Genomic DNA, 57,671 nt, shown 5'->3' on the forward strand with positions numbered 1-57,671 from the left:
GATACAGGACATAGGCTCAGCAAGAGAACCGTAGAAGAAGCTGTCGCCCTCATAGGGAAGGATACAGTCGGTTATTAAAGCAACATTGGGGATAATTATATAAGTTGCATCTCCGCCGTAGTAGGGGAAGGAATAGCCGGGAGCTTCAAGGGAGCCCTTATAGTTCATAGCAGGCTGAGCAACAAATCTCTGGCCGGGCTTGAACTTATCCTGCCACTTTTTACCTACTTCAACAATTTCACCACAGAACTCGTGTCCGATAATTGTGGGGTTCTTGTCTACATCATTGGGAACTCTTTTATGATTTCCGCCCTGGATAGCAGCCTTGTAAGAAGACATACAAAGACTGTCGGAAATAACTTTTGCAAGTATTTCATCATCCTTAATAGCCGGTAATTCGAATTCTTCGAGCCTTAAATCATTGGCGCCGTAAATTCTTAATGCTTTGGTTTTCATTTTATTTCCTCCTAAAAAATTAAACTCTTATTATCTCAATGCCGGAACGTTCGGCAGTTTTGAGTATACTTTCTTCAAGAACACCGTCTGTAATAAGAACGTCGATATCCTTGAGGGTAGCAAAGGTAAAGGGTAAAGACTTGTCAAGCTTATCGGAACTCATAAGCATAACAACTTTATTTGCTTTTTTTATTATTGCCCGTTTTACTTCACAATCAGCATAATTACCAACAGTAAAACCACCGCTTTGGGAATATCCCGAAGGAGTAGTAAAGGCAATGTCAATATTTATGCTCTTAATAAAAGAAAGGGCTTGCATACCGGAAACGGCACAGTTGTTAGAATTTATAGTTCCGCCCACCATATTAACAGTAGTACTGTATCTTTTAGAAGCTTCTATTGCAATATTGGGACCTGTAGTCAGAATAGAAAGCTTAATATCCGGTAACAGCTTAGCAAGCTCCATAGTGGTAGTACCGGAATCTAAAAACACAGCTCTGCCGGACTCTATAAATTTAACAGCATTTCTTGCAAGCCTTGTTTTAATATCCATATTTACGGTTGCACGGTGAGAATACGCAGGTTCGTGAGCAGAAGAAGAATCAAACACGGTACGCTTAGCACCGCCACGTATTTTTTGTGCAATACCCTGAAATTCCAATTTTTCTATATCACGGCGTAAAGTCATTGAAGAAACATCAGGAAAAAGTTTTTCAAGATCTTTTAAATAAACGATGTTATTTTCGTTGAGAAGTCTTTTAATTGTTTCCTGTCTGTCGTAATTCATATTGTCACCTCCGACTTTGTATTTTTACTTTAGTAAAAAGCAAAAATTTCCACACATACTTTTACCTTTACCATAATACCATATCAATATAAAATTGTCAAGAAAAAAATCACAAAAAATAACACTAATTTAACAAAAATTAACATTTTGAAATGTTAATTTTAAAAACAAGTCAAAAATATCGGGAGTAATTGACAATCGGTGCAAATTTTGATATGATTTACATATTAGATTTATATACTGATTTATTATGAAAGGAACAGCAATATAGCTGTGCAATAGCTTATGAAACTTGTAGTTTTTGATGCAAACAGTGTAATTAACAGAGCTTTTTACGGAATACGTCCTTTGACTAACAGTGAAGGACTTTCCACCAATGCAATATATGGTTTTTTAAACGTATTGTTAAAGAGTATTTCTGAGCATAAGCCGGACTATATTGTCTGTGCTTTTGATTTGAAAGCGCCTACCTTCAGACATAAGATGTATTCTGAATATAAGGCTACAAGAAAGCCTATGGCAGATGAGCTTGCACAACAGTTTCCTGTAATTAAACAGCTTTTAAATGCTATGAATATAACTATTCTTGAAAAAGAAGGCTATGAGGCAGACGATATTATAGGTACAGTTGCAAGAATATGCAGTGAGGAAAAGGTGCAGTGTATAATTGTTACCGGAGACCGTGATGATTTACAGCTTGTTGATGAAAATGTAACTGTATATCTCTCAAGCGGAAAAAGTGAAAATACTATATATGATACAAAAGCTGTAATTGAAAAGTACGGTGTTGAGCCCAAAGCGCTTATTGATGTTAAAGCGCTTATGGGAGATAGCTCTGACAATATTCCGGGAGTTGCGGGTATAGGTGAAAAAACAGCGTTATCTCTTATAGCTCAACATGGAAGCATTGAAAATATTTATGATAAAATAGATGAGCTTGAAATAAAAGAAGGCGTACGAACAAAGCTGAAAAATGATAAAGAAATGGCATTTTTGTCAAAGAAGCTGGGAATGATTGACTGCTATGTGCCTATTGACAGCTCTCTAAGCTCTTATGATTTACGTGAATATAATGCACAGGAATTGACAGCTCTCTTAAAAAGATTGGAATTTAATTCGTTTTTGGAAAGAATTTTTAAGGATAATGAGCCTGAAATTAAGCAAGTGGAAAGTATATGCGTAAAAGAAGGACAGCAAATAAAGCTTATTGACGGAAATCTTTATATTTATATTGATGATGAATTTTTCTATTTTAAAGATGAGAAGGAAATTGTAAAAATTCCTAAGCTTCCTGTTTGTCAAGAGCTTAAACAAATGCTGGAAGATAATAAAATAAAGAAGTATTCTAACAATTTAAAAGCATTGTATAAATATTGTGCTGAAAATGAAGTTGTTATGGAAAACGCTCTTTTTGACGCTATGATTGCGGCATATCTCTTAAATCCGTCTGAAAGCACATACAATGCAGAAATATTATGCAACCGTTATGCGAACGTTTCGATTTCAAATGAATATGAACTAATATTTTATTTGCCCGAAATATCGCAAAATATGATAAAGGCTTTACAAGAAGCTTCAATGCTTTCTCTTTATAATGATATAGAGGTCCCTCTGACACAGGTTTTAGCTTATATGGAGTTCTATGGATTTGAAGTGGACAAAGAAGCGTTGAGTGCTTTTTCACAAGAGCTTACAGAAAAATGTCAGCAGCTTACAGAGCAGATTTATAATCTTGCAGGTCAGGAATTTAACATCAATTCAACAAAGCAACTTGGCGAAATACTTTTCGATGTTCTTGAATTACCTGTAATAAGAAAAACAAAAACAGGCTATTCCACCGATGCAGAGGTGTTGGCAAAGCTAAGAGGATATCATCCTATAATAGACTGTATAACAGAATACAGAATGTTGACAAAGCTTAAGTCAACCTACGCAGACGGTCTTTTAAAAGTTATTTCCGATGATTCAAGAATACATTCCGTATTTAATCAGACTGTTACTCAAACAGGAAGAATAAGCAGTACAGAGCCTAATTTGCAAAATATTCCCGTAAGACACGAAATGGGCGCAAATATCAGAAAAATGTTTGTAGCAAAAGAAGGGTATACCTTAGTTGATGCTGACTATTCTCAAATAGAGCTACGTGTGCTTGCACATATAGCAGATGACGAAGAAATGATAGAAGCTTTTAAAAATGATGAAGATATTCACCGCAAAACAGCTTCTGAGGTCTTTAAAATAATGCCTGAGCTTGTAACTCCTTTGATGCGTACAAGAGCGAAAGCGGTAAATTTCGGAATAGTTTACGGAATAGGGGATTACTCACTTTCTCAGGATTTGCATATTTCAAGAAAAGAAGCAAGAAAGTATATAGACGATTATTTAGACTTTTATAAAAATGTAAAAAAATATATGTCAGATACAGTTGAAAATGCAACAAGAGAGGGATATGTAACAACTATTTTCGGCCGTCGCCGTTATATACCTGAACTCGCAGTTTCCAATAAAAATATACAAGCCTTTGGACAGAGAGTGGCTATGAATACCCCCATTCAGGGAACAGCGGCGGATATTATAAAAATTGCTATGGTGCGCGTATTTGATGCTTTGAGAAAAGAAAAGCTTCAAGCAAGACTTATTTTGCAGGTACACGATGAGCTTATAATAGAGTGTCCCGAAAATGAAAAAGAAATTGTTAAAGCTTTGCTAAAAAGAGAAATGGAAAACGCAGCAAAATTAAATGTACCTCTGAGTGTAGATGTAAACAGCGCAGATACTTGGTATAAATGCAAGGGATAAGTGTGGAAATTTTCCACACTTATTTTTTTTAGTTTTATTGCAAAAAACATCTTGACATCTTAGCTCTAATGTGTTAGAGTATATTTACTCTAATAGATTAGAGAAAGGTGGGCTGATATTATGGATACACCAAAGGTGTTTGAAAGTGAATATCGTTTTTGTTTGATTTTATGGGAGAATGAACCCGTTAAAAGCAGTAAGCTTGTAGAGCTTTGCAAAGAGCAACTCGGTTGGAAACCTACCACTACATACACCGTTATTAAACGCTTGTCTGAGCGTGGTGTGTTAAAAAATGAAAATACCGTGGTTACTTCGCTTGTAACCAAGGATGAAGTGCAAGCGGCACAACTGAATGAAATGGTAGAGAAAACCTTTGAGGGTTCATTGCCGGCATTTATAGCAGCATTTACAAAGCATCAAAAGTTAACCGATAAAGAGATTGATACGGTTCAGCAAATGATAGATAGCTTTAGGAAAGGAAAATCAAAATGAGCGGATTTTTCTTAACTGTTGTGAATATGAGCATATCGGCAAGCTGGACCTTGCTTGCTGTATTGCTTTTGCGAATACTTTTCACAAAAACTCCTAAATGGATTACGGTACTCCTTTGGGGTGTTGTTGCTGTCAGACTGATTTGCCCGTTTTCTATTGAGAGCGCAATTAGTCTTATACCAAGTGCAGAAACAATCAGCTACGAGATAATGATGGATAAAACACCCACTGTAAATTCGGGGTTTCCTGTCATAAATAATTTTATTAATCCTGTAATTAATGAGTCTTTTGCTCCTAATCCCAGTAACAGCATTAATCCTTTGCAAATTTTAATTCCTGTTCTGTCAATTGTTTTTATTGCAGGAATTGCTTTAATGCTTGGCTTTACAGTTATCAGCTATTTACGTGTAAAAATAAAATTAGGTACTGCGGTTCTTCTTCGTGATAATATCTTTCAAAGTGAAAATGTAGCTTCTCCCTTCGTACTTGGAATTATAAAGCCGAAAATTTATCTGCCGTTCAATATAAATGAGAAGGACATAGGGCATGTTATCGCTCACGAAAAAGCACACATTCGTCGTAAAGATTATTTATGGAAACCGCTTGGCTTTTTGATTCTCACACTCCATTGGTTTAATCCTTTGATGTGGCTTGGATATGTTTTGCTTTGTCGAGATATTGAGCTTGCTTGTGATGAAAAAGTTATTAAAGACTTTGATAATGAACAAAAAGCAGATTATTCTCAGGCGCTTTTAACTTGCAGCGTGAATAGACGTATGATTTCCGTATGTCCTCTTGCATTTGGTGAGGTTGGAGTGAAGGACAGAGTAAAATCTGTAGTTAAATATAAGAAACCTGCATTTTGGATTGTTGCTGTTGCTGTTGCTTTAAGCATTGTATTTGCCATATGCTTTCTCACAAATCCCGCACACAACAAAATTAAAAACATAGAAAATATGTTGTTATCGCAAACGGTAGAGGAAACTGTTAATGTTATGTATTCTAACGACGGACATACTTATAGCGCCCTTAACGGATTTAGTAAAGATTATTTGAAAGAGCTTGTCGATATAAATATTTCTAATAGGGAAATATCAAAAAATCGCAGTGAAGACAGAGAAGGCAAATATATCATTGTTCTTAGAACAGAAAAAGATACCGAGCCTACTATTTATTCACATATCAAGGGTGTATGTATTTGCTTTAATTCTGATTTTTCTGAGGTTTGGGTTAATGACGGCGTTAAACCTACGCTGAGTTATAAAGTAATAAATCCCAAAAAGGCAAAAGGAATTTATGAAAAGATAGCTGATTATGATTATTATTCTGCAAAATTCTTTTGGGCTTATTCTCCTATGCTAAGTTATACCGGGCACTATGCAAAAGCCTTTCTTTTTGATTTGGATTATACCCATATAGAAGCTACCTGCACATATGGTGAAATGTGGAACCTTGATGCTAAGGGACAACCTAAAGCTAAAACACTGCAATTTGAAAAAGGTCAATGTGTTTATTGGTCACCTGAGGAAGCAGTTGCTGAAAAAATTCCTAAAATATCAAAAGTGGAATTTTCTGTATATGACGGCAATAATAAAATATATTCTTCTACTGTTATTTTTGAATGTATTTCACGGGTTTTAAGTTCTGCTGAATTTGAAATATATATTGAAAAATCAAATGGATTGTTCCTTGTTCAAAAAGACGGTGCGATGTGTTTTGTTGAAAAGAAAAACAGCTCTGTTTCCAATATTGGCGGTGTTGATGCAACTGATGTAAAAATATTTTAATAAAAAAATCAAAGCAGATTTTCTTTAGTGAGAAAATCTGCTTTGTTGTTTCATTATTCTTGAGTTGTTTTTTCTGAAGCTCTGTTAAAAACAGATTCTTCACGTTTGGGCATTTCTTCACCGAATAAAGCGTAAAATTCAACGCCTGTAATTTTTTCTTTTTCTACAAGCATCTGAGAAAGCTCGTGAAGAACATTGATGTTTTCTTTAAGAATTTCAATAGCTTTTTCATATGCAGTATTGATAATTTTTTGAATTTGTTCGTCAATCTTAGAAGCAGTAGCCTCGGAATAGCTTGTCTTAGATGTAAAGTCTCTTCCTAAGAATACTTCGTCGTGGTCTGAACCGAAAGCAATTGTGCCCAATTCACTCATACCGAATTTTGTAACCATCTGACGTGAAATTGCAGTAGCTCTTTCGATATCGTTTGAAGCTCCTGTAGAAATATCATCAAGAGCAATAGTCTCTGCGGCACGTCCGCCCAAAAGGGAAACAATGCTTTCTGACATCTCATTTTTGCTCATATATGATTTGTCATCGTGGGGGAGATACAGAGTATATCCGCCTGCCATACCTCTTGGTACAATGGAAATTTCGTGAACAGGGTCTTGGGTTTTTAAGAATTTTGAAACTATAGCATGACCTGCTTCGTGATAAGCGGTATTAATTTTGTCTTTCTTTGATACAACACGGGATTTCTTTTCTACACCAATTGTAACACGGCGTATAGAGTCCTCAATATCCTGCATATCTATAGCAGCCTTCTTACGTCTTGCAGCAAGAAGAGCAGCTTCGTTAAGAATGTTTTCAAGGTCAGCTCCTGTAAAGCCTGTAGTACCTCTTGCAATTGTTTCTAAATCTACGCCGTCTGCAAATTTCTTGTTTCTTGCGTGAACCTCAAGAACTGCTTTTCTTCCTTTAACGTCAGGAACAGCAACAACAATCTGTCTGTCAAAACGTCCGGGACGGAGTAATGCACGGTCAAGAATATCGGCACGGTTTGTTGCGGCAATAACAATAACTCCTTCGTTAACACCGAAACCGTCCATTTCAACCAAAAGCTGATTAAGAGTTTGCTCTCTCTCGTCGTGACCGCCGCCGAGACCTGCGCCTCTCTGTCTGCCCACAGCATCGATTTCGTCAATGAAAACAATGGAGGGTGCGCTCTTTTTAGCTTGGTCAAAAAGGTCACGAACACGGGAAGCGCCTACACCGACATACAGCTCAACGAAATCGGAGCCTGAAATGGAATAGAAGGGGACACCTGCTTCTCCGGCAACAGCCTTTGCAAGCAAGGTTTTACCTGTTCCGGGGTTACCTACAAGCAATACACCCTTGGGGATTCTTGCGCCTAAATCAATATATTTTTTAGGATTCTTAAGGAAATCAACTATTTCTTCAAGCTCTTCCTTTTCTTCATCTGCACCGGCAACGTCTTTAAATGTAGTTTTGCTTTTATCGTTATTGGCTGTTTTTATACGGGCTTTTCCAAAGCTCATAGCTTTGCCCCCGCCGTTCATTTGGTTTGCCATAAACAGCCATAGGAAAATAAAAACAATAATTATTATAGCAGTAGGAATCATAGATACCCACCAGGGAAAAGTAACAGGCGGGATTAAATCGTAGCTGATGGTTCCTTCTTTTCTCTGTTCTGTAATAGCTTCATCTACATCTTCAAGAAAAAGACCTACGCTGTAAAGATTGTATTTATATGTTTTTCCGTCTTTAAGCTCATATATAAGTGTTGAATCATCTATTTTAAAAGCAGTAACTTCTCTGTTTTCGAATTTATTTATAATATCGGAATATTTAACTGCTTCTGTTGTTCCTGTGCCTCTGAATAAAAAAGCAATAACAAGGAAAGCAAGAAGAATTACAACATAAAAGCTTATTGTACTGATTTTTGGTTTTTTCAAACTTTGGTCACTCCTTAGTAATATGTTAAAAGATTATATTTTTACACAGATAATGTTAACAGAATTGCTGCTTGGAGCAACTCTTTTGGCAACCCCTATTTTTTCAATATAAACAATGCCCTCATCATCCTTAAGAAAAATAAGAGAATTGCGCTGAAAAGCAGGAATTTTTTTGTCAATAAGAAGCTTTTTTATAGATTTGGAACCACAAGCATTATATGCATAAAAGCGTTGAGATTTTGCTCCTTGATTGCAAATTGGTCTATTTACAATTTTCAGATTGCCAATAAGTTTATCACAATCTATGCTGTTTTTGATTTCTAAATTGTTAACATTTTTTGTAATATTAAAAACTTTTCCGCAAGGTAAAATGTTTTGCCCTTCTTTAACGGGAATTTCAAACTTTTCTTCAGCACTTTCTTCCAAATGCTTGAATAAAAGCTTACCGTAATTTATTATAGCATAAAAATCTCCGCTGATTTGTACTTTTTTTGAGGTTTCTCCAAATTTCATAAGATTGTATAAATTTGAGATTGTTTTTGAATTTATTTCTATATTGCTACATACAAATACAGCCTTTTGTAAACACCTTTTTGCAATAGATGGGTGTAGTGAACGAATAATATTCAAATCAATAGCACTGTCGGAGTAACAGCGATTGAATTGTTCTTCTACAGTATTTTGAATAAAGTCATAGTCTTCACTTAAACTGCTTGCAGTTTTTGAAAAGGAAGAAACAACCTCGGGATTTATATCGCAAAGAGCAGGGAGTACATTGTGTCTGAGCTTGTTTCTTGTATAATCAAGAGAAAAGTTTGACATATCCTGAACAAAAGAAAAATTATTTTTATTACAATAATTTAATATATCCTCTTTTTTTACGAATAAAAGCGGACGTATTATATTATCTCTTACAGGCAAAATTCCTCTTAAGCCCTTAAGTCCTGCGCCTCTGGTAAGATTGAAAAGTAAGGTTTCGGCACAGTCGTCGCTGTTGTGCGCAACTGCGATTTTCTGGGAATTTGTATCGGCAAGAATTTTGTTAAAAAATTCGTATCTGACATTCCTTGCGCACTCTTCAATGCCTTGATTTGTTTGCTCGGCTAAAAGAGAAATATCTTTTCTTAAAACAAAAAGCTTTATATTTTCTTGTGCGCAAAGCTTTTTTACAAATTCCTCGTCTGAAAAGGCAGCTTCATCACGAAGCATATGATTAATATGTGCCGCAAAAAGCTTTATATTTTTTTCTTTACAAATATTTTTTAAAATATGAAAAAGCGCAACCGAGTCGGCGCCGCCTGACAGCCCCAGAACAATTCCTGAGGTGTTGTCTAACATATTGTATTTTTCAATAGCTTTTTTAGCTTCGAGAGCCGGATTTGCTTGAACCTTCATCAAGCCATTTCTCCTTTGAGGTAAATCTTGTAAATTCTCCTATCCACTGAAGGTCAACCTTTCCGGTTCCGCCGTGACGGTTTTTGGCAATTATACATTCACAGAGATTTTTAGTTTCACTGTTTTTGTTATAATAATCATCACGGTATAAAAACCATACTGAATCGGCATCCTGCTCTATTGAACCGGATTCACGAAGGTCGCTTAGCATAGGACGTTTGTCGGTTCTTGATTCAGGACCTCTGGCAAGCTGAGAGAGGGTAATAACAGGAACGTTAAGCTCTTTAGCCATAACCTTAAGAGAACGTGAAATCTCAGAAACCTCTTGTACTCTGTTCCCGCTTTTTGAGCCTCCGCCCATAAGCTGTAAATAGTCGATAATAACAAGACCGAGATTTTTAACACGGCGTAGCTTTGATTTCATTTCGCTTACGCTTACATCGGTAGAGTCGTCTAAAAGTATTTTCGCACGGCATAAAGCTCCTGCAGCATCTGCAAGTTTATCCCAATCGGAATCGTTTAGATTTCCTGTTCTGAGCTTTTTACTGTCAACTAAAGCCTCAGAGCAAAGCATTCTTTCAGCCAATTGCTCTGTGGACATTTCCAAAGAGAAAATAACGACTTTTTTATTGGACTTTGTGGCAACATTTTGAGCAATATTGAGAGCAAAGCTCGTTTTTCCCATACCGGGACGTGCCGCTAAAATTATAAGGTCGGAGTTGTGAAGACCGGAAATTTCATTATCAAGAGCAGAAAAATGTGTTTTTATTCCTAAATATTCATCTCTGTCTTCTCCTTGCATCTTGTGAAGCCTGTCAAGAGTAGAAATGACAGCAGAGGTAAGAGATACAAATTCTTTAGAATTTCTGCTTGAGGTTATGTTGAAAATCTTTTGCTCTGCAGTATCAACTATATGACTTACATCACCCGATTGGTCATAGCATATTTCACTTATATCGTTAGATGCTTTAATAAGTCCTCTCAATACAGCTTTTTGAGCAACAATTTCAGCATAAACTTTAACGTTTTTAGCAGTGGGAACACTTTGAGCTATAGAATAAAGATATTCTTTTCCTGTTTCCTCACTGTAAACACCGTTTTCCACAAGAGCAGCAAGCAAAGTTACAATGTCTATGGCTTCGCCTTTGTTGTTCATAGAGAAAATACAGTCAATAATATCTCTGTGAGCTTCAACGTAAAAATCAGAAGCCTGGCAGATAGAAAAAACGTCTCCGATGCAATCGGAATCTATAAGTATAGAGCCAATAACAGATTGCTCTGCTTCAAGACTGTATGGCAGTTTTCTCAAATCGTCCATGTTCTTCACCTTGCTTTCTTTGGAATTTGTTATTCAATAACGTTTACCTTCATTTTTGCAACAACATCGGTATAAATTTTAATTTCGGCATTGTAGCCGCCAAATGCCTTTATAGGCTCGTCAAGAGATATCTTTCTTTTGTCTATATCAATATTGTGTACCTTTTTCAAAGCTTCTGCAATTTCTTTTGATGTAACAGCACCGAAAAGTCTTCCGCCTGCACCTGCTTTTGCGTGAAGCTCAAGAGAAATCTTTTCTATTTTAGCTTTAAGCTCAAGAGCTGCTTTCTTTTCTTCGCTTAATCTGTAGTCCTGAGCGGCCTTCTGAGAATTCATTACAGTAACATTCTGTGCGTTTGCTTCAACTGCAAGGCCCTTAGGTAAAAGAAAATTGCGTGCATAACCGTCAGATACATTTATAAGCTGACCTTTTTTTCCTTGACCTTTAACATCTTGTTGTAAAATAACTTTCATAATAATATATATCCTTTCTTAAGACTTTTTTTTATTAGCTATTTTCTTTCGTATGCCGAAAAAGACATCAACAACACCTAAAGCGCCTATTAAAGAGGAAACGCCTAAGGGTAAAATGCATATTGTAACTAATAAAAAAAGCAAAATTCTTTGAGCTAACAGGGAAATGTTGCTTTTGTTCATAAAGAAAGCAATTACACCTATTCCCACAAAAATAAATATAGTTGATAAAACGGTATAAAGATTATAAAAAGCAATACCCAAGCTGTTTTCAAATAACATCTGTCCAAAAAGACATATTATCATAACAACAGCAGAGCTTCTTTCGAGAGAAAACTCGTTAAATCTTCCCATTTTAGAGACATCAAATCCGGAAAGTCTCAAAAGGTTTCTTGAAATAAATAAAGCAAAAAACAATATATAACAAACAAAGGAAATAATAATAGAAAATATTGCATTTTGAAGAGTGGCTTCAATAACTGTAAAGCTTTGATTGATTATTTCAGAAATTTGACCCGCATATTCAGGAGATAAAACCTCATAAAACTGTATAATATTGTCAAAGTATGCACGTAGCGGAGTTGTCAGCGGTGAAAAAACGTGGATTATTGCATTCGCAGAAAGAGAACCGCCTCTCATATATATAAAAATCAATAACGTTAAAGAAGCGCAGATAGCTTCAAAAACAGTTGAAGCAAAAAATATTTCTTTAACACTTTTGCCTTTTGTTATAAGAAAATAAATAAGCCCTGCAGTGAGGAAAATTGAAAAAATAAGAAAAGTTATATAATAATTATTTCCTGAAAATAAACTGAAAGCGACACTGAGAACAGGGACAATAACCAAAAAAGGTTTGTGAACAAAAGGACAAGCTAAAACAAAAAAGCTGATAGTGATAATCGCTGTCACAAATAGAAGAGCGGGGGAGAGACAGCTTAATAAACAGCTTATAAAAGAAACCGCCAAAAACAGATAACCTTTAATGACGGAGTTGGTTTTCATATATAATCAAACTCCTTGAAAAAATTGCCCAAAAACGACTAATATACCAATCTAAGCCATTATATCACAAAATTCAAAAAAATCAAGACAAATATATGTATATGAATTAAAAAATACGGAAATATACTATTATATACTGTAATGATTTTTTTGAGGTATATTATGGAGCATTATAAAATACCGATAGGCTTGGGAATGGCGTTGGCACGAAGACCTGAAGCTATGGAAAAGTTTGCAGCCTTAGGCGAAAGTAAAAAGCGGGAGATTATAGATGGCACACATTCAATAGCTTCTAAAGAAGAGATGCGTCAATATGTGGATAAAATCATATCATTGTATTGATATAATAGCGTGCCTTGTATAAGACCAGGCACGCTATTTTAAGCTTAAGTGTATTCAAATTCAAAACTTGCTCTATTACTTGTAAACTGATATAATACTTTACCTCTATAAGAAAAGATATAGCGTGCTTCGCAGGAGGCGCTTTCGTGAATAGTCCTGTCCATTTTGCCGCTTATGGGAGCATAGAGAGGAAGAGAGTTCTTTTTAATAAGCGTTGCACAAAGCTTATAATTACCCTGTGTGACAATAACACTGTTTTCATTGATGCTTTTTACTTTAGCTCCCAGATAAGTCGCAATTCGGTATTGCTTGCCGTTAAGCATAACTACACCGATAATTCCCGTAAAACAAAATAAGCCAAAAGGAATATTTGCAACCGAAAGCATCAATGAACAATTTTCGAAACAGCACTGAGTCCATATATATTTTTCAGGGAAAGAGCGTCCGCAATCACCCTCAATATAGCCCAATGAATTTTGAAAATTAAATAGTTGACCGTTAATAATAATTTCTCCGTCCACTATATGCCTCATACTGTAAACGCTGTGTCTGCATTCCATAAAAGGAATAAATTTAAAAGGTCCCATAATATCGTACCGAAGGGGAGAAAAGGCGCTGAATTTCAAATTACCGCTGACGGTAAGCTTATCATTTTTAAAATTGATATCTATTCCTTTTTTAGAGAAAACACAATTTTCCAAAACAATACATAAAGGGTTTTCGCGATATTTTAATGAATTGAAAGGTATGTTAAATACGGCATTATCTGTAATAATTTGCACAGAAGCAGTCTCTTGATTACCGCTGCTGTGAAAAGCAGGAATAAATGCAAGAGTTTTGTTCTCAGAAAAGCATTTAAAATACCAGCCTTTAAAATAATCTTTTTTAAACAATATTTTCACTCCGTAATTTGCTTATTGTTTCTTTATTATCCCTTATTGTTAAAACAGATATTCATTTTAAAGGCTAAAAGAATACAGTGTATACATATTGTATCTATATTGTAGACAAAGCAAGATCTTCCACATTGGAAAATCTTGCTTTGATGATTATTATATTATGTAAGATTTTTTTTTTCTTTCTCGAACAGTCCGATAAAGCAAAAAACTAAACCTATCAAAGGAACAAAAACATAAATATATTCTACTATGCCGGGCAAATCGTAACCACGGTCAAGCACAACTACAAAAATTGAAAATAATATAAGTGCAATTCCGAATAATATTTTTTTCATTATAATTTCCTTCTTGATCGATTTTAATTACTCTAAATCTTCTTTACTGAATCACGGGCTATTAAGCAGTCAGATGGAACAATAATGTTTTCTGTAGGTTTGCCGTCTAATTTGTTAACAAGAAGTTCGATGGCAAACCTTCCCATTTCTTTTTTATCAATTTTAATTGTTGTTAAAGAGGGCTCGATATATTTGGAAATAATAATATCGTCAATTCCTATAAAAGAAATATCTTCGGGAATTTTAAGTCCGTGGTCTTTTGCGCATTTCATTGCATTGATTGCAAGCATATCTGCAGCACAAAAAACAGCGGAGGGGCGTTTAGAAGAGCTTAAAATCTTATCCATAGCATCATAAGCTTCCTTTTCACTATTAGCATCTATACATAGCCAATCAAGAGAAATCAATATTCCGTTTTCGTTTAAAGCTTTGCTAAAGCCGCTGAATACCTCTGAAAAGAATGTTGAAGAGAAGTTAGAGGATATAAAGCCTATTTCCTTATGTCCCATATCTATAAGGTGTTTTGTAGCAGTATATGCAGAGACAGAGTAATCGGCATTTATATAGTTAAAGGAATTTTGGATAGTGCTATCAATTAAAACTGCAGGGATGTTTTTACTGTTAACATAATCTAACATATGGTTGTCGACGTTTTGAAAAAAAACAACTCCGTCTGCATCGCCACGTTCCAATATGTCAATGAATGAATGCTTGGAAAAATCATCGGAAATTTCAGAAAATACAATATTGTATCCGTATTCTGAACTTTTTTCAAGAAGCCCCTGTGCTATTTCGAAATAAAAAAAGTTATTAAAAGGATTAGAAGTACTTTTTACTACGATACATATATTAAATGATTTATTAAGGATAAGTCGTCTTGAACTTAAATTTGGCACAAAATTTGTAGAAGCAATAATATCTTCAACTTTTTTTCTTGTCTTAGGACTTACACCTTCTTTGCCGTTGATTACAAAAGATACAACAGTAGTAGAAACTCCGGCCATTTTGGCAATATCTTTTATTGTAAGTTTTGACATTATAATCACCTTTCTCTAAAGACCTAACCAATACATTATATCACAAAAACAGAGCAATTGCAACAACAAGAAAATAAATCATATAGAACAAATGCAAAACGTTTTATAAAAAAATAAAAAAAGTATTGACAAATGAGATAAATTGATTATAATGGAGTTATGTAAACCGTTTGGATTTATATTAATTTATTTTGAAAGGAAGATGTAAAATGGCAGGCGGTCCTGGTGCATATGTTTTTGGCGAAGAAGAAATTAGAGAAATTCAAGAGGTGACAGATGCTAAATATCTGTTCCGCTATGGTTCACTTGACAACCCTAGTTTCAAGAGAAAGGTTTTCACATTTGAAGAAGAATTTAAGAAGAAGATGGGTGCAGATTACTGTGTTGCTACTAGCAGCGGAACAGGCTCTTTGATGTGTTGCTTATCAGCAATCGGTATACAGCCCGGAGATGAAGTAATTGTTCCCGGATATACCTTTATTGCATCTATATCATCAATTATTCTTATGAATGCTATCCCTGTTTTAGCAGAAATCAACGATAGCCTTACAATCGATCCTGAAGATGTAAGAAAGAAAATAACAGATAAAACAAAAGCTATCATGGTTGTACATATGCTCGGTAATCAGTGTAATATGGATGAAATCATGAAGATAGCTAAAGAACACAATTTGTACGTTATTGAAGACTGCTGTCAAGCATGCGGTGCTTCTTATAAGGGCAAGAGACTTGGTACAATCGGAAATATCGGTGCATTTTCACTTAACTTCTTTAAAACAATCTCTACCGGTGATGGCGGTGCTGTTATCAGTAATGACTATGATATGTATGAGAGAGCTTTTGGTTTCCACGATCAAGGTCATAAGCCCAACAGAACAGGTGTTGAGGTTGGTAAAAGAAGTATCGTTGGTATGAATATGAGAATGAACGAGCTTACAGGTGCTGTTGCTATTGCTCAGACAAGAAAGCTTGATGAAATTCTTACAACATTACGTACAAAGAAAGCTAAGCTTAAGGCTATGATCAGCGGACTTAACGGCTTCAAGTTCAGAACAATCAACGATGAAGCAAACGAGTGTGCAACTCTCTTAACTTTAATCTTTGATACAAAAGAATTAGCAGATGCATTCTGTGCAGAAGTAAATTCTAAGACAATTTGCCATTCCGGTTGGCACGTATACAACAATATGGAGCAGATCTTGAACTTTGACGGCGGAAAGAGATACCACAAGAATATGCTTCCTCAGACTGATGATATATTAGAGAGAGCAGTAAACATCAGCGTTGGCGTTGTTGACGGCGGTCTTGGCTCTGCTTTCGGTATCAACATCAATTCAACCGATGAAGAAATCGAAGCTGTTGGTAACAAGATTATAGAAGTTGTTAATAAATTAACCAAATAATAACTAATAAAGTGTTTATTTGATAAGGAGAATAACGATGAAAAAATTTAAGTATTCCGTAGGCCCTTGGAACGTACACGAGGGAGCAGACGCTTATGGTCCTGCTGTAAGAAAAACTATCGAATTTGGCAAGAAGCTTGAAGAATTCAAAAAAATCGGTATTGATGCTATTCAGTTCCACGATGATGATGCAGTACCGGAGTTAAATGACTTAACAAATGAGCAAATCATCGCTCGCGCAAAAGAAGTTCGCTCTATGTTGGATAACAATGGCTTGGTAGCAGAATTTGTTGCTCCGAGACTTTGGATGGACGGTCACACAATCGATGGCGGATTTACATCCAATAGCGAAAAAGACAGAGAGTTTGCAATGTACAGAGCATATCGTTCAATTGATATTGCAAATACACTCGGATGCGATAAGGTTGTATTGTGGCTTGCAAGAGAAGGTACTCTTTGCTATGAAAGTAAAGACCCTGTTTTAGCAGTAAACAGACTTATCGAATCAATTAACAAGATGCTTGATTATGATAAGAACATCAAAATTTTGATTGAGCCTAAGCCCAATGAGCCTATTGATAGAAATGTTTGTCCTACAATGGGTCACGTTATGGCAGTTTCCGCTGCTTCTAACGATCCTTCAAGAGTAGGTGGACTTTTAGAGTCAGCACACGCTATTTTACGAGTGTTCATAACTTACCTCAAATGATAGTAAAGAACCTCAGCACGCAATTTGCGTGTCGAGGTTCTTTACTGGAGCTGGTGATCGGACTTGAACCGACGATCTGCTGATTACGAATCAGCTGCTCTACCGACTGAGCCACACCAGCGTATAAATGAGGACTGTTTTAAGTCCTCATTTTTTATGTATAATTCTGTTCAATAATATACCATATTTTTAAAAGAATGTCAATTGAGAAATCTCCTATTATTCAAGCTCATTTTTGTCTATCTTTACCTTTCTGTCACTGCCTTCCTTGAGAAGCGAAAAGAGAGCTTGTCTGTCATTGGATTTTATTGCATCCTTGTATTGATTTAAGGAGTTTATAATGCTGTCTATTTCAAATAAAAGGTTTTCTTTATTGTCCATAAAAAGCTGTGTCCACATCTCAGCACTTAATTGAGCAACACGGGTTAGATCCTTGTAGCTTCCTGCAGAAAAACCGTGATGTACAGCTGCAGACGGACTTTTAACATATGCGTTTGAAACAACGTGAGCAAGCTGAGAGGTGTATGCAATTATTTTGTCGTGATTTTGAGCAGATGTAACAGAAACACTTTCAAAACCTGCTAATACAAGAATATCCTTTATTTTTGATAATAGCGCAATATCTTCGTTTTTCTTTGGAACTAAAATCATATTTGCGCCGCAAAATAAATCTTCCTTAGAGTTTTTATAGCCGGAATTTTGCAATCCTGCCATAGGGTGTCCACCTACAAAATGAAAATTATTTTTATCTGCTATATCAAAACAGGGAGAACAAATTTTTTCTTTAACGCCGCAACAATCAATAACAATTGAGTCTTTTTTGAAAAAGCTTTGATTTTTAAGAATATATTCGACGGTTGCATCGGGGTATAAAGCAATAAAAACAGCATCACAAAGCTTTAAGGTATCCTGTGTCAAAGCTGCATCTAAAGTGCCGGTCATAATAGCATATTGCAGAGTGATAGTGTCAATATCAAAACCGTAAACAGTATTGTTGCTTTTTTTATAAGCTTTAGCAAGAGAACCGCCGATAAGACCTAAACCAACAATTCCTATTACCATTTGTTCATTTCTCCTTTTATTGCAAACGCCTTCTTGGAAAGAATTTCAAATTGTTCAGGGGAGAGGGATTGAGCGCCGTCGCATAATGCCTTTGAAGGATTGTTATGAACTTCAATCATAAGACCGTCTGCACCGCCTGCTACAGCTGCAAGAGCTAATGAAGGAACTATTCTTGAAATTCCGCAAGCGTGGCTTGGGTCAACAACAACGGGAAGATGAGACAGTTCTTTAAGCATACAAACCGCAGATAAATCAAGAGTGTTTCTTGTGTAGGTTTCAAAGGTTCTGATTCCTCGTTCGCATAAAATTATATTTTCGTTGCCGCCGGACATAATATATTCAGCGCTCATAAGTAATTCGTTAATAGTGCTTGAAAGACCTCTTTTTAAAAGAATGGGCTTTTTTGTTTTACCTAATTCTTTAAGAAGCTCAAAGTTTTGCATATTTCTTGCGCCTACCTGAATGATATCAACATCATCAAAAAGAGGCAGATGGTTTGCATTCATAATTTCAGTAATTATAGGCATTTTTGTAGCTTCTTTAGCTTTTTTCAAAAGGTCTATTCCTTGGGCACCGAGACCTTGGAAATCATAGGGCGAGGTTCTTGGTTTAAAAGCACCGCCTCTCAAAACAGAAGCACCGCTTTTTTTTACGCTGTCAGCAATTTCGATAATCTGCTGTTCACTTTCGACTGAACATGGACCTGCAATCAATACGAAATTTCCACCGCCTATTTTAACATCGTCAGAAATCTGAACAATAGTGTCGTCAGGGTGAAACTTTCTGTTGGCATTTTTAAAAGGCTCAGTTATTCTTGTAACCTTTTCGACAATATCAAGACCTTCTAAAAGATTGACGTCAATTTTACCGGCATCTCCGATAAGGCCCATAATAGTTTGAAATTTTCCTTTTGAAAGGTGAACCTGCATTCCTTGGTTTTCAAGCCAATCGGTAAGATTGTCTATTTGAGGTTGTGGGGAATTTTCTTTTAAAAGAATAATCATAAATTATCGTGTCCTTTCCTTTGATAAAATAAATAAAAAAACTCAGCAGTGTAATTACTGCTGAGCATAAATAAACGGAATAATTTGTTGCAGCAAAAACACTCTTATTATTTTTTTCTGAAATAATAAGAGTAATAATACTTTGAAGCAACACAATTGATAAACATTATCCCGATATCCTTTCTTTTTTCTCAGTATAGCACTGATTTTTTAGTTTGTCAAATATATTTTTAAAAAAACAGTAGACAAAATTGAAAAAATATAATATAATAAATTGAGCTTTAAAAGGAGGATAGATTAGTAAGCTTTTAAACGTTTAGCTTGTTTTTAAAACAGTTTTGCTGCGTTAGCGCCGGAACCGAGAAATTTATCGGTTGACGAGGAAAGGGTTATCGAAATTATCGGCGGATACCCTTCGGCAATCTGTGCGGTCGTGAGCCTTTCGTTAAAAAGCGGGAGTAATTCCGTAACAAAGCGAAAGTAGGCACAGATTATTTATAATAATATGCAAATTGAGTTTTAAAGAGGGCGTTTTGCATCCTCTTTTGGTTTTGCGTGTTTTTTTATAGTTTTTGAACTGAAAGCGAGAGACGAGTTCGCTTTTATATATTCATTTGAATATTTTTAAAAAAATCTCTGGAATTTATTCAGGGTTTATAGTGCTACAAAAAAACAGCAAAACCGCACTTGAAATACGGTTAACCGTTACCGAATAAACGGAAAATATGCTTAAAAGCGTATTAAAGAAAGGATTATTATGTGCGGAATAGTTGGATATATAGGAAAAAGACAGGCAGCAGAAATTCTTATAGAAGGTCTTAAAAAGCTTGAATACAGAGGCTATGACTCTGCAGGTATTGCAGTAAGATATGAAGATGGAATAATAGTTGAAAAATCCAAAGGCAGATTGGCAGATTTAGAAGCTAAGCTTGAAAAATGCGGTGTTCCTACAGGAAATATAGGAATAGGACATACCCGTTGGGCAACTCACGGTGAGCCTTCTGACGTTAATTCTCATCCCCACTGCGGCGGAAAAGTAACTCTTGTTCATAACGGAATTATTGAGAACTATATTCCTTTAAAGCAACAGCTTATTGAACAGGGAAGAGTTTTCGTATCTCAGACAGATACAGAAGTAGCAGCACAGCTCATTGACTCTTTATATAAGGGCGATCCCTTTGATGCTATTTTCTCGGCTATGGATATAATTAAAGGCTCATATGCTTTTGGAATTATGTTTGAAGATATTCCCGATAAAGTTTTCGCAGTAAGAAAAGACAGTCCTCTTGTAATAGGAGTAGGCGAGGGAGAAAACTATATAGCTTCCGATATTCCCGCAATTTTAAATCATACAAGAGAATATTATCTTATTGATGAAAAGGAATTGGTAGTACTTACAAAGGACAGCGTTAAGATTTACGGTGCTGACAGAAAAGAAATAAACAAAGAAACTATGACAGCAACCTGGGATATTGAAGCAGCGGAAAAAGGCGGATATCCTCACTTTATGATAAAAGAAATTCACGAAGAGCCTAAGGCTTTGAGAGATACAATACTTCCCAGACTCGCTAACGGAATAGATAATATTTTAGGTGAAGAATTAGAAGATACTTCCGAAATAAAAAGAATAGTAGTTGTTGCTTGCGGCTCTGCTATGCATGCAGGCTTATTGGGTAAATATGCAATAGAAAAGCTTGCAAGAGTTCCCGTTGATGTGTGTATCGCTTCGGAATTCCGTTATTGCGACCCCATTTTAAATAAAGGTGATTTGGTAATACTTATTTCTCAGTCGGGAGAAACAGCAGACTCTCTTGCAGCATTACGTCTTGCAAAACAAAGAGGAATACCCGTTTACGCTATTGTAAATGTTGTAGGCTCCTCTATTGCACGTGAAGCTGATAAAGCAATCTTTACTTGGGCAGGTCCCGAAATTGCAGTTGCAACTACCAAGGCTTATTCTACACAGACAGCCGTTATGTACGTTCTTGCATTAAGACTTGCTATGGACAGAAAAACAATCTCCCGTGAATATGCTCAAAAGCTTTCAGATGCTCTTTGCGCTATTCCCGAAAAGGTTGAAAAAATTCTTGAAAATGTCAAAGAATATGAAGAGCTTGCAGCCTTCAATAAAGATATTCACGATTTATTCTTTATAGGACGCGGACAGGACTACGCTCTATGCTGTGAAGGTTCATTAAAGCTTAAAGAAATTTCATATATGCACAGTGAAGCATATGCGGCAGGCGAGCTTAAACACGGAACGATTTCTCTTATCTATGATGGAGTTCCCGTTGTTGCGGCAGCTACCGAAGAAGCTCTTATGGAAAAAACAATAAGCAATATAAAAGAAGTTAAAGCAAGAGGCGCATTTGTTATATTCCTTTGTAAGAAGGGCGCAGTAAAAGAAAATGATTTTTATGATAAACTCATAGAAATTCCCGAAACAGAAGAACTGTTTATGCCTCTTCTCTCAATTGTTCCTTTACAAACCTATGCTTATTATACTTCAATCTGCAAGGGTTGTGACGTTGATAAGCCCAGAAACTTAGCAAAATCAGTAACAGTTGAATAAAACAAAAGCCCGACTGTAAATTTTTATTACAGTCGGGCATATTTTTAGCTAAAAGAATCTGTAAAGCATTACAACTTTACAGATTTCAAACCCTTTTATTGATTGGTATATCCGAAGTTTTTCAACATTCTGTCATTGTTGCGCCAATCTCCCTTATCTTTAACCCAACATTGAAGATTTACACGGCAATCAAAGAAGCGCTCCATATCTTCTCTTGCTCTGGAGCCTATAAGCTTGAGCATTTTTCCGTTTTTGCCGATTATAATTCCTTTGTGGCTTTGACGTTCACAATAAATCACAGCGCTTATATCAAGAATATCGCTTTCCTCACGCTCTTTAAAGCTTTCTATTTCAACTGCAATACCGTGGGGAATTTCATCGGATAATGATTTTAATGCCTTTTCTCTTATTATTTCAGCGGCAATTTGTTTTTCGGGCTGGTCGGTAATCATATCTTCGGGGAAGAATATAGCACCGGGTAGTAAAAGCTTTTCAATTTCGGAAATGATAAGCTCTCTGTCTTTGCCTCCTTTTGCGCTTGTTGGAATAATAGAAGCAAAATCGAAAAGAGAATTAAAGGTTGTGATAAGCTCTGCAACCTCTGTAGCGCTTATTGTATCAGTTTTGTTTATTATAAGAATAACCTGCTGTCCCGAAGCTTTAAAGCTTTCAAGCAAGGAAAGGTCAATTTCGGAAGCGCTGTTTTTAGGCTCAACAACAAAAAGCACAATATCTGTATCGGTAAGAGCCTCTTTTATATTTTTAACCATAAATTCAGACAGCTTGGTTTTAGGCTTGTGCATACCGGGAGTATCTACAAAAACAATCTGAGCAGTATCGGTGTTTAAAATTCCTGTAATACTGTTTCTTGTAGTCTGGGGACGGTGTGAAACGATGGCAACCTTTTCACCTACAAGAAGATTTAAAAGTGTTGATTTTCCTACATTTGCTCTTCCTGCAATAGTTACAAAACCGCTTTTTTTAGTATAATTCATATAATTTGCCTTTCCGACTCCAAAAGAGCCAATAAAAATTTTGCGTTTTTAAACTGCGTATATACGGTGAATGATTTCGTCTTGCTTTGAAAACATTTCTTTTTCATCTTCTTCTGAGGTTTCGTGGTCATAGCCTAAAAGATGTAAAACGCTGTGAATTGTTAAAAAAGCAATTTCACGCTCAAGACTTTGTAAATTTTCTTTAGCTTGTCTTGCAGCAGTGTCTATAGAAATAACTATATCTCCCAACATATAGCAGTTGTTGTCGGGATTTTTTTTAAGTCCTTCGCTCTGATCTGATAGGGGAAAGGAAAGAACATCTGTAGCCTTATCCTTGTTGCGAAATTGCTTGTTGTACTGATGTATCTGTTCGTCGTCGGTTAAAGTTATTGATATTTCATAGTTTTCAAAACAGTTTTCGTATTTTAAGGCTTCGGTAGCCGCCTCCATAATAACAGCCTTATATTGTCTGCTGTCGGGATAGCTGCAGGAAAAACAAAATTTAATCATTTTCTTTTACCGTCCTTTTCGTGCTTTTCATAGGCATTTACAATTTTTTGTACTAACGGATGACGTACAACATCTTTGTGAGTAAAGCGGCATATAGCAATATCTTCAATGTCCGAAAGTATTTTAGAAGCTTCTATAAGTCCCGATTTTTTACGGTCGGGTAAATCTATTTGAGTAACGTCTCCCGTAATTACTGCTTTAGAGTTGAAGCCTAATCTTGTTAAAAACATTTTCATTTGTTCAGGGGTTGTATTCTGAGCTTCGTCAAGAATTATAAAGGAATCGTCAAGAGTACGTCCTCTCATATATGCCAAAGGAGCAACCTCTATTATAGAACGCTCCTGCATTTTTGCAAAGGATTCAGCACCAAACATATCAAAAAGAGCATCGTATAAAGGTCGTAAATAAGGGTCAACCTTGTTTTGTAAATCACCAGGCAAAAAGCCTAATTTTTCTCCCGCTTCAACAGCAGGACGTGTAAGAATGATTTTTTTGATTTCTTTTTTGCGCATAGCATTTGCAGCTTTAGCAACGGCAAGATAGGTTTTTCCTGTTCCTGCAGGGCCTATACCAAAAGTAATTGTATTTTTACTTATTGCATCGCAGTAAAGCTTCTGTCCCTGTGTTTTAGGCTTTACAGGACGTCCCGAAGAGGTGATACATATACAGCTTTCAATAAGAGAAACAGCAAGACCTTCATCTCCTGTTTCGGAAAGGCTTATAATATAACGTACCATTTGATTGTCAATAAGCTGTTTTTTCTTTGCAATCTCACCTAAGCTTTTTAAAACTCTTTCAGCCTTGTCAGCAGAAGCCTCGTCCTGCGCAGTTATTTTAACAACAGTATCTCTGTTTATAATTGTAACGGAAAAATGCTTTTCTATTATAAGCACATTTTCATCCATATTTCCGAAAATTTCGCCTACTGTTTCTATTGTGTCAAATTCAAGCAAACGCTCTGTCAAATAAATTCAATCCTTCCAAAAATAAATTAACGCAATTCAACTATTGTTACACCTGTTTCACCTTCACCGAAGACACCTAAACGGAAGGTACGGACACACTTGTTTTTCTTAAGCATACTGTGTACCGCACTCCTTAAAACTCCTGTGCCTTTTCCGTGAATTATTGATACTGTTTGTAAACCTGAAACAACAGCATTATCAATAAATTTAAGAACTTCATCTTCAGCCTCTAAAGCATTATAGCCTCTTATATCAAGCTCTGAGGAAACGCTACGGGAAGAGAGGCTTTTATTTATCGTAACAGTAGACTTTTCAGATGTCTTTTTTTCTTCAATGAGAGTTAATTCTTCAAGCTTTATTCTTGTTTTCAGTATACCCGCTTGTACTAAAACTTTTCCGTTTTTATCAGGTAATTCTAAAACCGTTGCAGGCGTGTCTATATTTTGAAGCTTAACGCTGTCACCGATTTGCAAAGGTCTTGTAAGCTTTGGCTTTTGTTTAGATTTTTGTTTAATATCGGGAATAGAATTTTCAAGCGAGGATAGGGTAGAAGAGGACTTTGCTTTTGCTTTATTGATATTTTCAGCAAAGTTTTTTGCATCTTTTTTGCGACGGATTTGTTCTAATTCGTCAATTCTTCTTTGAATTTCCTCTTTGCTTGTCTGAATTAAAATTTCTAATTCTTCCTGAAGCTTTTCACGCTCAAGTCTTGCTTTTTCGTCAAGCTCTTCACGTAATTTTTTTGCATTTATAAGCATTTTGTCGGTTTCTTCACGCTGTTTCTGAGCAATTTGACTTTCGCTTTCAAGCTTTTTTCTGCTCTTTTCAAGATTGTCAATAACATCTTCAAAACGGCTGTTTTCATCGCTTATAAACTCATTAGCCTTGTCAATAATAGAGGGTTCTAGCCCAAGTCTTGAAGCTATGGCGAAGGCGTTGGAACGTCCCGGAATACCTGTTATAAGCCTGTAGGTAGGCTTTAAGGTTTCTATATCAAATTCACAGGAAGCATTTTTCACTCCCTTAGTTTCAAGAGCGTATAATTTAAGCTCGGGATAGTGTGTAGTGGCAACAAGCTTTACACCGAAATTAGCAAGATATTCAAGAATTGATATAGCAAGAGCAGCACCTTCTATGGGGTCAGTACCTGCGCCCAGCTCATCAAATAGAACAAGTGAGGAACTGTTGGCAGCTTTTACTATTTCAACAATATAGGTCATATGCGATGAAAAAGTGGAAAGAGATTGGGATATACTCTGTTCGTCTCCTATATCTGCGAAAACGCTTTCAAAAACACTTATACAGCTTTTGTCCTGAGCAGGAATTAAAAGACCGCTTTGAGCCATAAGTGTTAAAATTCCAAGCGTTTTTAAAGCAACTGTTTTTCCGCCTGTGTTAGGTCCTGTAATAACTAATGTGGAATAGTCAATTCCCAAGGAAATATCTATCGGAACAACTTTTTTAGCATCAATAAGAGGGTGTCTTGCCTTTTTTAAATCTATTTTACCTTCATTATTTAACAAAGGCTTAACGGCATTCTGCTTTTTTGCAAGCTTTGCTTTTGCAAATACATAGTCAATAAATATAACAGATTCGTAGTTTGTAATTATGCTTTCTTCAAAGGTTGCAGTTTCAGCAGAAAGCTCATATAAAATTCTCTCTATCTCGTCTTTTTCCTTTTGAACAAGCATTTTTATATCATTGTTGGCTTCTACAACGCTCATAGGCTCAATAAATAAGGTTGCGCCGCTGGCAGAGGTATCGTGGACAAGACCTGCGATTTCACTGCGGTATTCAGCCTTAACAGGTATAACGTACCTTTCTGAACGTACAGTAACAATAGGCTCTTGCAAATATTTCTGAGTGGCAGGGGAATGAGTGATTTTTTGTAAGCTATCTTTAATTTTTTGAGAGGTAATACGAATTTTTCGGCGTATGTCAAAGAGGGTTTGAGAAGCGTTGTCAGCAATTTCGTCAACACCTAAAATAATAGAAAAAATCTTCTCTTCCAAATATTTATTGGGCATAAGTAAGCTTATATATTCATTAAGACTGCTGTCAAAGGAATAGTCTTCGAAATAGGTGCAAAGATTTCGTGTAACCTTTAAAACCTTAGCAATTTCAAGAAATTCAGCAGTAGAAAGAATACCTCCAGATTGAGCTCTTTTAACAGAATTTACAATATCCGTTACAGGAGCAATAGGAGGCTCTCCGCCTTTTAAAATATAACGAAAAGCGTCATCTGTATTTTCAAGAAGAATTGAAACTTCAGAGATATCAGTTTTGGGCAAAAGCTCAGAGCATATTTTTTTTCCGCCTTGAGTAATGGCTTTTGAAACAAGTAAATCTATAACGCTTTTATATTCGAGGGCATTAAGAGCTCTATCAAAATTCATTTTACGGCACCTTTCTATAGGGATTATTAAGTGAGTGTTCTCCATTTTGAAGGAGATAATCCTGTTTTAGCTTTAAAATATTTTGAAAAATAATTATAATCGTAAATGCCGACAGCTTCAGCAATTTCTGCAATTGACATATTGGTAGATAAAAGAAGCTTTTTGGCACGCTGTATACGCTTTAATGTTATGTATTCAGATATTCCCGTACCCAATTCTTCTTTGACAAGTTCATAAAGAGTAGTACGTGAAACGTTTAACTGCTTGCAGATTTTTGAAACGGTAAGCTCTGAAGAAAGATTGTTTGATATATATTCTTTAAAAGCGGTTATTTGCTGAGAACGGCTTGCAGAAATTGATTCGGAAAAAAGCCTGAACTGTACGCACATTTTTATTATTTGACAAGCAGAGGAAATTTCATTTTTGCTCATAACATTAAGGGAAGAAGAGGCTTTATCAAAGGCTTGCCTTTCAATTCCTAAGCTTTTACAGATTTCCCAAAGAAATGAAAAATCTTTATTTTCTGCCGTTTGCCCGAATAAAACATAGCCTATGATTTTTTCGGCTTCAATTATGGGTATAACAGTTTCGCAAAGCCCTGCATTACAGGTAAAGGAAAAATCTTTCTTTGTTTTTTGACATTTTAAAAAAGCATTTTTTATTGCTTGAGTGCATTTGAGATTTCCGTACGGATTGTTTTTTATAAGAGAACAAAATTTGCAATCTTCTTTAGGGTGTGAAAGAATAGGATTGAAATTTTCATCAAAAAAAGAAATTTTCAACCCAGTAACAATATTCAAATCTGTAAACAATTCAGAAAAATGTTGTTTATCTAATAAAATAGGCAAAGATATCCCTCGTTTTTGGACAAATTTACAGATTGTCAAATAAATCTTACTATTATTATACATCTTTTTTCTGTAATATCAAGTTATAAAACTGATTTTATTTAATTTTATATCAGTAACAAATAATAGGAGTGATTCCAAATGGCATTTTTAGGATTGGATTTAGGAACAACAGGCTGTAAAGCGGTTATCTGTGATGAAACAGGAAAAATGCTTGCTAAGGCTTACAGAGAATATAAAGCGGTAAGAAACAACGAAAAGCAAGTAATAGATGCTGCTGAAATGTGGAACAGTATTCAGTACGTTATTTCAGAAAGCGTTAAGAAAACTACTGAAAAGGTAAGAGCTATAGCTGTTTCTTCTTTTGGCGAAGCTTTTGCTTGTCTTGATGAAAACGATAATCCATTATGTGAGATTATGCTTGCTACCGACCAAAGAGGAGATAAGGAATGCGAGGATCTTGCAAGCCGTATAAGCTCTGAAAGAGTACAGAGTATAGCAGGTGCTGAAATTCACCGTATGTATAGCGTTTCAAAGATTATGTGGTATAAAAACAATATGCCTGAAAGCTATAAGAAAACAAAGAGAATTTTGTTTATGGCTGACTATGCTACATATATGCTTTGCGGCGACAGTGTTGTAGACTGTGCGTTGGCTGCCCGTTCAATTTTACTTGACGTTCATAAAAAGGAATGGTCTTCTGAAATATTTGATGCCGCAGGACTTGATATGTCAATGTTCTCTCGTCCCGCATGCGCAGGCGAGCCTGTTGCTAAGGTAAGACCTGAAATTGCAAGAAGCCTCGGACTTGACCCCGAAACTCTTGTTGTAAACGGTGCTCATGACCAAATTTGTGCTGCTATCGGAGCAGGCGCTTTAAGTGCAGGCGTTGCAGTAAACGGAACAGGAACAGTTGAGTGTGTAACTCCCGTATTTGAAAAGCCCGAAAGCACAGAGCTTATGGGTAAATATAAGTATGCTCTTGTACCTCACGCTGTTGAAGGCCTTTATGTAACTTATGCTTTCAGCTACACAGGCGGAGCTATGCTCACTTGGTTTAGAAATACATTTGCAAAATATGAAGCTGAAATGGCAGCTAAAAACGGAGAAAATATTTATGCACTTTTGGATAGTGCCATCTCTGAAACTCCTAGCGGTATCTTAGTATTACCTCATTTCTCAGGCGCTGCAACTCCTTATATGGATACACAGGCAACAGGAACAATGATGGGACTTACTATCGGTACTCAGTCCATTGATATCTACAGGGCAATTATGGAAGGTGTTGTATATGAAATGTTCAACAATCTTGAGTGCCTTGAAAAAGCAGGAATACATACAGACGAGCTTCGTGCTACAGGCGGCGGCGCATATTCTGCTCCTTGGCTTCAGATGAAGGCTGATATCACAGGAAGAAAGATTATCAGCTATAAAAACTGTGAAGCAGGAACAATGGGATGTATTGCTCTTTGCGCAAAGGCTGTAGGCGATTTCAAAACATTGGAAGATGCAGTAAAGGTTTACTCACAGTCAGGCGTAACATATTACCGCAACGACCGTTATGTAGACAGATATCTTGAGCTTTACGATAGATATAAGAAGCTCTACAACGCAACAAAGGAAATTATGCAAGGTTAATTTGTAATTACAAAAACGGAGACTCTTTTCAAAAAAGAGCTCTCCGTTTTTTCTCGTTTAAAAAGCCTTTTTAAAAGCTCATATGCTTGACATAAATGTATATTTGGTGTATCATAAAAGGTGAGTAAATCAGACAATCGCGGGCACAAATGCCGAAAGGCTGTGTCTGAGGAAAGTCCGGGCTCCACAGGGCAGAATAACTGATAACGTCAGCCGAGGGTGACCTTAGGGAGAGTGCAACAGAGATATACCGCCTGCTTTTGCAGGTAAGGGTGGAAAGGCGAGGTAAGAGCTCACCGACTGCGAGGTAACGAAGCAGTCCTGTAAACCCTATTCGGAGCAACACCGTATACAAGGCGTCAAGGTGGCCCGCCGTGCCTTAGAGGTGGCATAATTTATATGGTGACATATAAATAAGATAGATGATTGTCTAATACAGAACCCGGCTTACAGATTTACTCATTTTTTGATTTTATATTCGATTTTTATCGGGTAATATATATGAGGTGATAGACTTGCAGCTAATAGTTATAGTTCTTAACAAAGTAGAAAAATTAGAGGATTTGTTAACTGAGTTTGCAAAAAAAGAAATCAATGGCGCAACAATTTTTGAAAGTACAGGAATGGCAAGAGTTTTGGGACATCATGAGGATTTGAAGTTTTTCGGAACACTTCGAATGATGATAAATCCTGAAAGGGAAGAATCCAAAACTATTTTTGTTGTTCTTGAAGAGAGTAAAATCCCTGTTTTAAAGGAAGCGGTAAAAACAGTGTTAGGGGATATTTCAAAACCTGATACAGGAATAATTTTCGGCTTGCCGGTAAGCTTTGTGGACGGAATTGGAGATATTTCAAATGACTGATAATACCCTTCTTATTTTAGGCATAATTCTTTTTTCGGGACTTATTTTCGGAAGACTTGCAAAGCTTATAAAGCTTCCGAATGTTACAGGATATCTTGTAGCGGGACTGATTTTAGGACCGTATTGTTTAAAAATTATTTCGGAAAATACAGCATCTTCTTTTAATATAATTTCAGAGGTAGCTTTAGGCTTTATTGCTTTTTCTGTAGGTAGTGAATTTAAAATTTCTTATTTGAAAAAAGTCGGAATTACGCCGCTTATAATTGCGATTACCGAAGCCTTCGGAGCTATTATTTTGGTGGCAGCGGGATTGATCGCTTTTGGCTTTGATATTTCCTTTTCCATTGTGCTGGCTTCTATAGCATCAGCTACGGCGCCTGCGGCAACTATTATGGTTGTACGTCAGTATAAGGCAAAAGGACCTCTTACAGATACATTACTTACTGTTGTTGCCCTTGACGATGCAGTTGCGCTTATGGGCTTTGGAATAGCTGTCGCTGCGGCAAATGCTATAAACGGAGTATCCGAATCCCTTGTTATGACACTTATTACGCCTCTTGCTGAAATATTTGGAGCTCTTGTAATAGGCGCAATATTGGGAATTCTTTTCAATATTCCTTTGAGATTTTTCAAAAAAGACGGAAACAGATTAGTGGCAATATACGGATTTATTTTTATAGGCGTTGCAATTTCTCAGCTTGTAAATGTTTCATCTCTTTTGCTATTGATGTCTACAGGCTTTGTTTTGGTAAATATGAACAGAGAAAGCGCATCGGTAATGAAAATAACAGATTATGTAACACCGCCGATTTTTCTTATGTTTTTTGTAGTTTCCGGTGCAGAGCTTAATCTTTCGGTATTGAGTCAGATTGGTCTTGTGGGAGTGCTTTATATAGTTTTGAGAGTAGTCGGAAAAATGCTTGGTGCGGCTTTTGGCGGAATGATAATGAAAGCGCCTAAAACAGTTGTAAAATATTTAGGTCCTACGCTTGTTCCTCAAGCGGGTGTTGCTATCGGTCTTTCTCTTATAGCAACTACAGTTGTTCCTGAGTATGGACAAACGATAAGGGCTGTTATTCTTTGTGCAACGTTTATCTATGAGCTTGTAGGTCCGCTGTTAGCAAAAGTTTCACTTAAGGCAGCAGGAGAAATAAACTCATAATCTTGTATCAGAAAGGAGGGTTTTTATGATTGATTTTATAAAGAAAAAATTGAATATCATAATAATCCTTTTATCAGCGCTGATACTTGTGGTTTGCGTTTTTGTTGTAGACAATCCTAAAAATCTTTTTAATGCTCTTACAACAGCAAAGCCTTTATGGCTTATTTGTGCTTTTTTATGTATTGCTTGCAGTTGGATATGTGAAGGGGCACAGCTAAAGTTTATTGCTAACGGAATAAAGAGCAAGCTTTCTTTTTTAAACTGTATCAGAAATACAATGATAGGTCAGCTTTTTAACTGTATAACCCCGTTTGCTACAGGCGGTCAGCCAATGCAGATATATCATCTCACAAAAAATAAAGTAACCTTAGGAGAAGCCTCTTGCATATTGCTTGCCCGTTTTGCAGTTTATCAATTTGCTTTAACGGCGTGGTCTTTTATTGCAGTTATAAGTAAATTTTACTTTTTTTCAGATAAAATATCAGGCTTTGGCTACATATCGTTTATAGGATTTACTATAAATACCGTTGTGTTTATTATTCTTCTATGTGTTGCTTTTTTCCCGATTTTTACACGAAAAGCGGCTAATATACTCATTAAGCTTTTAGCTAAGTTGAAATTTATAAAGGTTCAAAAAATAGAAGAAAAAATAAATAACGAGTTAGAAGTTTTTTACAGAGATTTTTCTGTTTTGAAAAAGAATTTAAAAATATTGATAATGCCTGTAATTATGGCATTTTTGCAATTAGGCTTTTTCTTTACAATTCCTTTTTTTGTATGTATGTCCTTAGGGGCTCAGAGTATAGATTGGTATACTATTTTCTGTGCAGCGGCATATGTGCTTATGATTTCTTCTTTTGTCCCGTTACCCGGAGGCTCGGGAGGAGCAGAAGGCGGATTTTTTGTTTTTTTCAAAGTGTTTATTTCTCAAAACGGTCTTTTGACAGTAGCTATTTTGTTGTGGAGATTTTTTACTTTTTATTTACCTATTATAGTAGGAACGGTTTTCTCAAGAAATATAAGAAAGGAAAGCTGAAGCTTGCCGAAATCATACAATCAGAAACTTAAAATTTTATATCTTGCGAAATTCTTAAGAGAAAAATCAGATGAGGATAACCCTGTAACTGTAGCACAAATGCTTGAAGAGCTTTCGAGATACGGAATAAAAGCAGAAAGAAAATCAATATATTCCGATATTGAAGCGCTTAATTCTTTCGGGCTTGATATTGTTTGTGTAAAGGGCAAGAGTACAGGATATTTTATGTCAGGCAGAGATTTTGAGCTTGCAGAGCTTAAGCTTCTTGTAGACAGTGTTCAGTCCTCAAAATTTATCACTTTAAAAAAATCACAGCAGCTAATAAAAAAGATTGAAGGCCTATGCAGTGAAAACAACGCAAAGCTTCTTCATAGACAGGTTTATGTATTAAATCGCGTCAAAACAATGAACGAAAGTATTTACTATAATGTGGATATAATTCACAGATGTATTGATGAAAATAAAAAAATAAGCTTTAATTATTATGAATATACAGTATCCAAAGAAAAGCTTTTTAAGAAAAACGGAAAGGATTATATAATAAGTCCCTTTGCTTTAACCTGGGATGATGAAAATTATTATCTTTTAGGTTATGACAGTGAAGCCGGAATAATAAAGCATTACAGAGTAGATAAAATGGCGAAAATAAATTCTGTAGATGAGCAAAGAGACGGCTTTGAAAAATTTGAAAGCTTTGACTTGGCTTCTTATTCAAAAAGCACGTTTTCTATGTTTGGCGGAGATATGTGCGACGTTAAGCTGAGGTTTGAAAACAGCCTTTGCGGTGTTGTTATTGACCGTTTTGGAAAAGAAGTTATTATGGTTCCTGACTCGGATAATCATTTTGTTATAAATGTAAAGGTTTCTGTTAGCCCTATGTTTTTTGGTTGGCTTTTTTCCTTTGGTAATAAAGTCGAAATTCTTTCGCCTCAAAGTGTTAAGGATAAAATGAAAGACACTCTTAAATCTGTGGCGAAAAATTATTAAAAGGAGACAGCACTTTTTGTGCGGACAAATATGTACTATTATTTTTTTGGTGAGCTTGCTGTTTTAGAGCAAAATTTTGCTGTGATTGATTGCGGCGGAGTGGGATATAGATTAGGCATTTCTTTAAATACATATAAATTTCTCACAAAGCATAAAATCGGTGAAAGAGTAAAGCTTTTTGCACATCTTTCTGTAAGAGAAGATGCACAGGACCTTTTCGGTTTTTATAATATAGAAGAAAAAAATGCCTATTTATTGCTAACAGGTGTATCGGGTGTAGGTCCTAAAGCGGCGTTGGCAATTTTATCGGAGCTTACTTATGATAAGGTTGCATTAGCAGTAGCAACAGGGGACAGCAAAGCATTTACAAGAGCTTCGGGAGTAGGTCCTAAGCTTGCACAGAGAATTGTTTTGGAGCTTAAGGATAAAATTAAAAACGAGCAGCTTGTTTCAAGCTCGGAAAGCTTTGAAGACGTATATATTCCTACAAATTCTGCTAAATCTGAAGCAGTTACAGCACTTGCTGTTTTAGGATATTCCCGCAGTGAAGCTCAGGCGGCTGTAAACAGAGCAGGCTTGCCCGACAGTGCAACGGTTGAAGAAAATATTAAAGCGGCATTGAGCCAGCTTATGAAAAATATATAAAGGATAAGGACACATAAAGTGTCTTGGTTTTAAAATGGACGATTTTGAATTAGAAAATCGAATAATTTCATCATCGCTTATAAAGGAAGATGAAGCAGAGCTATCCTTGCGTCCTCGATATATGAATGAATATATCGGTCAAAAAAAGGTTAAGGAAAATCTGCAGATTTTTATTGATGCGGCGAAAAAAAGAGGGGAGTCCTTAGACCACGTTCTTTTATACGGCCCTCCCGGTCTTGGAAAAACAACTCTTGCAGGAGTAATAGCCAATGAAATGGGAGTCGGTATAAGAATTACATCGGGACCTGCTATAGAAAAGCAGGGCGACCTTGCCGCTTTGCTTACTAATCTTTCTCCCGGTGATATTCTTTTCATTGACGAGATACACAGACTTTCAAAAAGCGTTGAAGAGGTTCTTTATCCTGCTATGGAAGACTATGCCTTGGATATAATTATCGGCAAAGGCCCGTCTGCCCGTTCTATAAGGCTTGATTTACCTAAATTTACGCTTATAGGCGCTACAACAAGAGCAGGACAGCTTACAGGACCGTTGAGAGACCGTTTCGGTGTGATAATGCGCCTTGAGCTTTATTCTGACGAAGAGCTTAAAAATATCGTTTTAAGAAGCGCCGAAATATTGGATATAAAAATTGAGGATTCGGGAGCTTTGGAAATTGCAAAGCGTTCAAGAGGAACTCCCCGTATCGTAAACAGACTTCTTAAAAGAGTGCGTGATTTTGCAGAAATAAAAGCGCAAGGCGTTATAACTAAAGAGGTTGCTGATATGGCGCTCAAAGCTATGGAGATAGATTCTTTAGGTCTTGACGGTGTTGACAGAAGGATGTTAACAGCTATAATAAAAAGCTTTTCGGGAGGACCTGTAGGTCTTGAAACGCTTGCTGCAACGATAGGTGAAGAAAGCGTAACTATTGAAGATGTATACGAGCCCTTTTTAATGCAGCTTGGCTTTTTGAACCGTACCCCTCGAGGTCGTTGTGCAACACAGGCGGCATATAAGCATATGGGTATTCCATATAATAAGAATAACAAAACAGCAGAAAATGAAAATCAACTTAAATTTGACGAAGAAAAGTAAAAACTTGATTTTATGTATCTGTTATGATAAAATACTTAGCGGTTTTATCTTTCAAAGAAAGGATATGAATTTTTACTATGGGTAAGCTTTTCGGAACAGACGGAATAAGAGGTATTGCCAACGAAGATTTAAGCTGCGAGCTTTCGTTGAAGGTTGCAAGAGCTTCGGCACAGGTTCTTATGCGTCGTTTTCATAAAAAACCTAAGGTAATTATAGGTCAGGATACAAGAGAAAGCGGAAATATGATAGGCTTTGCTATGGCAAGCGGATTTACCTCTGCCGGTGCAGATGTTGTGATGTTAGGAGTAGTGCCTACTCCTGCTGTTGCATATCTTGTAAGAAAATACAATGCCGATATAGGTGTTGTTATTTCAGCATCGCATAACCCTTCAAAGTTCAACGGAATAAAGCTGTTTAACGGTGATGGCTATAAGCTTCTTGATGAAATTGAAGACGAAATAGAAAATTGCATTTTTTCGGGAGATATAGTACCTGCAGAGCAAATAGGTAATATTTCTTTTTGCGATACTGCGGCAAAGGACTATGTGGATTTTCTTTTATCCTCTGTGGAAGAAAAAGATTTCAGTTCTTTAAAAATTGTAGTTGACTGTGCAAACGGAGCTTCGTATATTACCGCAAAGCCTCTTTTTGAAGCTTTAGGTGCAAATGCTGAAATTATTTTTGATAATCCTAACGGAAAAAATATTAACGATGGCTGCGGCTCAACGCATCTTGATAAGCTTGCAAAGAGAGTTGTTGAAGGCGGATACGATATAGGTATTGCTTTTGACGGAGATGCTGACCGCTGTCTTGCTGTAGATGAGCAGGGTAATATTCTTGACGGTGACAGAGTTATTGCCGCACTTGCTGTAGATTTAAAGCAAAGAAATAAGCTTACCGGTAATAAAGTTGTTGTTACTACCATGACCAATATGGGCTTTAATAAAGCTATGGAAAAAGAGGGAATAGAAGTAGTAGCAACTAAGGTTGGAGACAGATACGTTCTTGAAGAGATGCTTAAACAAGGCTTAAGCGTAGGCGGAGAGCAATCGGGACATCTTATTCTTTTGGATATAAATACAACCGGTGACGGTCAGCTTACAGCTCTTGCTCTGCTTTCCTATCTTATAAGAACAAAGCAAAAAGCATCGTATGTAACAGAGTTGGTAACACCTTATCCTCAAGTGCTTATGAACGTTAAAGCTGACAGAGATGAAAAAGAATTTCTCAATGAAGATGTGGAATTTAACAGCGTTATTGATGATGCTAAAATCACTTTAGGTAAAAATGGAAGAGTCGTTATCCGTCCTTCTGGTACAGAGCCTCTTGTAAGAGTAATGGTAGAGGGTGCGGATTTGGATATTGTTACTCAGCTTGCAAATACAATTGCGAAAACAGCAGAAAAGAGAATAGCTGAAAAATAGTATTTTAATAGCACCTTATCACGCTCGGGGTAAGAAAAGCTTAATAAATTAAAGAGCAGAAAGGTTAACGGATATAATATGTCAGGACATTCAAAATGGAAGAATATTATGCACAAAAAGGAGAAGACAGATTCTCAAAGAGCTAAAATATTTACAAAAATCGGAAGAGAAATAACAATGGCTGTTAAAGAAGGCGGCCCTGACCCTGCGTCGAATTCAAAGCTTAAGGATATTATAGCAAAAGCAAAGTCAAATAATGTTCCAAACGATAATATTGACAGAGTAATAAAGAAAGCGGCAGGAGCAGGAGACAGCAATAACTATGAAGAAATAACCTATGAGGGTTATGGCCCTATGGGAGTTGCGGTTGTTGTAGAAACCTTAACCGATAACAGAAACCGTACAGCAGGTGACTTAAGACATTATTTTGATAAATGCGGCGGAAACTTAGGCCAGAGCGGTTCTGTGTCCTGGCAGTTTGCAAGAAAAGGAATAATTGTAATCAACGCTGAAGGAAAAGATGAAGAAAAGCTTATGGATGATGCTATAACAGCAGGTGCAGTTGATTATAATTTTGAAGAGGGAATATTTGAAATATTTACAGACACAACTGAGCTCAGAGCTGTTAAAACTTCTCTTGAAGAAATGGGCTACATTTTTGAGTCTGCTGAGGAGGAAATGATACCCTCTAACTATGTTTCAATTTCAGGGGAAGAAACTATTAAAAAGATGAATTTATTGCTTTCTTTACTTGAAGATAATGATGATGTTCAAAATGTATGGCATAACGTTGAGAATGATGACGTTCTTGATTTCTAAAATAACAATAAATGGCAGCTATTTTTGTAGAAAATAGCTGCCATTATACATTTTTATTAAAATTTGTAATTATTTGATTTTTTTAGCCGGAACGCCAACATATGTACCTGAAGCTTCAATGCTTTTAACAACAACTGCGCCTGCTCCGATTATACAATCTTCGCAGATGCTTATTCCGTTGCTAACAGTTGCGCCTATTCCTACAGATGTTCCTTTCCCGATTTTTACATCTCCCGCAAGCTTTGCGCCGACAGAGATATGTGAAAAATCTTCAATCACGTTGTCGTGCTCAACAGTTGAATGAGTGTTAATAATACAATGATTTCCTATCTTGGCAAACGGGTTAATCACAGCGTTTGCCATCACGGCAGTTCCTTCTCCAACAGATGTGTTAATTGCAGATATTATAGAAGAAGGATGAATGGCAGTATACCATTTTACACCTGCCATAGAATTTGAAATACGTTCACGTGCATTTGGGTCACCAATTGCTATAATAAAGTAACAGTCTTTATATTCAGTATAAACTTTATCGTCTTTCAAAATTGGTTTTTCGATAAATGTGTCTTTGTCGCAGTCGCTTGTTAAAAAGCCAACCAAATTGTCTCCAGAACACAGTACAATATCTGCAATGACTTTTGCGTGACCGCCTGTTCCGATAATAATTACATCTTTCATATTGTGTAAATCCTCCATTTATAACATCTTGGTTTTACTGTAGCTGAGAAGGGTAAGTGAGCTTTTATATTGAAAAATTTTCACATAAAAGAATAGCATATTCATCTAAATAGCTTTTTTTATTAAAGCTTTCATTATGCTTTCCGTATTCATTCAATTCAAGCATCATAGACGAAAGTGAAGCGTTATCGTCAGTATCTGCAATAAATGATAAAAAGTATTTGTCCTTTAGCTTATATATATTAAAATCAAAGGTGCGGATAAAAGATTTTTTGAAAATTTTGAAGCTGTCAAGAATATCATCTATTTGAGCAAACTCATAAACAAGCTCGGTGCTTTCGTTTTTTTCTGAAACGATTTTTGTGAAATATAAAAGAATGTTTCCATTATCCTCAGGATACGCTTCAATAAGCAGACGCTTATCTTTGGGATTAAAACCCGTTTGTATTTTAGCCTGTTCAATAACGGAGTAGAAAACCTCTTTTGTATGTCTGTCTTTACAATCAATGGTTGCAAAGGAAAGGTCGTAATAGCTTAAATCATCTTTTTCAAGAATAACCTTAAGCCTGTTTTTGTCTAATAGCTGCAGCTTCATAATGTCACCTCATCAATGGTTATAATACCATTATATTAAAAATTGTAAAAGATGACATTAATTAAATTTTGGAAATTAATATTGACCTATTATATTCCAAGGAGTAATAGCTCCGAGTATATCCTCATTTGGAGTACCGTTTTTAGTCAGAAAAACCATCCCTAAGCGGTGTCTGCTTTTGTTTGATGCTTCAAATAAGTCTTCAATTTCGCAAATCATACTGCTGTATTTAGCAAATTTGAATTCTTCAGAAAGGTGTTTGTCAATAGGTAAAAAATCAATAAAATCCAAGAATTTTGTATTGCTGTCAACAGATACCTTTCTTGTTGATAAAAGTGCAGAAAAAATACAGTTGTCGCTGAAAACTCCGAGTAGTTTTTTGCCTTTTAATATAGGAACATGGGAAAAGTTTCTTTTGTCCATATCTAAAAGAGTGGGTAAAACGTAATCGTCAAGGCTTTTGTAATAAAGACTTCTTGTGTGTATAGCAATTGTTGAGCATAGGGGAGGGTTATTTATAATTGAAATAAGCTTGTCAAGTAAATCAAAAGCGCTTTTACTTGGCTCTACAGCATATTCATCACCTATTTTAGGGTTATGAGTCAAAAGATTTCTTATTTCTTTACAGTAAGATAAATCGGCCTTATATGCGGCAAATTGACGCATATTCATAATATTTGTAATAGCACGTCCGTCACGCTCAAAATTATATTTAGCTATTGCCGCTGTTTCAAGCTCACGGTATTTATTTAAAAAATCAACTGTATTCGGCATAGAATATGCTCCTTGCTATAATTTAACTTTTTTCTTTTTGGCTGTGTTCGTTGCTTTTTTATCTTTGTGTATTTCAGTTTTAACAGGTTTGCCGCAGATTTTACAGCCTATCATTTTTTTAACAACTTCGTTTGCCAACGAATTTTTTATGCTTACAATACAGTAGCTGTCAAACATCTGTATTTTTCCTATATCTTTACCGGAAATATTTGTCCTTTCGGTAATTGCACCAACAACGTGATTTGGAGCAGCTTTTGATTTTTTACCTATATTTATCAAAAGCTTTGAATAGTTGCTTTCATCATAGGATTTAGAGACTGTTTTGCTTTTGCGTTTTGTATCGGCAGCCTTTTTATGCTCCTTCTTTTTAAGTGTAGGTTTAGATAAATAGACGTCTTCAAGAATGGGATAGCTGTCTTGAAATTGAAGCTGAAGTATTGCTGAAGCAATTTCGTCAGAGGATAAATCATAGTCGCATTTTAAGTGATTAAGCATTTGCGTATACTCAGCTGAAACCCCGTTTTCGAGTAGCTTTATAACATTGTCAATTTGTCTGTGCATATTCTTTTGATTTATTTGTTTACAAGTGGGGATAGGTAAGCTTTTAATTTCGGATTTAACAGCCTTTGCAATATCAAACATTACATAAACCTGTCTTTTTCCGCTGCAAAGAGTAACTGATATTCCCGATTTTCCTGCTCTTGCCGTTCTTCCAATTCTATGAACATAGTATTCGGTATTTTGAGGAATATCGTAATTTATAACGTAATCAATATCATTTACGTCAATACCTCTTGCCGCAACATCTGTAGCAACAAGGATTTTTACAACTCCGCTTTTGAAAGCATCAAGTGCCCTTAAACGCTGAGCTTGTTTTAAATCTCCGTGTATACACTCAGCGCGGAATTTATTTTGTCTGAGAAATTCGAATGTTTCTTCTGACATTTGCTTTGTGTTGCAAAAAATAATGGCACGCTGAGGGTTATAATAGTTTAAAAATAAATTTAACACCTCACGTTTTTTGCCTATTGGTGTTTCAATATAATTTTGATTTATATTTTCTAAAGTAACCTTAGCTTTGTCAATTTCAATTATTTTTGGATTTTGCTGAAATTCATTGGTAAGCTTAAGAATTTCAGGCGGCATAGTAGCGGAAAACATAATAGTTTGCTTTTGCTGAGGGGTTTTGCTTAAAATAGTTTCAATATCTTCCTTAAAGCCCATACTGAGCATTTCGTCTGCTTCGTCAAGAATGACAGCTTTAACAGCGTCAAGCTTTATAGTGTCCCGTCGCATATGGTCCATAATTCTGCCGGGGGTACCTATTATCATATTGGCACGCTTCAGCTTTATAAATTGTTTTTCCATAGAGTCTCCGCCGTAAATAGCAACACAGTTAACCTTCTTAAGATATTTAGAAAGGTTTTTTGTTTCCTGATAAGCCTGTCTTGCAAGCTCACGGGTAGGGCAGAGAACAAGGACTTGAATTTCTTGCTTGCTGAAATCAAGCATCTCAATAGCAGGGATAGCAAAAGCCAAGGTTTTTCCCGTTCCTGTTTGTGAACGGCCTATAACATCAGCCCCGGACCTAATAAAAGGTATAGCCTTTGACTGAATAGGTGTTGCATAATCAAATCCCATTTCTTCAATGGAAGCTTGAATTTCGGGTATAAGCTTAAGTTGTGAAAAGGTGATAGCTTCGTTCATAAATCCTCTTTCTGAAAAGTTAATATAAATTAAATTTTTCTGACAAATTCAAAGCGTTTGACAGTTTTGTCGCCAAGCTTTATTTCTTCATCCCACATTTTTATAGGACGTGCCCATATGCTGTCATTATATAAAGCCTTGTATACAACAAGCTCTTCTAAAGTTTCTGAATGTTTGGCAATAAAAAGAAACTCGTATTCATTTCCTTTATAGTGACGGTAAATTCCTCTTTCCATTTTAATTACATCCTTTATCTTTTAAAATTTCTTCGAGCTTTCTTGCAAAAAATAAGTTTTGCTCAGGCTTTCTTTTTGAAGGTCCTTTTAGCTTTCCGCCGGCGTTACGGATTTTCTTTGATATATGTCTTGACATTAAAAGACTGTCGATATTGGAATTATCATAAATCATTCCGTCTTGGTTTAAAACGGTAGCTTTTTTAGCAAGACACATAGCGGCAAGGCCATAGTCCTGTGTTACGGCGATATCCTCTGAGGAAATTATATTTACAAGAAAAAAATCTGTACTGTCTGCACCCTTTGAAACAGTAATTGTTTTAGCCCCCTTTTTTTCAAAGAAGTGAGAGGTATCGCAGATAATAATACATTCAATATTATTTTTTACAGCGATATCAACAGCTATATCAACTACGGGACATCCGTCTGCATCAATAAGTATTTTCATCTTTATATCTGTCTTTCTTTTTTTTATCAATTATCTCATAAATTATATGAGTGTGTCAAGATAATAAATGAATAATAGTTGATTTAAAAGTCTTAATATGTTATGATAAAATACAGTAATAAGTATTTGAAAGGAAATAGGCGTAATGTTAATGGAAAAGAGTTGGTTTTCTCGCTTTTCTACAACTAAGCAAAGCCTTATTGTGCTTGGCTTTTCTTTTTTGTTGGCTGTAACATTCTTTTTACCCTATGTAATTCAGGATGGAGGTCCTTTTTATTTTTATGGGGACTATACAGTTCAGCAAATTCCTTTTTACGTAGAAGCGCATAAGTGCGTAACAAACGGGGAAATCTTTTGGAACTGGAATACCGATTTAGGAGCAAACTTTATCGGCTCTTATACATACTATATGTTGGGAAGCCCGTTCTTTTGGCTTGTTCTTTTGCTCCCTTCATGGACAATGCCTTATGCTTTACCGTGGCTGTTATGTCTTAAAATAGCTGTTGCCGCTACAACATCCTTTGTCTTTATAAGAATGTTTGTACGCCGTAATGAGCTTGCTTTTATAGGTGCTCTTTTATATGCTTTTTCCGGCTTTTCAATATATAATATATTTTTCAATCAATTTCACGAAACAATAGCGCTTTTTCCTCTTTTACTTATTGGAATAGAAGAGCTTGTAAGAAATAATCGCAGAGGTATTTTTGCCCTTGCGGTAATGATTAACGCAATAGCAAACTTTTATTTCTTTGTTGCAGAGTGTATTTTCCTTGTTGTTTATTTTATTGTAAGACTGTTTTGCGGCTCGTTTAAAGAGCTTACAATAAGTAAGCTCATAGGACTTGCTATTGAGTCTGTCTTGGGCGTTCTAGGTGCGGCGGTGTTTTTACTTCCATCATATTTGGCGGTTATTCAAAATCCCCGTTCAAGCTCAAAAATTTTCGGTTGGAATTTGCTTTTATATTATGAGGTACAGATATATCCTAATATAATTATGTCTATGTTTATGCCTCCTGATATTGCCGCAAAGCCTAATTTCTATAATGATTTAAGCTCTCGTTGGTCATCAATAGCGGCGTGGATGCCGTTGTTTTCTATGAGTGCTGTAATTGCGTGGATGCGCAGAAGAAAGAAAAACTGGTTAGGCTATCTTTGCATTATTTTAATTGTTTTTGCCTTTGTTCCATTTTTGAATTCAAGTTTTCAGCTTTTTTCAAATGCCGTATATATGCGCTGGTTCTTTATGTTGACTTTAGTGTTTGCACTTACAACCGTAGTAGCCTTGGACAGATGCTCTTTCAAAGAGCTTAAAGCGGGTTTAGTAAGAACTGCTATAATCACGGCGGGAATTGCTCTTCCTGTAGGGCTTGTAATAGACCCTAATAAAAAGGAAGAAGCATGGTATGAGCAGATAGGACTTTTTAAATATCCGGAAAGATATATAATTTCTATTGTTATAGCAGCTGTAAGTCTTTGGCTTGCATATTATATTTACAGGCTTGTGAAAGAAAAAAACAAACATACCTTTACCGTAACTATTACAGCCCTTGCAGTTATAATAAGTATTTATGCAAATGTTTATGTTGCCAGCGGAAGAGAGCATAGAAGCTCTCCAAGAGAAGGCAGAGTGTTCACGGAGCAGAATTTGAAGGGAAGAGAAAAAATTCTTGAGTTTATTCCCGATATTGATAATTACAGAAGCGACGTTTTGGAAGGAAATCTTCGTATTGATAACCAAACTCTTTTCTGGCAAATTCCTACCATACAGGCATTTCATACTATGGTACCGGGCTCTGTAATGCAATTTTATAAATCGGTCGGAGTAACGAGAGATGTAGGAAGTCGTCCTACTAAAGACCATGTTTGGTTACGTAGCTTTTTATCGGTTAAATATCTTTTTGACCCTCAAAACAATGAAGAAATAGATATTATAGGGTGGAAAAAGATAGGTCAAGTAAATAACTTTACAGTGTGGGAAAACGAAAATTATATTCCTATGGGCTTTATTTATGATAAATATGCAACCTTCGAACAGTTTGAAGATGTTGACAAGGACAGCCGAGAAAATTTGTTGTTGAATGCAATAGTGCTTGACAATGAGCAAATAAAAAAATATGCTTCTCTCTACACTCAAGTAAACGATTCGGAAATATATTATTATTCCGATAGCGATATGGAAGAAGCTGTAGCGGAAAGAAAAGAAAACACTGTCAGCAATTTCCATAGGTCATCAAAAGGCTTTTCGGGAGAAATAACTCTTGAAGAACCTGAACTTGTATTTTTCACTGTGCCTTATGAAGAAGGTTGGTCAGCAAAGGTAAACGGAAAAGAAGTTGATATCGAACAAGTAAATAACGGCTTTATGGCAGTTTACTGTGATAAGGGAGAGAATAAAATAGAGTTTTCTTATATGACTCCCGGCCTTATTGTAGGATTATTGATATCAGTTATAGGAATAGTTCTTATAATCGCTTATATCATAATTGCAAATCTCTATATAAAAAGAAAAAAAGCTGAAATTGTAGATTATGAGCTTGAGCAGATGACATTTTTTGAAGAATAAGAACCTGACCCGCCTACGCATTAAAAATGCGGGTGGGTACCCCAGAACTTTGTTGTTTTCACAATAACTAAATGCCCGATAGAAAATCTATCGGGCATTATCAATTTAAGAATTAGCTACAATGTTTTGTATCCAAGTACCTCTTTTAACAAAAATAAAGCCTAAAACGCATTTAACAAAGTCAAGAGCCTGACATATTGCATAGAGAGGTAAAATTGATATATTAGTAAAGTTACTTAAAATAATACCAACAGGAACAATTAAAATCCACGCTAAACCGCAGTCAAATATTATAGTAATTAAAGTCTTTCCTCCGGACCGCAAAGTGAAATATGCGGCATTTATAAACGACACTAACGGCATAGCAAAGGCGGAGATAATCATAAGTCGTGTAGCAAGAATTCGTACTGCTTCAGTAGTGTTATAAAGGTGTGGAATAAATAAAGAAAAGATTATATAAAGAATTCCCATTGTTACACTTACAAATATAGAAAAAGCAATAAGCTTACGGCTGGAATCACGTGCTTTTTCCATATCACCGGAACCTAATATCTGTCCGAGAATAATACCAATAGCTGTACCTATTGAGATAAAAGATGCGGAAAATACATTCCAAAAGGTTTGAGAAATATTATTGGCAGCTACAACGTCCAATCCGCGCAGAGAATAGCATTGATTTAAAACAACTACGCTTAAAGACCATAATGCTTCATTCATCATTAAAGGCAGACCCTTAGCTAATATCTGTTTTGTAAGCTTAAAAGGAACACGCATACTGCGATAAACACCGATAATAAATTTTGCTTGAGATTTATGTAGGTGAGTCCATACAGCAACAACAGCCAATTCTACAAAACGGGATATAACAGTGGCAATTGCTGCACCGTTAGTACCAAGAGCAGGGGCGCCGAATTTTCCGAAAATAAGAATATAGTTAAGTAAAAGATTTACACCTACTGCAATTGTTCCTGCTACCATAGGCGGCATAGATTTACCGACTTCACGTAAGGTGCTTGAATAGCACTGTGCTAATGTATATGGGATAAGCCCGATAAGCATAATACGTAGATAGTTTTTTGCAAACCCAAGAGAAGCAGCGGCATCGGCAGGGTTACCTTCGCCTTTTAAGTACAGGCTTATTAAAAAATCGCCTTTAAACCAAAACAGAGCCATACCTGCCAAAGTAAGCAGTAAGCAGAAAATCAATCTGAAACGAAAAGTATCTTGTACGCCTTTATGGTCATTGTTGCCGAAAAACTGTGCACCGAAAATACCTGCGCCGGCAAGAGCACCGAAAATACACAGATTGAAAACAAAAAACAATTGGTTGCTGACGGCAACACCAATCATTTCAACAGTACCAACCTTGCCGATCATAATATTATCAAGCATATTTACAAAGTTAGTAATACCTGTCTGCAACATAATAGGAATAGTGAGAGCCATAACATTTTTATAAAAGGCTTTGTCACCAATAAATTTCCGTAGCATAAAACACCTCTAAAAGTGGATAGTTAATAAAAATTGCTGATTTCAGCAAAAGAGTAACCTATGTTGCAAATTCATCGAAAATCCTGTCAAATGAATGATGAATATTGAATGATGAAAAATGAAAAATACAAAATAAAAATCCCATCGACAGATGTCGACAGGATTTTTGTTTTGTCTATGGGCTACAAAAAAGATATTTTTGCCGTTTTTGCGTATAACTTCGAACCCTCGCAATACAATGAAATCCTTGCTGACGCAAAGATGAAATCAGCTAACGCTGATGAAATCTTCGCTTTGCTCAGATGAAATTAAATCCACCCATCCGCTGTCGAGGCGGATTTCATCCCCGTAGGGGATTTCATCGTCGAAGACGATTTCACCCACCCGTAAGGGTGGATTTAGTTGAAAACGACAGATTCCTGTCGGAATCTGTCGTTTTCTGGTGCGAGCAGTGGGACTTGAACCCACACGTCATAGACATACGCCCCTCAAACGTACCTGTCTGCCAGTTCCAGCATGCTCGCAAGCTTGTATATTATAGCATTTATATTTTTAGTTGTCAATATGTTTTTTGAAAGTTTTTAAAGTTTTTTTATTAAGAAAAATATTGACTAAAAAAAAGATTCTTGGTATTATATTGTATAATAGACAGATTATATCTTAAAAGACATATTGGTATAAATGTGATATTGATTTTTTCTTTTCAAGATATAGTGTTAATATATATTGTAAAAAAGTATAGAGGTGATTGCAGGTTGAGTATTTTTGATATTTTAACTCTTGCCGGCGGTGTAGGTATGTTCCTTTACGGAATAACTATTATGAGTGACGGCTTAGAGAAAACAGCAGGCGCAAAGCTTGAAAAAACCATTGAAACATGGACAGGAAACGTCATAAAAGGCGTACTTGTGGGTATGCTCGTAACGGCGGTAATTCAAAGCTCAACAGCAACTACTGTTATGGTAGTTGGATTTGTAAATGCGGGAGTAATGAAGCTTTCGCAGTCTGTCGGTGTTATAATGGGAGCTAATATAGGTACAACCGTTACAGCTCAGATTTTGCGCTTGTCGGGAATTAGTTCAGATAATGTTTGGCTTAATTTGCTAAAACCGTCTTCTTTTGCACCGGTGCTTATAGTAATCGGTGTAATAATGATAATGTTCTCTAAAAAGAATAAAATTAAAAATATATCTATGATTTTAATCGGATTAGGTATTCTTTTTATGGGTATGGGAACAATGGAAACAGCGGTTTCACCTCTAAGAGATAATGAAGCCTTTGCAAGAATATTCACCCTCTTTAAAAATCCTGTTGCCGGTGTTGGAGCAGGTGCTGTGGCAACGGTAATTATTCAAAGCTCTTCAGCTTCTGTAGGTATTTTACAGGCGCTTGCTAAAACGGGAATTATTACATTCTCTGCTGTTTTCCCAATTATTATGGGTCAAAATATAGGAACCTGTTTAACAGCTATTGTTTCAGGCTTAGGCGGCAACAAAAATGCCCGTAGAGCATCTATGATACATCTTTATTTTAATCTCATAGGAACAATATTGTTTTTGACAGTTTTCTATAGCTATCAGTATTTTATAGGCTTCCCGTTCTGGAATGATACGGTTAATTCAGGTAATATAGCAGATTTTCATCTGATTTTTAATGTTTCAACTACAATTGTTCTTATTCCTTTTTATAAGCTTATTCTTAAGCTTGCAACAATAACTGTAAAGAGTGATGATAACGAAAACGAAGAAGTATCATATCTTGATGACCACTTCTTATCAACTCCTGCAATTGCTGTTGAACAAAGCCGTAAGGCTGTAAAAGAAATGTCAAAAATCACAGCGGAAAACTTAAGATATTCAAAAGAATTTTTATTTGGAATAGATAAAAAGCTTTTTGTTAATTTCAGTGAAAACGAAGAAAAATTAGATAAGTTAGAAACAGCAGTGGAAAACTATCTTGTTAAGGTTTCTGAAAATGAAGCCGCTTCAGATTTTAACTTTGAAATTTCTGAGCTTCTTCACTGCTCAGATGATTTTGAAAGAGCAGGAGATAATCTTGTAAATATATTCGAGCTTATAGAACGTACCAAAGATGATGTTAAATTAACAGATGATGCAATCAAGGAAATAGAAGGTATGTTTAAAGCAGTTGAAGAAATTACTGAGTTAACAAACGAATCCTTTGTTTCTCATAATATAGAAAATGTTATCAGAATAGAAGCTTTGGAAGAAACAATAGATAATATGAAGCGAATGTTCAAAGCAAAGCATATTGACCGTCTTAAGCTTGGAAAATGTAATGCAGAATCAGGTATTCTTTTCCTTGATATAATTGCAAACCTTGAAAGAGTCGCTGACCATTGTTCTGATATAGTTATGCACGTAGTAAGATTTGAAACTAAAAACGAAAACTTTAATCATCATACCTATATAAGAGAACTCCATAACGGAAATGATGTGAACTACGGAAATCTTTTGAGAGAATATGAAGATAAATACATTGTAAAGGCGTGAGCCTTTACAATGTTGATTGGGGCTTTTTGAGAAGAGAGTGGCATTATGAAAGAAAATTTCAAACGAGTAAAGCTGCTTGATACAATAAGAGGAGTGTGTATAATTTTGATGATTATATATCACTCCTGTTTTTGTATAATAAATTTCGGCTTTTTTGAAGAGGTAGACTGGCTGTATAAAGCGTTTGAATTTTTTAATACAGATTATTATACTGTGATTTGGCTTATTACCTTATGCTGTTTTTTTATGATAGCGGGAATAACATCTAAGTTCAGCCGTAATAATTTCAAAAGAAGCCTCATAATAATTTGTACAGCGCTGATTATAAGTATTGTAACAATAATGCTGTCAGAGGATTTAGCAATATATTTCGGTGTATTGCATTGTATGGGCTTTTGTATGCTTATATATGCCATTATTGAAAAATTCTTTTTTAAGCTTTCGGAGAAAATAAATTTTGTTTTGATGTTTTCATTGTTTTTTATTTGCTATTTTTTAATTGAAGTTTATTTTATAAGAATAATAAAAATTATTCCGATAACTCCTGTTAAGCTGTTTGATGTTGAGATTCCTTTATACATTTTAGGATTTTACAGTACAACTTTTTATTCTGCGGATTATTATCCAATTATTCCTTGGATATTTATGTTTTTTGCAGGAGTTGCCTTTGGTCAAATTTTAAGAGAAGGTAATGCTCCGAAATTTATGTATGAAGCTCAAATAAAGCCTCTTTCTTTTATTGGAAGACATCCTTTGATAATTTACGCTTCTCATTTGCCTGTAATCATTTTAATTCTTTTTATACTAAATATGATTTTGTAACTTTTTTTTAGGTATAGCATAGTATGTAATAGACAAGGAGAGGATATCCATGCGATGCTATACAAATAAAATATTAGGCCTTATTGTAGTTGCTCTTTCGGTTGGAATACTGTTGACTATGTTTCTTCCTGCATGGATACTTGCTATTATACTTGCGGCAATCGTACTTATGATAGGAATTTTGTTACTAATGAAATAGGGAGAGAAAACTATGAAAATTGTTATAATAAATTCACCTAAATTTATGAGGGGCTTTTTAAAGAAAATTTTTAAGATGTAAAATCAAAAAGACTGTATTGAAAAAGATACAGTCTTTTTTGCTGTAAGGAGGGTCATTTTGCATATTAAAGAATATAACAGAGAAAATTCAGTAAGATATGCTCAAAGATGGGCATTTGAAAGAAATCCGCTTTTTTACAGCTTTGAAAATGAAGGCGGAGATTGTACAAACTTTGTTTCTCAATGCGTTTTTGCAGGTAGCTGTACAATGAATTATACAAAGACTTTCGGCTGGTATTATAATTCTGTATATGACAGGGCACCTGCTTGGACGGGAGTTGCTTTCTTTTATAATTTTATTACCTCGAATAAAAGTGTAGGTCCATTTGGAAAAGAGGTACAGGTGCAGGAAGTGGAATTGGGAGATGTAATACAGCTTTATAATGAAAGACAAGGGTATTATCATACTCTTATTGTAACAGGCTTCAGGGAAAATGATTTTTTAGTAAGTGCTAATTCATATGATGCATACAACAGAGCTTTAAACACATATTTTTATGATAAGGCAAGATATATTCATATTGAAGGAATAAGGGCTCAAAAAGAAAAAAATGAAAGCTGTTTTACTAATTTAATAAACGGAAAAAGTCTTTATTAAAAATGGTTAATATTATTTCAAAAAACTATTGTAAAAAACAAAAAAATGTATTATAATAATAAAGTACAGCGCAGGTCTTGTGCGATTGGCAATTGTGAACCATGTCAGGCGGGGAACCGAGCAGCATTAAGCAAACCTGCCAAGGCGATACAAGTAACCTGCGCCGTACTTTTTTTATAAAATAAAAGGAAAAGATAATATGTATCAAGCACTATACAGAAAATTCAGACCGACTGCTTTTTCTGATGTTGTAGGTCAGGAGCATGTGGTAACAACATTAAAAAATCAAATAAAAACTGATAAAGTAGGGCATGCATATCTTTTTACGGGAACTAGAGGAACAGGTAAAACCTCTTGCGCTAAAATCTTAGCAAGAGCCGTGAACTGTCTTAATCATATAAACGGCGACCCTTGTAATGAGTGTGAAATGTGCAAAGGTATTTTGGACGGTACTGTGCTCGATGTTGTGGAAATGGATGCAGCATCAAACAACGGTGTTGACGATATAAGAATTATTCGCGATGAAACTGCCTATACCCCTGCAAAAGCAAAAAAGAAGGTTTATATAATAGATGAGGTTCATATGCTTTCATCGGGTGCTTTTAACGCTTTGTTAAAAACATTGGAAGAACCTCCGGAGCATATTATTTTTATTTTAGCAACAACTGAGGTTCATAAGCTTCCGGCAACAATTTTATCCCGTTGTCAGCGTTTTGATTTTAAAAGAATTTCTGTCGGCGAGATAAAGATGCATCTTGCAAATGTATGTAATGCTGAAAAAATTGAATATGAGGACGATGCACTTTTGCTTATTGCAAGGCTTGGAGACGGTGCTATGAGAGATGCATTGTCTATACTTGACCGCTGTGTAGGAAGTGAGAATAAGATTACTGTTGATGCAGTGTTAAACTGCACAGGCTCAGCGGGAGCAAGCTATGTCAGAACCCTTGCAAAAGCGATATCTGAGCGTAACAGCGGTAAATGTCTTGAAATAATTGATGAGCTTTATAGCTCTTCTAAAGATATGAGCAGACTTTGTGAGGAAGTGATTTCTCTTTTCAGAGATATGCTCATAGTAAAAACAACAGAAACCCCTGAAAAAATACTTGCATATACAAAAAAAGAAGCTGAGGAGCTAAGAGAAATATCGTCTCTTTACAGCCCTGAAAATATTCTTTATTGTATAGATACTCTTGAAAGCTGTCTTTTGAAAATGACACGTAGCGCAAGTAAAAGAACAGAGGCGGAAATTTGCTTTATAAAGCTTTGTGATGCCAGTCTTTCGGACAGTACAGAGGCAGTACTGCAAAGAATAGCAGCCCTTGAGGCAAAGCTTAAATCGGGAGCTTTCTTTATGCAGTCAACACAGGAAAAGGCAGTTGTTGATAAAAAAGAGGAAGCACCTCAGAAAAATGAAGAGATACCAACAAAACCTCAAGAGGATATATCCGTTAAAGAAGCCCCCGCAGATTTTTGGGCAGATGTTGTGGAAAATTATAAAAACAGTGGAGATTCAATGTTCCATTCTTTTTTGAAAAGAGCGACAGCTGGTATTAGTGGCGATATACTTAACGTATATATAGATGTTGAGGCATTCGGAAGCTTTTTTACAGATAATGTAAAAGAGGAAATGGCATCTATAATCAAAAATATAACGGGGAAAAGCTATACTGTTAAAATAGTGGATAATGCAAATAAAAAACAGAGTAAGAAAAAAGCTTCAAAAGAAGACGAATTTCTTAAGCTTTTAAATGAAAATCCCGATATTGAATTAGAAAATTAAAAAATAAGGAGAATAAAAATGAAAGTAAGAGTACCAAAGGATTTCGGTGGCGGCAGCCAACAGCAAATGTTGAAAAAGTTTTCTAAAATGCAAGAGGATATGGCGGCAAAAACCGAAGAGTTAGAAGCAAAAATTTATGATATAGCTGTAGGCGGCGGCGCTGTAAGCCTGAAAATAAGTGGTAAAAAAGAAATAACAGAGTTAAATATTTCTCCTGAAATAGTTGACCCTGATGATATCGAAACCTTGTCTGATTTGCTTTGTGCGGCATTCAATGAGGCAATTACAGTAGTTGAAAAGGATTCAGCAGAAGAAATGGAGAAAATCACCGGTCAGGTTCAATTGCCCAATATACCGGGACTTAGCTTCTGATAATGCAACAGTTTGTAACACCGCTTTCACGTCTCGTAGAGCAATTTGAAAAATTGCCTGGCATAGGCAAAAAAAGTGCGCAACGTCTTGCGTTTTATGTCTTGTCAATGCCAAAAGAACAGTCCGAACAGTTTGCACAGGCTATATTGGACGCCAAAGAAAAAATTAAACATTGCAGTCAATGCTGTGACCTTACCGATGAGGATACCTGTGCTATTTGTAAAAGTGACAGGCGTGATAGGTCGGTAATTTGTGTTGTTGAAGACCCTAAAGATGTAGCAGCATTTGAGAAAACAAGGGAATATAAAGGCCTTTATCACGTTTTGCACGGTGTAATTTCACCTATGGACGGAATAGAGCCTGAAATGCTAAAAATAAAAGAGCTGTTGACCCGTTTGGGAGATAATAGCGTCAAAGAAGTTATTATGGCAACGAACCCGACAATTGAGGGAGAAACAACGGCTATGTACATATCAAGGCTTATTAAACCCTTAAATATTAAAGTTACAAGACTTGCTTACGGAATACCTGTAGGCGGAGAGCTTGAGTATGCGGATGAGATGACACTTATGCGTGCCATCGAAGGCAGAAGAGAAATATAAAACTTAAGTCGGCGAAGCTGTTAAGCGTTGCCGACTTTTGACAAATAAAAAACAAGGTAAAATCATATGGAAGAGATTTTAACTAAGATTTCCGGAAGCGTCGAGCTTGTACGTTATCGTAACGAAGAGACAGGATATACTGTGCTTGAAGTTAAATATAACGATGAGCTTGTTTGCGTTGTAGGAAAGCTACCCTTTGTAAATGAGGGAGAAAATATAATAGCTACAGGTAAATGGGTTACGCATAAAGCGTATGGACCTCAGTTTCAGTGCGAAATGTACGAAAAGAGTATGCCTGCCGACGTTGCTGCAATTTTAAAATATTTAAGCTCAGGTGCGGTAAAGGGTATAGGAATGATAACGGCTCAGCGCATAGTGGATATGTTTGGCGAAAAGTCGTTAGAGGTAATTGAAAAAGAGCCTGAAAAGCTTGTGCAAATCAAAGGAATAAGCCCCAAAAAAGCCGAGGAGATAAGTGCGTGTATAAAGGAACAGTATGGGGTAAGAAGCCTTCTTTTGTTTTTTCAAAGCTATGGTATTTCTCTCAATCTTGTATTGAAGATTTATAAGCGTTGGGGAGAATTAGCAATAGATAAATTGAAAAATAACCCTTATTTACTGTGTGAAGAAATCCAGGGTGTCGGTTTTGCCAAAAGTGACGAGATAGCTTCAAGAATGGGTATGTCTTCAGAATGTCCTGAAAGATTGAGGGCGGGAATAAAATATGTTCTTTCTCATAATACTACTAACGGACATACATATCTTCCGAGAAAAAAGTTAGCAATGGTAGCTTCGGAAATGCTTGAGGTCGACTGTGAGCTAATTGACAGCTTGATAGAAGAGCTTGTTAAAAGCTCAGATTTAATACAGGAGTTTTTTGACAAAGATAGGCCCTGTATATTTATGAGATATTATTATGAAGCAGAGGAATATGTTGCATTAAGGCTGTGTCAGATGTGCAGTATGGAGTCTGATACTATTGATTCATCTAATAAAATAAAAAAAATCGAGAAAAAGAATGGCATAGAATATGCTCAAATGCAAAAGGAAGCCATTGTTAATGCAATAAATAATAAGGTTATGATTTTGACAGGTGGTCCAGGAACAGGAAAAACCACAACCTTAAAAGGAATAATAGATATATTTGAAGATGAAAATTATAAAGTTCTTTTATGCGCACCCACAGGAAGAGCGGCAAAGCGTATGGAAGAGCTATGCGGTAGAGAAGCCAAAACAATCCACAGGCTTTTGGAGATGGGCTATTCTTCAGAAGGCGGTATGAAATTTCAAAGAAATGAGCATAATCTTCTTGATGCAGATGCTATAATAGTCGATGAGATTTCTATGGTAGACATCATTCTTTTTCAAGCCTTGTTAAGAGCTATGCCTTTAAAGGCAAAGCTTATTATGGTGGGAGATGCAGACCAGCTTCCGCCTGTTGGTGCAGGAAACGCTTTGAGAGATATGCTTAATTCAGGAATAGTGCCGTCTGTTTGTCTTAATGAAATTTTCAGACAGGCATCTCAAAGTCTTATAGTTGTAAACTCTCATAAAATAATAAACGGAGAAATGCCGGATTTATCACAAAAAAACAGTGACTTTTTCTTTATGAAAAGAATGTTTTCGGAGCAAGTATGCGAAACAATAGTAGATTTGATGAATACAAGATTAAAAAAAGCATACGGTTTTTCTCCAATAAACGATATACAGGTTTTGTGTCCCGGACGTAAGTTTGCCACAGGAACAATTATATTGAATAATCTTTTAAGAGATAGCTTAAATCCGCCGTCTAAGGATAAAATAGAAAGAAATGTGCGTGATGTTATTTTCCGAGAAGGCGATAAGGTTATGCAGACTCGCAATAATTATGATGCTTTATGGGAAAAAGATAACGGCGAGTGCGGAATGGGAATTTTTAACGGAGATATAGGGATATTAGAAAGTATAGATTTAGTATCCTCCTGTGTAAAGATTCGTTTTGATGACAGAATAGTTTATTATCATTTTGACGAGCTTGACCAGATTGAGCACGCCTTTGCAATAACAGTACACAAAAGTCAGGGAAGTGAATTTCCTGTTGTTATTATTCCTATTTTTGACGGCGCTCCTAAATTGTTTTACAGAAATCTTTTGTATACAGCTGTTACAAGAGCAAAGCAAATTGTAATAATTGTAGGTGATGAGAAAAAAGTAAGCAGTATGGTAAATAACAATATGAATTCAGTCAGATACACAGGACTTTGCTCACTTATACGCAGAATAAAAACAGAAACAGATAAATATTTAAAGCATTAAAAAGGGGGAAGAATAGTGCAGGAAAATTTACCTTGGTTGAAAAACTATGCAGATGTAAAATATCATCTTGAATATCCCGAATGCACTATTTCCCAAGCTGTTTTAAAAAATGCAGATAAATTTCCAAATAAAGCTGCATTAAGCTTTTTTTCAAAGAACATAAGCTATGAAGAGCTAAAAAGAAAAATTTTTACAGTTGCAGCGGCATTTAAACGTATAGGTATTTCAGAAAATGATAAGGTTTTGCTCTGTATGCCTAATATGCCTCAAAACGTTTATTGCCTTTATGCTTTAAATCTTATAGGTGCTGTTGCTTGCCTTATTCATCCTCTCAGCGCCGAGGGTGAAATTGATTTTTATATAAACAAGACACAGTGCAAATGCGCAGTGGTTTTAGATGATTTTGAATATAAATTCAAAGACAAAAAGGTAGATATAATTATAACTACAAGTATTGAAGATGAGCTTTTATTATATAAAGCGATTGCTTATAAATTTTCTAAAAAATCAAAAAAGAAAGAAAAAAATATTAAATTTAAAGACTTTATTAAGAATGTAAGGTTTAATGAAAAGGATATTGTAAACAGAAAAAAAGAGGATATAGCAGCCGTATTATTTTCCGGCGGAACAACCGGAAAAACAAAAGGGATACTGCTAAGTAATCTCAATTTTAATGCCCTTGCCATTCAAACTCAGGAAATGTGTCGTTATCCTGTACAAAGCAAAAGTATGCTTGCGGTTATACCAATGTTTCACGGCTTTGGATTGGGAGTATGTGTGCATACAATGCTTTTAAACGGCGGAAAAAGTATTCTTGTGCCCCGTTTCAATGTCAAAAGCTTTGCTCAGCTACTCAAAAAAGAAAAGCCAGATTATATAGCAGGTGTTCCAAGTCTTTATAAAGCGGTAATAGATAGTAAATATATGAAAAATATTGATTTAAGCTGTCTTTTGGGTGTTTTTTCGGGTGGTGACAGTCTTTCGGAAAATTTAAAAGAAAAGATAGACAGCTTTTTAATAAATCACGGTTCAAGAGTTAAAGTGAGAGAGGGCTACGGAACAACCGAGTGCTTCAGCGCAAGCTGTCTTACCCCTTATCATATGGAGAAAAAGGGAAGTATAGGTCTCCCTTATCCCGACACTTATTATAAAATTTGCAAGCCCCAAACAACGCAGGACTTGGGATTGGAAAAAGAAGGGGAAATTTGCATAAGCGGTCCGACAGTTATGAAGGAATACCTGAATAATAAAGAAGAAACCGAAAACGCTCTTAAAAAGCACGATGACGGACGTGTATGGTTTCATACGGGAGATTTAGGTGTAATTGATAACGACGGATTTATATATTTTAAACAGCGTATAAAAAGGATTATAGTAAGCCGTGGATATAATATATATCCATCACAGCTTGAATTTGTTTTAAATTCTCACGAAAAAGTATCAGAAAGCTGTGTTGTAGGAGTTTATGACCCTTATAAAATTCAAAAGGTTAAGGCGTATGTAGTTTTAAAAAATGACAGCGAAAATAAAGAGAAAATAATAGAAAGCTTAAAAGAGCATTGTGTAAAAAATATTGCAAAATATGCGTTGCCTTATAAAATAGAAATAATAAAAGAGCTTCCTAAAACACTTTTAGGAAAAACAGATTACAGAAAGCTTGAAAAGGAGGAATAGCATTGGAAACAACATATAACCATTATTGCCAAAGTGCAGAATATATAAAAAGCTTTATTGATTTTGTTCCTGACGTAGCTATAATTTTGGGAAGCGGTCTTGACAGCTTTATTGAAAAAATAGAAAATCCTATTGTTATTCCCTATAAAGATATTCCTAATTTTCCTAAGCCTACTTTATATTATCAAAAAGGTGAGCTTGTTTTAGGTAAGGCCTTTGGTAAAAATATTGTGGCTATGAACGGCCGCTTTCATTGTTACGAGGGATATACTATGCGTGAGGTTGCATTTCCCATAGGAGTATTTAAGCTTTTAGGTGTAAAGGCTTTGATTGTAACAAATGCGGCAGGCGGAATTTCAGAGGACTATAGTATAGGAGATTTGGTTTGTGTAAGAGACCATATAAAGCTTGTATCTGACAGCTCTTTGAGAGGCGAGAATATTTCAGAATTAGGTGAGCGCTTTTTTGATATGCAGTCTGTATACGATGAAAACTTGGCAAAGCTTGCTCACGAAATAGCTAAAAAGTATAATATAACCCTTAAAGACGGAATATATGCTTATATGTCGGGTCCAAATTATGAAACTCCTGCAGAAATCAGAGTTTTGAAGCTTATGGGAGCAACAGTTGTAGGAATGTCTACGGTGCCTGAAATTATATCAGCAGCTCATTGTGGTCTCCCTGTGCTTTGTATATCTTTTGTTACAAATAAGGCTTCCGGAATAGGAAAAAGCAGACTTGATGAAAAAGAAGTAGTAATCAACGCAAAAAATAACAGTGAAAATATTGAAATAATTGCCCGGGAAATAATAAAGAAAATCTGAAAAAAGCCGATAAACTAATTAAAGTTTATCGGCTAAATTTATACATCATTGGGGAAATATGCAATTTTAAAAAGATACTGTATTCTTTCAAAATCTTCCAAAAGATGAAGATATCCAAAAAGAGCTTCCATACCTGTTGCACGTCTGTAATCTGTAGCGTTAGCGTGCTTTGCTATTGCAGAGTTTTTGGCGTTTCTTCCGTGACGGTAAACATTTTTCTCTTCATCGGTTAAATGAGGCTCTATGAG

51 protein-coding genes, 2 tRNA genes and 2 other RNA genes (1 of these 55 running past the window's edge) are annotated in these 57,671 nt (G+C 35.8%); 29 read left to right on the forward strand and 26 right to left on the reverse strand.

The window, feature by feature from the left end; all coding sequences use genetic code 11:
- Positions 1–456: L-sorbose 1-phosphate reductase (locus E7480_02085; protein MBE6903379.1), on the reverse strand; the 456-nt coding region annotated here is incomplete at its 3' end.
- A 19-nt stretch (positions 457–475) separates the two neighbouring features.
- A complete protein-coding gene (locus tag E7480_02090) occupies positions 476–1,243 on the reverse strand; it encodes a DeoR/GlpR transcriptional regulator (GenBank protein MBE6903380.1) in 768 nt (255 codons plus the stop codon).
- A 285-nt stretch (positions 1,244–1,528) separates the two neighbouring features.
- On the opposite strand from E7480_02090, the gene polA reads away from it, so the two are divergent.
- From polA to E7480_02105, 3 genes are all read left to right on the forward strand, one after another.
- Entirely contained in the window at positions 1,529–4,042 is a 2,514-nt protein-coding gene (gene polA / locus E7480_02095) for a DNA polymerase I (protein ID MBE6903381.1), read from the forward strand.
- A 120-nt stretch (positions 4,043–4,162) separates the two neighbouring features.
- Positions 4,163–4,534 carry a BlaI/MecI/CopY family transcriptional regulator gene (locus E7480_02100; GenBank protein MBE6903382.1) on the forward strand — a complete coding sequence of 124 codons (372 nt, stop codon included), beginning with the start codon at positions 4,163–4,165 and terminating at the stop codon, positions 4,532–4,534.
- Positions 4,531–6,321 (forward strand): M56 family metallopeptidase, encoded by a 1,791-nt coding sequence (locus E7480_02105; protein ID MBE6903383.1) that lies wholly within the window; start codon positions 4,531–4,533, stop codon positions 6,319–6,321. The genes E7480_02100 and E7480_02105 overlap by 4 nt, the downstream gene beginning before the upstream one ends.
- Before the next feature lie 53 nt (positions 6,322–6,374).
- Here the strand turns inward: E7480_02105 and hflB are convergent, their stop codons facing one another.
- The 5 genes from hflB to E7480_02130 form a co-directional block, all read right to left on the reverse strand.
- Complete coding sequence (gene hflB, locus E7480_02110) at positions 6,375–7,904, reverse strand: ATP-dependent zinc metalloprotease FtsH (protein ID MBE6903384.1); 1,530 nt, start codon at positions 7,902–7,904, stop codon at positions 6,375–6,377.
- Between the two features lie 366 nt (positions 7,905–8,270).
- The gene (gene tilS / locus E7480_02115; protein ID MBE6903385.1) at positions 8,271–9,632 is read right to left on the reverse strand and encodes a tRNA lysidine(34) synthetase TilS; all 1,362 of its coding nucleotides are present in this window, start codon (positions 9,630–9,632) and stop codon (positions 8,271–8,273) included.
- Entirely contained in the window at positions 9,598–10,950 is a 1,353-nt protein-coding gene (gene dnaB, locus E7480_02120; GenBank protein ID MBE6903386.1) for a replicative DNA helicase, read from the reverse strand. Before dnaB ends, tilS begins: the two co-directional genes overlap by 35 nt.
- Positions 10,951–10,979: 29 nt before the next feature.
- Positions 10,980–11,423 (reverse strand): 50S ribosomal protein L9, encoded by a 444-nt coding sequence (locus E7480_02125; GenBank protein ID MBE6903387.1) that lies wholly within the window; start codon positions 11,421–11,423, stop codon positions 10,980–10,982.
- Between the two features lie 18 nt (positions 11,424–11,441).
- Positions 11,442–12,425, reverse strand: a complete 984-nt coding sequence (locus E7480_02130; GenBank protein MBE6903388.1) for a DUF2232 domain-containing protein — start codon at positions 12,423–12,425, stop codon at positions 11,442–11,444.
- Between the two features lie 183 nt (positions 12,426–12,608).
- On the opposite strand from E7480_02130, the gene E7480_02135 reads away from it, so the two are divergent.
- Positions 12,609–12,767 carry a hypothetical protein gene (locus E7480_02135; GenBank protein MBE6903389.1) on the forward strand — a complete coding sequence of 53 codons (159 nt, stop codon included), beginning with the start codon at positions 12,609–12,611 and terminating at the stop codon, positions 12,765–12,767.
- A gap of 44 nt (positions 12,768–12,811) precedes the next feature.
- On the opposite strand, the gene E7480_02140 is transcribed toward E7480_02135, so the two are convergent.
- Together E7480_02140 and E7480_02145 are read right to left on the reverse strand one after the other, a co-directional pair.
- On the reverse strand, positions 12,812–13,660 hold the full coding sequence (locus E7480_02140) for a hypothetical protein (protein MBE6903390.1): 849 nt from the start codon (positions 13,658–13,660) through the stop codon (positions 12,812–12,814).
- A 373-nt stretch (positions 13,661–14,033) separates the two neighbouring features.
- On the reverse strand, positions 14,034–15,038 hold the full coding sequence (locus tag E7480_02145) for a LacI family transcriptional regulator (protein MBE6903391.1): 1,005 nt from the start codon (positions 15,036–15,038) through the stop codon (positions 14,034–14,036).
- Between the two features lie 209 nt (positions 15,039–15,247).
- On the opposite strand from E7480_02145, the gene E7480_02150 reads away from it, so the two are divergent.
- On the forward strand, positions 15,248–16,441 hold the full coding sequence (locus E7480_02150; GenBank protein MBE6903392.1) for a DegT/DnrJ/EryC1/StrS family aminotransferase: 1,194 nt from the start codon (positions 15,248–15,250) through the stop codon (positions 16,439–16,441).
- Between the two features lie 37 nt (positions 16,442–16,478).
- A complete protein-coding gene (locus E7480_02155; GenBank protein ID MBE6903393.1) occupies positions 16,479–17,150 on the forward strand; it encodes a hypothetical protein in 672 nt (223 codons plus the stop codon).
- A 45-nt stretch (positions 17,151–17,195) separates the two neighbouring features.
- Here the strand turns inward: E7480_02155 and E7480_02160 are convergent.
- The 3 genes from E7480_02160 to aroF form a co-directional block, all read right to left on the reverse strand.
- Positions 17,196–17,271, reverse strand: a tRNA-Thr gene (locus E7480_02160).
- A 98-nt stretch (positions 17,272–17,369) separates the two neighbouring features.
- Positions 17,370–18,212, reverse strand: a complete 843-nt coding sequence (locus E7480_02165; GenBank protein MBE6903394.1) for a prephenate dehydrogenase/arogenate dehydrogenase family protein — start codon at positions 18,210–18,212, stop codon at positions 17,370–17,372.
- The gene (gene aroF, locus E7480_02170; GenBank protein ID MBE6903395.1) at positions 18,206–19,216 is read right to left on the reverse strand and encodes a 3-deoxy-7-phosphoheptulonate synthase; all 1,011 of its coding nucleotides are present in this window, start codon (positions 19,214–19,216) and stop codon (positions 18,206–18,208) included. Before aroF ends, E7480_02165 begins: the two co-directional genes overlap by 7 nt.
- A 757-nt stretch (positions 19,217–19,973) precedes the next feature.
- Between aroF and glmS the strand changes: the two genes are divergently transcribed.
- Entirely contained in the window at positions 19,974–21,788 is a 1,815-nt protein-coding gene (glmS, locus tag E7480_02175; protein MBE6903396.1) for a glutamine--fructose-6-phosphate transaminase (isomerizing), read from the forward strand.
- Positions 21,789–21,883: 95 nt separating this feature from the next.
- Here the strand turns inward: glmS and E7480_02180 are convergent, their stop codons facing one another.
- The 5 genes from E7480_02180 to E7480_02200 form a co-directional block, all read right to left on the reverse strand.
- Positions 21,884–22,783 (reverse strand): GTPase Era, encoded by a 900-nt coding sequence (locus E7480_02180; GenBank protein ID MBE6903397.1) that lies wholly within the window; start codon positions 22,781–22,783, stop codon positions 21,884–21,886.
- Positions 22,784–22,831: 48 nt separating this feature from the next.
- Positions 22,832–23,293 (reverse strand): rRNA maturation RNase YbeY, encoded by a 462-nt coding sequence (gene ybeY, locus E7480_02185; protein ID MBE6903398.1) that lies wholly within the window; start codon positions 23,291–23,293, stop codon positions 22,832–22,834.
- Positions 23,290–24,198 carry a PhoH family protein gene (locus E7480_02190; GenBank protein ID MBE6903399.1) on the reverse strand — a complete coding sequence of 303 codons (909 nt, stop codon included), beginning with the start codon at positions 24,196–24,198 and terminating at the stop codon, positions 23,290–23,292. Before E7480_02190 ends, ybeY begins: the two co-directional genes overlap by 4 nt.
- 86 nt (positions 24,199–24,284) lie before the next feature.
- Positions 24,285–26,654 (reverse strand): endonuclease MutS2, encoded by a 2,370-nt coding sequence (locus E7480_02195; protein ID MBE6903400.1) that lies wholly within the window; start codon positions 26,652–26,654, stop codon positions 24,285–24,287.
- Between the two features lie 26 nt (positions 26,655–26,680).
- Positions 26,681–27,565, reverse strand: a complete 885-nt coding sequence (locus tag E7480_02200; GenBank protein ID MBE6903401.1) for a helix-turn-helix domain-containing protein — start codon at positions 27,563–27,565, stop codon at positions 26,681–26,683.
- 78 nt (positions 27,566–27,643) lie between these two features.
- Here E7480_02200 and E7480_02205 point away from each other — a divergent pair, with 78 nt between their 5' ends.
- From E7480_02205 to E7480_02250, 10 genes are all read left to right on the forward strand, one after another.
- Positions 27,644–29,140, forward strand: a complete 1,497-nt coding sequence (locus E7480_02205) for a carbohydrate kinase (protein MBE6903402.1) — start codon at positions 27,644–27,646, stop codon at positions 29,138–29,140.
- Between the two features lie 121 nt (positions 29,141–29,261).
- Positions 29,262–29,606, forward strand: an RNA gene (gene rnpB / locus E7480_02210) — RNase P RNA component class A.
- A 49-nt stretch (positions 29,607–29,655) separates the two neighbouring features.
- Positions 29,656–30,003, forward strand: a complete 348-nt coding sequence (locus E7480_02215) for a hypothetical protein (protein ID MBE6903403.1) — start codon at positions 29,656–29,658, stop codon at positions 30,001–30,003.
- Positions 29,996–31,165, forward strand: a complete 1,170-nt coding sequence (locus E7480_02220) for a cation:proton antiporter (protein ID MBE6903404.1) — start codon at positions 29,996–29,998, stop codon at positions 31,163–31,165. Before E7480_02215 ends, E7480_02220 begins: the two co-directional genes overlap by 8 nt.
- A 25-nt stretch (positions 31,166–31,190) precedes the next feature.
- A complete protein-coding gene (locus E7480_02225; protein MBE6903405.1) occupies positions 31,191–32,201 on the forward strand; it encodes a flippase-like domain-containing protein in 1,011 nt (336 codons plus the stop codon).
- A 3-nt stretch (positions 32,202–32,204) separates the two neighbouring features.
- The gene (locus tag E7480_02230) at positions 32,205–33,188 is read left to right on the forward strand and encodes a WYL domain-containing protein (GenBank protein MBE6903406.1); all 984 of its coding nucleotides are present in this window, start codon (positions 32,205–32,207) and stop codon (positions 33,186–33,188) included.
- Positions 33,189–33,218: 30 nt separating this feature from the next.
- Entirely contained in the window at positions 33,219–33,833 is a 615-nt protein-coding gene (gene ruvA, locus E7480_02235) for a Holliday junction branch migration protein RuvA (protein MBE6903407.1), read from the forward strand.
- Positions 33,834–33,867: 34 nt separating this feature from the next.
- Positions 33,868–34,929, forward strand: coding sequence for a Holliday junction branch migration DNA helicase RuvB (gene ruvB / locus E7480_02240; GenBank protein ID MBE6903408.1), 1,062 nt, complete (start codon positions 33,868–33,870; stop codon positions 34,927–34,929).
- 77 nt (positions 34,930–35,006) lie between these two features.
- Positions 35,007–36,353: a phosphoglucosamine mutase gene (locus E7480_02245; GenBank protein ID MBE6903409.1), complete on the forward strand. Its 1,347-nt coding sequence runs from the start codon at positions 35,007–35,009 to the stop codon at positions 36,351–36,353.
- A gap of 78 nt (positions 36,354–36,431) precedes the next feature.
- The gene (locus E7480_02250; GenBank protein MBE6903410.1) at positions 36,432–37,172 is read left to right on the forward strand and encodes a YebC/PmpR family DNA-binding transcriptional regulator; all 741 of its coding nucleotides are present in this window, start codon (positions 36,432–36,434) and stop codon (positions 37,170–37,172) included.
- Between the two features lie 69 nt (positions 37,173–37,241).
- Here E7480_02250 and E7480_02255 read toward each other — a convergent pair whose 3' ends face one another.
- From E7480_02255 to E7480_02280, 6 genes are all read right to left on the reverse strand, one after another.
- On the reverse strand, positions 37,242–37,850 hold the full coding sequence (locus E7480_02255) for an acetyltransferase (GenBank protein MBE6903411.1): 609 nt from the start codon (positions 37,848–37,850) through the stop codon (positions 37,242–37,244).
- 64 nt (positions 37,851–37,914) lie between these two features.
- Entirely contained in the window at positions 37,915–38,445 is a 531-nt protein-coding gene (locus tag E7480_02260) for an adaptor protein MecA (protein ID MBE6903412.1), read from the reverse strand.
- 75 nt (positions 38,446–38,520) lie between these two features.
- Positions 38,521–39,219: a hypothetical protein gene (locus E7480_02265; protein ID MBE6903413.1), complete on the reverse strand. Its 699-nt coding sequence runs from the start codon at positions 39,217–39,219 to the stop codon at positions 38,521–38,523.
- Positions 39,220–39,234: 15 nt separating this feature from the next.
- A complete protein-coding gene (locus E7480_02270) occupies positions 39,235–40,926 on the reverse strand; it encodes a DEAD/DEAH box helicase (GenBank protein MBE6903414.1) in 1,692 nt (563 codons plus the stop codon).
- Between the two features lie 29 nt (positions 40,927–40,955).
- Positions 40,956–41,162 (reverse strand): DUF1653 domain-containing protein, encoded by a 207-nt coding sequence (locus E7480_02275; protein MBE6903415.1) that lies wholly within the window; start codon positions 41,160–41,162, stop codon positions 40,956–40,958.
- Position 41,163: 1 nt separating this feature from the next.
- Complete coding sequence (locus E7480_02280; GenBank protein MBE6903416.1) at positions 41,164–41,607, reverse strand: YaiI/YqxD family protein; 444 nt, start codon at positions 41,605–41,607, stop codon at positions 41,164–41,166.
- A gap of 145 nt (positions 41,608–41,752) precedes the next feature.
- Between E7480_02280 and E7480_02285 the strand changes: the two genes are divergently transcribed.
- Positions 41,753–44,170 (forward strand): hypothetical protein, encoded by a 2,418-nt coding sequence (locus E7480_02285; protein MBE6903417.1) that lies wholly within the window; start codon positions 41,753–41,755, stop codon positions 44,168–44,170.
- A gap of 105 nt (positions 44,171–44,275) precedes the next feature.
- Here the strand turns inward: E7480_02285 and E7480_02290 are convergent, their stop codons facing one another.
- Positions 44,276–45,661: an MATE family efflux transporter gene (locus E7480_02290; GenBank protein MBE6903418.1), complete on the reverse strand. Its 1,386-nt coding sequence runs from the start codon at positions 45,659–45,661 to the stop codon at positions 44,276–44,278.
- A gap of 108 nt (positions 45,662–45,769) precedes the next feature.
- Between E7480_02290 and E7480_02295 the strand changes: the two genes are divergently transcribed.
- Complete coding sequence (locus tag E7480_02295; GenBank protein MBE6903419.1) at positions 45,770–45,967, forward strand: hypothetical protein; 198 nt, start codon at positions 45,770–45,772, stop codon at positions 45,965–45,967.
- Between the two features lie 134 nt (positions 45,968–46,101).
- Here E7480_02295 and E7480_02300 read toward each other — a convergent pair.
- Positions 46,102–46,185 (reverse strand) — tRNA-Leu (locus E7480_02300).
- 231 nt (positions 46,186–46,416) lie between these two features.
- On the opposite strand from E7480_02300, the gene E7480_02305 reads away from it, so the two are divergent.
- From E7480_02305 to E7480_02350, 10 genes are all read left to right on the forward strand, one after another.
- On the forward strand, positions 46,417–48,174 hold the full coding sequence (locus E7480_02305; protein MBE6903420.1) for a Na/Pi cotransporter family protein: 1,758 nt from the start codon (positions 46,417–46,419) through the stop codon (positions 48,172–48,174).
- Positions 48,175–48,219: 45 nt separating this feature from the next.
- Positions 48,220–48,996, forward strand: coding sequence for a DUF1624 domain-containing protein (locus E7480_02310; GenBank protein MBE6903421.1), 777 nt, complete (start codon positions 48,220–48,222; stop codon positions 48,994–48,996).
- 343 nt (positions 48,997–49,339) lie between these two features.
- Positions 49,340–49,873, forward strand: a complete 534-nt coding sequence (locus E7480_02315; protein ID MBE6903422.1) for an amidase — start codon at positions 49,340–49,342, stop codon at positions 49,871–49,873.
- Between the two features lie 68 nt (positions 49,874–49,941).
- Positions 49,942–50,040: signal recognition particle sRNA small type (gene ffs, locus E7480_02320), an RNA gene on the forward strand.
- A gap of 32 nt (positions 50,041–50,072) precedes the next feature.
- Positions 50,073–51,656 carry a DNA polymerase III subunit gamma/tau gene (dnaX, locus tag E7480_02325; protein ID MBE6903423.1) on the forward strand — a complete coding sequence of 528 codons (1,584 nt, stop codon included), beginning with the start codon at positions 50,073–50,075 and terminating at the stop codon, positions 51,654–51,656.
- An 18-nt stretch (positions 51,657–51,674) separates the two neighbouring features.
- On the forward strand, positions 51,675–52,028 hold the full coding sequence (locus E7480_02330; GenBank protein ID MBE6903424.1) for a YbaB/EbfC family nucleoid-associated protein: 354 nt from the start codon (positions 51,675–51,677) through the stop codon (positions 52,026–52,028).
- A 2-nt stretch (positions 52,029–52,030) separates the two neighbouring features.
- Positions 52,031–52,630: a recombination protein RecR gene (gene recR / locus E7480_02335; protein ID MBE6903425.1), complete on the forward strand. Its 600-nt coding sequence runs from the start codon at positions 52,031–52,033 to the stop codon at positions 52,628–52,630.
- Between the two features lie 66 nt (positions 52,631–52,696).
- Positions 52,697–54,925 carry an ATP-dependent RecD-like DNA helicase gene (locus E7480_02340; protein MBE6903426.1) on the forward strand — a complete coding sequence of 743 codons (2,229 nt, stop codon included), beginning with the start codon at positions 52,697–52,699 and terminating at the stop codon, positions 54,923–54,925.
- A gap of 15 nt (positions 54,926–54,940) precedes the next feature.
- The gene (locus E7480_02345; protein ID MBE6903427.1) at positions 54,941–56,599 is read left to right on the forward strand and encodes a long-chain fatty acid--CoA ligase; all 1,659 of its coding nucleotides are present in this window, start codon (positions 54,941–54,943) and stop codon (positions 56,597–56,599) included.
- Entirely contained in the window at positions 56,596–57,423 is an 828-nt protein-coding gene (locus E7480_02350; GenBank protein MBE6903428.1) for a purine-nucleoside phosphorylase, read from the forward strand. The genes E7480_02345 and E7480_02350 overlap by 4 nt, the downstream gene beginning before the upstream one ends.
- Before the next feature lie 38 nt (positions 57,424–57,461).
- Here E7480_02350 and E7480_02355 read toward each other — a convergent pair whose 3' ends face one another.
- On the reverse strand, positions 57,462–57,671 hold the 3' portion of the coding sequence (locus tag E7480_02355) for a ribonuclease III (GenBank protein MBE6903429.1). The gene runs 177 nt beyond the window's last position; only the last 210 of its 387 coding nucleotides appear in the window; the start codon falls outside the window, past its right edge — the gene reads right to left on this strand; its stop codon occupies positions 57,462–57,464.

This window comes from Oscillospiraceae bacterium (genome assembly GCA_015067255.1).
GTDB lineage: Bacteria > Bacillota > Clostridia > Oscillospirales > SIG519 > SIG519.

Bases quoted from the DNA above. Each gene is read 5' to 3' on its own strand.
- E7480_02090 (MBE6903380.1), bottom strand. From the start codon at position 1,243: ATGAATTACGACAGACAGGAAACAATTAAAAGACTTCTCAACGAAAAT.
- polA (MBE6903381.1), top strand. From the start codon at position 1,529: ATGAAACTTGTAGTTTTTGATGCAAACAGTGTAATTAACAGAGCTTTT.
- E7480_02100 (MBE6903382.1), top strand. From the start codon at position 4,163: ATGGATACACCAAAGGTGTTTGAAAGTGAATATCGTTTTTGTTTGATT.
- E7480_02105 (MBE6903383.1), top strand. From the start codon at position 4,531: ATGAGCGGATTTTTCTTAACTGTTGTGAATATGAGCATATCGGCAAGC.
- hflB (MBE6903384.1), bottom strand. From the start codon at position 7,904: ATGATTCCTACTGCTATAATAATTATTGTTTTTATTTTCCTATGGCTG.
- tilS (MBE6903385.1), bottom strand. From the start codon at position 9,632: ATGAAGGTTCAAGCAAATCCGGCTCTCGAAGCTAAAAAAGCTATTGAA.
- dnaB (MBE6903386.1), bottom strand. From the start codon at position 10,950: ATGGACGATTTGAGAAAACTGCCATACAGTCTTGAAGCAGAGCAATCT.
- E7480_02125 (MBE6903387.1), bottom strand. From the start codon at position 11,423: ATGAAAGTTATTTTACAACAAGATGTTAAAGGTCAAGGAAAAAAAGGT.
- E7480_02130 (MBE6903388.1), bottom strand. From the start codon at position 12,425: ATGAAAACCAACTCCGTCATTAAAGGTTATCTGTTTTTGGCGGTTTCT.
- E7480_02145 (MBE6903391.1), bottom strand. From the start codon at position 15,038: ATGTCAAAACTTACAATAAAAGATATTGCCAAAATGGCCGGAGTTTCT.
- E7480_02150 (MBE6903392.1), top strand. From the start codon at position 15,248: ATGGCAGGCGGTCCTGGTGCATATGTTTTTGGCGAAGAAGAAATTAGA.
- E7480_02155 (MBE6903393.1), top strand. From the start codon at position 16,479: ATGAAAAAATTTAAGTATTCCGTAGGCCCTTGGAACGTACACGAGGGA.
- E7480_02165 (MBE6903394.1), bottom strand. From the start codon at position 18,212: ATGGTAATAGGAATTGTTGGTTTAGGTCTTATCGGCGGTTCTCTTGCT.
- aroF (MBE6903395.1), bottom strand. From the start codon at position 19,216: ATGATTATTCTTTTAAAAGAAAATTCCCCACAACCTCAAATAGACAAT.
- glmS (MBE6903396.1), top strand. From the start codon at position 19,974: ATGTGCGGAATAGTTGGATATATAGGAAAAAGACAGGCAGCAGAAATT.
- E7480_02180 (MBE6903397.1), bottom strand. From the start codon at position 22,783: ATGAATTATACTAAAAAAAGCGGTTTTGTAACTATTGCAGGAAGAGCA.
- ybeY (MBE6903398.1), bottom strand. From the start codon at position 23,293: ATGATTAAATTTTGTTTTTCCTGCAGCTATCCCGACAGCAGACAATAT.
- E7480_02190 (MBE6903399.1), bottom strand. From the start codon at position 24,198: ATGGATGAAAATGTGCTTATAATAGAAAAGCATTTTTCCGTTACAATT.
- E7480_02195 (MBE6903400.1), bottom strand. From the start codon at position 26,654: ATGAATTTTGATAGAGCTCTTAATGCCCTCGAATATAAAAGCGTTATA.
- E7480_02200 (MBE6903401.1), bottom strand. From the start codon at position 27,565: ATGTATAATAATAGTAAGATTTATTTGACAATCTGTAAATTTGTCCAA.
- E7480_02205 (MBE6903402.1), top strand. From the start codon at position 27,644: ATGGCATTTTTAGGATTGGATTTAGGAACAACAGGCTGTAAAGCGGTT.
- E7480_02220 (MBE6903404.1), top strand. From the start codon at position 29,996: ATGACTGATAATACCCTTCTTATTTTAGGCATAATTCTTTTTTCGGGA.
- E7480_02225 (MBE6903405.1), top strand. From the start codon at position 31,191: ATGATTGATTTTATAAAGAAAAAATTGAATATCATAATAATCCTTTTA.
- ruvA (MBE6903407.1), top strand. From the start codon at position 33,219: ATGTACTATTATTTTTTTGGTGAGCTTGCTGTTTTAGAGCAAAATTTT.
- ruvB (MBE6903408.1), top strand. From the start codon at position 33,868: ATGGACGATTTTGAATTAGAAAATCGAATAATTTCATCATCGCTTATA.
- E7480_02245 (MBE6903409.1), top strand. From the start codon at position 35,007: ATGGGTAAGCTTTTCGGAACAGACGGAATAAGAGGTATTGCCAACGAA.
- E7480_02250 (MBE6903410.1), top strand. From the start codon at position 36,432: ATGTCAGGACATTCAAAATGGAAGAATATTATGCACAAAAAGGAGAAG.
- E7480_02255 (MBE6903411.1), bottom strand. From the start codon at position 37,850: ATGAAAGATGTAATTATTATCGGAACAGGCGGTCACGCAAAAGTCATT.
- E7480_02260 (MBE6903412.1), bottom strand. From the start codon at position 38,445: ATGAAGCTGCAGCTATTAGACAAAAACAGGCTTAAGGTTATTCTTGAA.
- E7480_02265 (MBE6903413.1), bottom strand. From the start codon at position 39,219: ATGCCGAATACAGTTGATTTTTTAAATAAATACCGTGAGCTTGAAACA.
- E7480_02270 (MBE6903414.1), bottom strand. From the start codon at position 40,926: ATGAACGAAGCTATCACCTTTTCACAACTTAAGCTTATACCCGAAATT.
- E7480_02275 (MBE6903415.1), bottom strand. From the start codon at position 41,162: ATGGAAAGAGGAATTTACCGTCACTATAAAGGAAATGAATACGAGTTT.
- E7480_02280 (MBE6903416.1), bottom strand. From the start codon at position 41,607: ATGAAAATACTTATTGATGCAGACGGATGTCCCGTAGTTGATATAGCT.
- E7480_02285 (MBE6903417.1), top strand. From the start codon at position 41,753: ATGTTAATGGAAAAGAGTTGGTTTTCTCGCTTTTCTACAACTAAGCAA.
- E7480_02290 (MBE6903418.1), bottom strand. From the start codon at position 45,661: ATGCTACGGAAATTTATTGGTGACAAAGCCTTTTATAAAAATGTTATG.
- E7480_02295 (MBE6903419.1), top strand. From the start codon at position 45,770: ATGATGAAAAATGAAAAATACAAAATAAAAATCCCATCGACAGATGTC.
- E7480_02310 (MBE6903421.1), top strand. From the start codon at position 48,220: ATGAAAGAAAATTTCAAACGAGTAAAGCTGCTTGATACAATAAGAGGA.
- dnaX (MBE6903423.1), top strand. From the start codon at position 50,073: ATGTATCAAGCACTATACAGAAAATTCAGACCGACTGCTTTTTCTGAT.
- E7480_02330 (MBE6903424.1), top strand. From the start codon at position 51,675: ATGAAAGTAAGAGTACCAAAGGATTTCGGTGGCGGCAGCCAACAGCAA.
- recR (MBE6903425.1), top strand. From the start codon at position 52,031: ATGCAACAGTTTGTAACACCGCTTTCACGTCTCGTAGAGCAATTTGAA.
- E7480_02340 (MBE6903426.1), top strand. From the start codon at position 52,697: ATGGAAGAGATTTTAACTAAGATTTCCGGAAGCGTCGAGCTTGTACGT.